Source organism: Streptomyces sp. NPDC000941, assembly GCF_053599555.1.
In genome coordinates, this window is sequence record NZ_JBSFMM010000064.1 from 1 (window position 1) to 50,595 (window position 50,595).

General features: G+C 69.2%; 45 protein-coding genes, 1 tRNA gene and 4 pseudogenes. 22 read left to right on the forward strand and 28 right to left on the reverse strand.

Annotation, left to right across the window (positions count from 1 at the left end; all coding sequences use genetic code 11):
• Positions 1-139: 139 nt before the first annotated feature.
• Positions 140-797: pseudogene (locus ACWDSL_RS21520) on the reverse strand (tyrosine-type recombinase/integrase); the annotation flags it as partial.
• 8 nt (positions 798-805) lie between these two features.
• Here ACWDSL_RS21520 and ACWDSL_RS21525 point away from each other — a divergent pair.
• Together ACWDSL_RS21525 and ACWDSL_RS21530 are read left to right on the forward strand one after the other, a co-directional pair.
• On the forward strand, positions 806-1,042 hold the full coding sequence (locus tag ACWDSL_RS21525) for a hypothetical protein (RefSeq protein ID WP_450487752.1): 237 nt from the start codon (positions 806-808) through the stop codon (positions 1,040-1,042).
• 325 nt (positions 1,043-1,367) lie between these two features.
• The gene (locus ACWDSL_RS21530; protein WP_450487673.1) at positions 1,368-2,159 is read left to right on the forward strand and encodes a hypothetical protein; all 792 of its coding nucleotides are present in this window, start codon (positions 1,368-1,370) and stop codon (positions 2,157-2,159) included.
• Here the strand turns inward: ACWDSL_RS21530 and ACWDSL_RS21535 are convergent.
• Positions 2,107-3,507: a hypothetical protein gene (locus tag ACWDSL_RS21535; protein ID WP_450487675.1), complete on the reverse strand. Its 1,401-nt coding sequence runs from the start codon at positions 3,505-3,507 to the stop codon at positions 2,107-2,109. The genes ACWDSL_RS21530 and ACWDSL_RS21535 overlap by 53 nt on opposite strands.
• Positions 3,508-3,543: 36 nt before the next feature.
• Positions 3,544-4,368 carry a serine/threonine-protein kinase gene (locus tag ACWDSL_RS21540; RefSeq protein ID WP_450487677.1) on the reverse strand — a complete coding sequence of 275 codons (825 nt, stop codon included), beginning with the start codon at positions 4,366-4,368 and terminating at the stop codon, positions 3,544-3,546.
• Between the two features lie 240 nt (positions 4,369-4,608).
• Here ACWDSL_RS21540 and ACWDSL_RS21545 point away from each other — a divergent pair.
• Positions 4,609-4,693, forward strand: a tRNA-Ser gene (locus tag ACWDSL_RS21545).
• 413 nt (positions 4,694-5,106) lie between these two features.
• Positions 5,107-5,793: a hypothetical protein gene (locus tag ACWDSL_RS21550; RefSeq protein ID WP_450487679.1), complete on the forward strand. Its 687-nt coding sequence runs from the start codon at positions 5,107-5,109 to the stop codon at positions 5,791-5,793.
• On the opposite strand, the gene ACWDSL_RS21555 is transcribed toward ACWDSL_RS21550, so the two are convergent.
• Both ACWDSL_RS21555 and ACWDSL_RS21560 read right to left on the reverse strand, forming a co-directional pair.
• Positions 5,794-6,015, reverse strand: coding sequence for a DUF397 domain-containing protein (locus ACWDSL_RS21555; protein WP_450487680.1), 222 nt, complete (start codon positions 6,013-6,015; stop codon positions 5,794-5,796).
• Positions 6,008-6,802 (reverse strand): helix-turn-helix domain-containing protein, encoded by a 795-nt coding sequence (locus ACWDSL_RS21560; RefSeq protein ID WP_450487682.1) that lies wholly within the window; start codon positions 6,800-6,802, stop codon positions 6,008-6,010. Before ACWDSL_RS21560 ends, ACWDSL_RS21555 begins: the two co-directional genes overlap by 8 nt.
• Before the next feature lie 279 nt (positions 6,803-7,081).
• Here ACWDSL_RS21560 and ACWDSL_RS21565 point away from each other — a divergent pair, with 279 nt between their 5' ends.
• The gene (locus ACWDSL_RS21565; RefSeq protein WP_450487684.1) at positions 7,082-7,438 is read left to right on the forward strand and encodes a hypothetical protein; all 357 of its coding nucleotides are present in this window, start codon (positions 7,082-7,084) and stop codon (positions 7,436-7,438) included.
• Positions 7,439-7,541: 103 nt separating this feature from the next.
• On the opposite strand, the gene ACWDSL_RS21570 is transcribed toward ACWDSL_RS21565, so the two are convergent.
• A complete protein-coding gene (locus tag ACWDSL_RS21570; RefSeq protein ID WP_450487686.1) occupies positions 7,542-8,036 on the reverse strand; it encodes a helix-turn-helix domain-containing protein in 495 nt (164 codons plus the stop codon).
• A gap of 657 nt (positions 8,037-8,693) precedes the next feature.
• On the opposite strand from ACWDSL_RS21570, the gene ACWDSL_RS21575 reads away from it, so the two are divergent.
• Positions 8,694-9,515 carry a helix-turn-helix domain-containing protein gene (locus ACWDSL_RS21575; RefSeq protein ID WP_450487688.1) on the forward strand — a complete coding sequence of 274 codons (822 nt, stop codon included), beginning with the start codon at positions 8,694-8,696 and terminating at the stop codon, positions 9,513-9,515.
• A gap of 74 nt (positions 9,516-9,589) precedes the next feature.
• On the opposite strand, the gene ACWDSL_RS21580 is transcribed toward ACWDSL_RS21575, so the two are convergent.
• Positions 9,590-10,093: a hypothetical protein gene (locus ACWDSL_RS21580; RefSeq protein WP_450487690.1), complete on the reverse strand. Its 504-nt coding sequence runs from the start codon at positions 10,091-10,093 to the stop codon at positions 9,590-9,592.
• A gap of 96 nt (positions 10,094-10,189) precedes the next feature.
• Between ACWDSL_RS21580 and ACWDSL_RS21585 the strand changes: the two genes are divergently transcribed.
• Positions 10,190-10,813: a hypothetical protein gene (locus tag ACWDSL_RS21585; RefSeq protein ID WP_450487692.1), complete on the forward strand. Its 624-nt coding sequence runs from the start codon at positions 10,190-10,192 to the stop codon at positions 10,811-10,813.
• Between the two features lie 223 nt (positions 10,814-11,036).
• Positions 11,037-11,405 carry an SH3 domain-containing protein gene (locus ACWDSL_RS21590; RefSeq protein ID WP_450487694.1) on the forward strand — a complete coding sequence of 123 codons (369 nt, stop codon included), beginning with the start codon at positions 11,037-11,039 and terminating at the stop codon, positions 11,403-11,405.
• Positions 11,406-11,713: 308 nt separating this feature from the next.
• On the opposite strand, the gene ACWDSL_RS21595 is transcribed toward ACWDSL_RS21590, so the two are convergent.
• From ACWDSL_RS21595 to ACWDSL_RS21645, 11 genes and pseudogenes are all read right to left on the reverse strand, one after another.
• Positions 11,714-12,826 carry a polyprenyl synthetase family protein gene (locus ACWDSL_RS21595; RefSeq protein ID WP_450487695.1) on the reverse strand — a complete coding sequence of 371 codons (1,113 nt, stop codon included), beginning with the start codon at positions 12,824-12,826 and terminating at the stop codon, positions 11,714-11,716.
• Positions 12,827-12,942: 116 nt separating this feature from the next.
• Entirely contained in the window at positions 12,943-14,589 is a 1,647-nt protein-coding gene (locus ACWDSL_RS21600) for a GAF domain-containing sensor histidine kinase (protein ID WP_450487749.1), read from the reverse strand.
• A complete protein-coding gene (locus ACWDSL_RS21605) occupies positions 14,586-15,272 on the reverse strand; it encodes a response regulator (protein ID WP_014178459.1) in 687 nt (228 codons plus the stop codon). Before ACWDSL_RS21605 ends, ACWDSL_RS21600 begins: the two co-directional genes overlap by 4 nt.
• Positions 15,273-15,471: 199 nt before the next feature.
• Positions 15,472-16,005: pseudogene (locus ACWDSL_RS21610) on the reverse strand (phosphatase PAP2 family protein); the annotation flags it as partial.
• Positions 16,006-16,164: 159 nt separating this feature from the next.
• Positions 16,165-16,842, reverse strand: coding sequence for a response regulator (locus tag ACWDSL_RS21615; protein ID WP_450487697.1), 678 nt, complete (start codon positions 16,840-16,842; stop codon positions 16,165-16,167).
• A complete protein-coding gene (locus ACWDSL_RS21620) occupies positions 16,839-18,917 on the reverse strand; it encodes a PAS domain S-box protein (protein ID WP_450487699.1) in 2,079 nt (692 codons plus the stop codon). The genes ACWDSL_RS21615 and ACWDSL_RS21620 overlap by 4 nt, the downstream gene beginning before the upstream one ends.
• Positions 18,917-19,351 carry a hypothetical protein gene (locus tag ACWDSL_RS21625; RefSeq protein WP_450487701.1) on the reverse strand — a complete coding sequence of 145 codons (435 nt, stop codon included), beginning with the start codon at positions 19,349-19,351 and terminating at the stop codon, positions 18,917-18,919. Before ACWDSL_RS21625 ends, ACWDSL_RS21620 begins: the two co-directional genes overlap by 1 nt.
• 93 nt (positions 19,352-19,444) lie before the next feature.
• Complete coding sequence (locus tag ACWDSL_RS21630) at positions 19,445-21,172, reverse strand: hypothetical protein (protein WP_450487703.1); 1,728 nt, start codon at positions 21,170-21,172, stop codon at positions 19,445-19,447.
• A gap of 25 nt (positions 21,173-21,197) precedes the next feature.
• On the reverse strand, positions 21,198-22,667 hold the full coding sequence (locus ACWDSL_RS21635; RefSeq protein ID WP_450487705.1) for an ArnT family glycosyltransferase: 1,470 nt from the start codon (positions 22,665-22,667) through the stop codon (positions 21,198-21,200).
• Positions 22,668-23,451: 784 nt separating this feature from the next.
• Complete coding sequence (locus ACWDSL_RS21640; protein WP_450487707.1) at positions 23,452-24,744, reverse strand: glycosyltransferase; 1,293 nt, start codon at positions 24,742-24,744, stop codon at positions 23,452-23,454.
• Positions 24,741-25,244 carry a GtrA family protein gene (locus ACWDSL_RS21645; protein WP_450487709.1) on the reverse strand — a complete coding sequence of 168 codons (504 nt, stop codon included), beginning with the start codon at positions 25,242-25,244 and terminating at the stop codon, positions 24,741-24,743. The genes ACWDSL_RS21640 and ACWDSL_RS21645 overlap by 4 nt, the downstream gene beginning before the upstream one ends.
• Before the next feature lie 463 nt (positions 25,245-25,707).
• Here ACWDSL_RS21645 and ACWDSL_RS21650 point away from each other — a divergent pair, with 463 nt between their 5' ends.
• The 5 genes and pseudogenes from ACWDSL_RS21650 to ACWDSL_RS21670 form a co-directional block, all read left to right on the forward strand.
• Complete coding sequence (locus ACWDSL_RS21650; RefSeq protein WP_450487711.1) at positions 25,708-26,766, forward strand: S8 family serine peptidase; 1,059 nt, start codon at positions 25,708-25,710, stop codon at positions 26,764-26,766.
• Between the two features lie 32 nt (positions 26,767-26,798).
• Positions 26,799-27,995, forward strand: a complete 1,197-nt coding sequence (locus ACWDSL_RS21655) for a glycoside hydrolase family 6 protein (RefSeq protein WP_450487713.1) — start codon at positions 26,799-26,801, stop codon at positions 27,993-27,995.
• Positions 27,996-28,308: 313 nt separating this feature from the next.
• Positions 28,309-28,656 carry a response regulator transcription factor gene (locus ACWDSL_RS21660; protein WP_450487715.1) on the forward strand — a complete coding sequence of 116 codons (348 nt, stop codon included), beginning with the start codon at positions 28,309-28,311 and terminating at the stop codon, positions 28,654-28,656.
• Positions 28,657-28,664: 8 nt separating this feature from the next.
• Positions 28,665-29,945: a glycoside hydrolase family 5 protein gene (locus tag ACWDSL_RS21665; protein WP_450487717.1), complete on the forward strand. Its 1,281-nt coding sequence runs from the start codon at positions 28,665-28,667 to the stop codon at positions 29,943-29,945.
• 320 nt (positions 29,946-30,265) lie between these two features.
• Positions 30,266-30,724 (forward strand): annotated as a pseudogene (locus ACWDSL_RS21670) (signal peptidase II); the annotation flags it as partial.
• A 19-nt stretch (positions 30,725-30,743) separates the two neighbouring features.
• Here the strand turns inward: ACWDSL_RS21670 and ACWDSL_RS21675 are convergent.
• The 6 genes from ACWDSL_RS21675 to ACWDSL_RS21700 all read right to left on the reverse strand — a co-directional run bounded on the left by ACWDSL_RS21675 (position 30,744) and on the right by ACWDSL_RS21700 (position 36,493).
• Positions 30,744-31,217, reverse strand: coding sequence for an anti-sigma factor family protein (locus tag ACWDSL_RS21675; RefSeq protein WP_450487719.1), 474 nt, complete (start codon positions 31,215-31,217; stop codon positions 30,744-30,746).
• Positions 31,214-31,780, reverse strand: coding sequence for an RNA polymerase sigma factor (locus ACWDSL_RS21680; RefSeq protein WP_450487721.1), 567 nt, complete (start codon positions 31,778-31,780; stop codon positions 31,214-31,216). Before ACWDSL_RS21680 ends, ACWDSL_RS21675 begins: the two co-directional genes overlap by 4 nt.
• A gap of 147 nt (positions 31,781-31,927) precedes the next feature.
• Positions 31,928-32,740, reverse strand: coding sequence for an anti-sigma factor family protein (locus tag ACWDSL_RS21685; protein WP_450487723.1), 813 nt, complete (start codon positions 32,738-32,740; stop codon positions 31,928-31,930).
• A complete protein-coding gene (locus tag ACWDSL_RS21690; RefSeq protein ID WP_358638917.1) occupies positions 32,737-33,330 on the reverse strand; it encodes a sigma-70 family RNA polymerase sigma factor in 594 nt (197 codons plus the stop codon). Before ACWDSL_RS21690 ends, ACWDSL_RS21685 begins: the two co-directional genes overlap by 4 nt.
• Before the next feature lie 216 nt (positions 33,331-33,546).
• The gene (locus ACWDSL_RS21695) at positions 33,547-34,575 is read right to left on the reverse strand and encodes a rod shape-determining protein (RefSeq protein WP_450487725.1); all 1,029 of its coding nucleotides are present in this window, start codon (positions 34,573-34,575) and stop codon (positions 33,547-33,549) included.
• Between the two features lie 196 nt (positions 34,576-34,771).
• Positions 34,772-36,493: a bifunctional 3'-5' exonuclease/DNA polymerase gene (locus ACWDSL_RS21700; RefSeq protein WP_450487727.1), complete on the reverse strand. Its 1,722-nt coding sequence runs from the start codon at positions 36,491-36,493 to the stop codon at positions 34,772-34,774.
• A gap of 394 nt (positions 36,494-36,887) precedes the next feature.
• On the opposite strand from ACWDSL_RS21700, the gene ACWDSL_RS21705 reads away from it, so the two are divergent.
• The 3 genes from ACWDSL_RS21705 (at position 36,888) to ACWDSL_RS21715 (ending at position 39,469) form a co-directional block, all read left to right on the forward strand.
• Entirely contained in the window at positions 36,888-37,529 is a 642-nt protein-coding gene (locus tag ACWDSL_RS21705; protein ID WP_450487729.1) for a glycoside hydrolase family 43 protein, read from the forward strand.
• Between the two features lie 405 nt (positions 37,530-37,934).
• The gene (locus ACWDSL_RS21710; protein WP_043491085.1) at positions 37,935-38,159 is read left to right on the forward strand and encodes a DUF397 domain-containing protein; all 225 of its coding nucleotides are present in this window, start codon (positions 37,935-37,937) and stop codon (positions 38,157-38,159) included.
• A 158-nt stretch (positions 38,160-38,317) separates the two neighbouring features.
• Positions 38,318-39,469 (forward strand): site-2 protease family protein, encoded by a 1,152-nt coding sequence (locus ACWDSL_RS21715; protein ID WP_450487731.1) that lies wholly within the window; start codon positions 38,318-38,320, stop codon positions 39,467-39,469.
• Between the two features lie 39 nt (positions 39,470-39,508).
• Here ACWDSL_RS21715 and ACWDSL_RS21720 read toward each other — a convergent pair whose 3' ends face one another.
• Positions 39,509-40,021, reverse strand: a complete 513-nt coding sequence (locus ACWDSL_RS21720) for an ATP-binding protein (protein WP_450487733.1) — start codon at positions 40,019-40,021, stop codon at positions 39,509-39,511.
• Between the two features lie 304 nt (positions 40,022-40,325).
• Between ACWDSL_RS21720 and ACWDSL_RS21725 the strand changes: the two genes are divergently transcribed.
• From ACWDSL_RS21725 to ACWDSL_RS21735, 3 genes are all read left to right on the forward strand, one after another.
• A complete protein-coding gene (locus ACWDSL_RS21725; RefSeq protein ID WP_089512731.1) occupies positions 40,326-41,183 on the forward strand; it encodes a helix-turn-helix domain-containing protein in 858 nt (285 codons plus the stop codon).
• A gap of 111 nt (positions 41,184-41,294) precedes the next feature.
• Positions 41,295-42,752, forward strand: a complete 1,458-nt coding sequence (locus ACWDSL_RS21730; protein ID WP_450487735.1) for an aldehyde dehydrogenase family protein — start codon at positions 41,295-41,297, stop codon at positions 42,750-42,752.
• A 113-nt stretch (positions 42,753-42,865) separates the two neighbouring features.
• Complete coding sequence (locus ACWDSL_RS21735) at positions 42,866-43,411, forward strand: DinB family protein (protein WP_450487737.1); 546 nt, start codon at positions 42,866-42,868, stop codon at positions 43,409-43,411.
• Between the two features lie 142 nt (positions 43,412-43,553).
• On the opposite strand, the gene ACWDSL_RS21740 is transcribed toward ACWDSL_RS21735, so the two are convergent.
• Entirely contained in the window at positions 43,554-46,025 is a 2,472-nt protein-coding gene (locus tag ACWDSL_RS21740) for an ABC transporter permease (RefSeq protein ID WP_450487739.1), read from the reverse strand.
• The gene (locus ACWDSL_RS21745) at positions 46,019-46,777 is read right to left on the reverse strand and encodes an ABC transporter ATP-binding protein (RefSeq protein WP_450487741.1); all 759 of its coding nucleotides are present in this window, start codon (positions 46,775-46,777) and stop codon (positions 46,019-46,021) included. Before ACWDSL_RS21745 ends, ACWDSL_RS21740 begins: the two co-directional genes overlap by 7 nt.
• Before the next feature lie 133 nt (positions 46,778-46,910).
• Between ACWDSL_RS21745 and ACWDSL_RS21750 the strand changes: the two genes are divergently transcribed.
• The 3 genes from ACWDSL_RS21750 (at position 46,911) to ACWDSL_RS21760 (ending at position 49,649) form a co-directional block, all read left to right on the forward strand.
• The gene (locus ACWDSL_RS21750) at positions 46,911-48,221 is read left to right on the forward strand and encodes a sensor histidine kinase (protein WP_450487743.1); all 1,311 of its coding nucleotides are present in this window, start codon (positions 46,911-46,913) and stop codon (positions 48,219-48,221) included.
• Positions 48,194-48,853: a response regulator gene (locus ACWDSL_RS21755; protein WP_450487745.1), complete on the forward strand. Its 660-nt coding sequence runs from the start codon at positions 48,194-48,196 to the stop codon at positions 48,851-48,853. The genes ACWDSL_RS21750 and ACWDSL_RS21755 overlap by 28 nt, the downstream gene beginning before the upstream one ends.
• A gap of 109 nt (positions 48,854-48,962) precedes the next feature.
• The gene (locus ACWDSL_RS21760; protein WP_450487747.1) at positions 48,963-49,649 is read left to right on the forward strand and encodes a PadR family transcriptional regulator; all 687 of its coding nucleotides are present in this window, start codon (positions 48,963-48,965) and stop codon (positions 49,647-49,649) included.
• 625 nt (positions 49,650-50,274) lie between these two features.
• Here the strand turns inward: ACWDSL_RS21760 and ACWDSL_RS21765 are convergent.
• Positions 50,275-50,595 (reverse strand): annotated as a pseudogene (locus ACWDSL_RS21765) (hypothetical protein); the annotation flags it as partial.

Consider the following 50,595-nt stretch of genomic DNA (forward strand, 5'->3'; position numbering starts at 1 on the left):
CAAACGGCCTGTGACCAGGTTTCCGCAGGTGAGCCGAAGGGGGTGAAACTCCCTCGTAATGCGTAGGTCAAGGGTTCGATTCCCTTAGGCGGCTCCACTGAAGCCCAGTTCAGACAGTGTCTGAGCTGGGCTTTTTTGTTCAGCGGATATGGCGACGGCGCCGCGCACGCGCCGCCTTGGCGCTCGTGGTCTCAGCTTTGGTCTCAGTTGCGGATTCCGGGCGGGGCATGAAGGCGTCTCCCATGCGGCGCATGGCGTCCTTGGAGAGGGGAGATCTCCCCTTCACGTACCGCCGAGGCTGACTGATCTGGGTGTGCCGGGGGATCTCCATGATCGTCGGCATGTCCACCCCCAGCTGGTTCAGGATTGTGCCTGCGGTGTGGCGGCTCCAGTTGTACAGGCGCCGGTTGTCGATCCCCGCTTCCTCGAGCAGCTCCTTGAGAACTCCGCCCAGTCGGCGCGCGGGTCCAGCGGCCGACCGTCCGGCCGCGTGGACATCGAGCCGTGTTCCTCCCACGCGTCGCCTGCGACGGCTCGCATCTCCTCCGGCCATGCCTTGTGCTCGTGCAGGTAGGAGATGAACGGCGGTGGGATCGGTACTGGGTTGGTGCTCTTCTTGGTCTTGGGGCGGATGAAGACCAGTCCGCCTCCTTTGCGTTCGGGGCATGCGCACGCGTCTTCGTGCAGCTTTTCGTGTACGGCTTTGGGCACCCGCGCTTGTAGTTCTTGTGCGACTTGCGCTCCGGCGGGCACGGCTCGAGCCGGTGCAGCCGAGACACGCAGGTGTGCGGATCCTTGCCAAGTCGTGAGCGCGACCACGCCCATGAGGCTGGAGGAGTACGCCGACTCCATTGGGGATGCCCGCATGGTAATCGACATGATCGCGGGCGCACTGCAACAGGTGCTCGTCCTCGCGGACTTGGGGCTGGAATTCCCGCAGGACGTGCCGTCTGGCGTCGTGGAAGCGTACGAGCGGCTGTGCCACGAGGGCTTTACCAGTCGGCTACTTCCCGCTGATGTGACGCCCTCGCGCGCTCGATGAGATCCGATGGGACGGGCAGCAACGCCCACGTGGTCCGTCCCAGACGTCATCCACCAGGAGCATCAGCTTGCTCTCGGCTTCCGTTGCAGTTTCCTTGCGGTTGACCAGCGCCTTTTCGTATGTAGAGCTTCCTGGCCTTAGTGGTGACCGCGACGCTGTTCACACGTGGTCCTGGATGAGATCAGACTTGTGTGTTGGTGACCGATAGAACGCGCTCCTAGCCGACTTCAGATTTATCCGTTTCGTTAGCGGAGTTTGAAGAAATTCCCGCTAGACTTCCAGTGCTAGTTTGTGTCGCGAGGCTCGACTTAAGGGAGTTGCGCTCATGCCCAAAGCGCAGTTTGCGAGAGAAGCCGACATGCTCGAACCAATCGTCAAGCAAGCGCCCAGGTTGATTGGCTCAAGCAGCAGGGTATTCTTCGAGGTTCAGTCAACGTCCGGCGTTCCTGACGTTGTTCTTGTTCGCTTCGATGAAGAGGCGATCCGCCAGCGGCGCGACAGGTCGCAAGCATTAATTCTTGACCTGGCGAGCATGAGTGTCTTGTTTTCTCTTCAGAAGGTATTGGGCGAGACGCTGTCACCTTCTCAAATTTCTAAGCGCACCCACTTGAGCCCTGGGCATATCTCGTCTTCTGTCCTGCCTCAACTCGCCCGTTCCGGGCATGTGGAGAAGCAGTCGAGAGGGCGGTGGCGGGCAGTAAGCCGATTCCGTAGTTTGGCCACTCGGATTTGCACAATCGAAGTCAAAATTCGAGATTGGCGAAGTGGCTATCAGCAAACTATCCGACACGGCTTGGCAGCCGACGAGGCTTGGCTGGTACTAGATGCTGAGCTATGTGCACCAGCCCTCGCCCATCGTGAGTGGTTCTCGATTGCTGGGATTGGACTTGCTTCTCTAGATCAGGAAATCGGCTTGCTGCCGCTAATTCATGCCAAGCCGACCAAGACCCGCTTGGGTGCGAGTGTTTATAGGGAGTTGTTGGTGGAGAGGGCTGCAGAGTTGTGCATGCGCGGAGAGGTGAGTGGCCCCATCCGTCAGGTCTTTGGAAGTGATCTGACAACTTCTACAGGGCCTGACCCCAGGCGTCCAAATGCTTGGGAGCCTGTTCGGCACTGACAGGTGGCAGGCCCGTCGCGAACCTTTGGGCGGCCGCCACGATCCTCCTAACGGCCGCATGCCTTCCATTACGTACCGAGTCTCGTTGCACCTTGGCTGTGAGTTCACCCATGCTGTGCAAGTGGTGGAGTGCCGAAAGTTCGTGCGACCACGGCTCGTTTGCGAATAGGGCAGGGCAGTATGGGCACGAGCATCGGAGATAACCGGGCGTCCTGGCCAGAACGTTGTGTGTGCTCCGATCCGGCGTGTGGAGGAGTTGCTTTTCAAAGTACCTTTCGATTGCGCCCTTTGCTCCCGCGCGAAAAACGTACTCGGCGAAAGCTTGATCGGTCCCGCTGACGCCAAGTCCGAAACCGGCAGCTCCGTGCGCGAGGGCGTACCAACCCGTCAACCCTGTCTGGGGGAGGAGCAAGCACCGTTCCTCATCCGCGCACAAGTTGGCGAGCTTCTTGATACCTGCAAGCAGCTCCGGGTTTTCCGGGGGAATGAATGCCTTACCTTGAGCCCACTGCACACGGACGTACAGGGTGTCAAACTGGTCTTGGTCCATTATTTGGTCTAGCAGACGGTTTCTAAGCGCCGTACTAGAAAGCCAGCGGGATGGCAATGTAAGGTTCAGCGCCGTACGCTCGCCTCGGCCCAGGCGAGATAGGACGTCGTCGCCTTGCTCGCAGGCCCTATCCAGAGATCGTTGAGGATCATCAGGGTCAAGGGCCCGTCCGGGAGTCAGGAGCAGATTGGCGCCGGCGGCTCGTTGTGCGTTGAGCACGCGTTGCACCCAGTCAGGTGCCTCGCTGTCGGCGAGGTACGGAGCGTATTTATATCCGCGAGCCTTGATTGGCTCTTTGCTGAGCCTCAGAACCTCTGTATCAAGAAGGTAGCATTGCGGGTCTGCAATCCGGAGCGCAGAAACCGGTGAAAGGTTGAAGAAGCTACGGTGGGACTGAGCATTGGCCGAGGGGATGTTTGCAATAATTCCCAGAGCCAAGCTGTCGCCGTAGGATGCATGGAGGCCAACAAGCACGCGAGGTATGTACTTGTAGTACCTCCCCCCTCGCCAAACAAGGTAAATGGGTCGCGATCCCGTTAATGCCTGATCGCGGTCAATTCTGGGCGGTGCGCTGCCGGTTTGGCTCGCCACAGATCCTGCTGGAGGAGTGGTAACCACGCTGCCTGCATCATCGCCACTTAGTATGAGAAAGCTATCTTCGCTCGGGAGTGGGACGTACTCGTCATCTGCATCCAGGTAGGCATTGAGTTCATCGTTCTGTAGCTGATCCTCGTCCACGACAGGCCAGTCGAATTCACCCTCAATTCCTGTCGACCAATCCAGGTCGTCTTCGGGCATCGGGTCGGGCTCGTCATGAGGCATGTAACCCCCCAGCTAGTTACCTCGGCTCAGGCGTATCAGATTGCTTGAAACGCTTCCTCGTTCGTGCTCCACTACCGACGTGAGACGGTCAAGAATCGAACTGACAGTCTTAGGGCAGTTGCCTGGCAGCGGCTGTGGCCCCCGGGAAAGGCGAGCGTATGCCTCATCGACAGTGTATTTCTCGCCGATCTCATAGAATGGATGCTTTCCGGTTAGGGACTGCCTGGTTGTTACTCCAATAGCCCACAGATCGGATGCTTTTCTAGCCCGCTGCCCGATAAGTTGCTCTGGCGCCATGTAAGGAACAGTGCCGATGTGGCCGGGATAGACGGTGATCGTGCTCGCGTCTATCTGCTTAGCTAGTCCAAGATCCAAAATTACCGGGCTTTCCCACCTCCCATCACGCAAGGCGATGTTTGCAGGCTTTATGTCGCGATGGATGGTGGCAGCTTTGTGTAGCGCCTGAGCTCCACTTAGGAGGCCCCGCAGGAACTCTTTTGCATGCTCTGGGGGAAGTGTCTCGCCATTAACCATTTGCCTCTCAATGTCACCGCCGTCGATGTACTCGAACCGCAATCCCGGCCTGGCTTTCCCGCCAAGTCGCACAGTAATGGGACCGTGGAAGGCGACGACGTTAGGCGAACTGACGCGCCGTAACCCCTCAACTTCGCGCTCTAGGCGGGCCATGGAGTAGTCGTCGGCGCATATGATCTTGACTGCCTCGTTGCCTACCTTCCAGGTGTCGCCAACGGCGCCAGCGCCAAGAAAGACGGCCCCCGCGCCTAGCTGACTCGCAACCTCCTCGGGCGTGAATCGTGGCACGGCAGGCTGGTTCAAGACTCTCCTCGCTTCATTGAGAACTACGATAAGTGATGGTCCGACCACACAATCATGCCGTATCTCGTCGTGTGTTCAAGAGGGCGAGCGGAACTCTGCATGCTCACGGCCCTGGTGGGTTGGCCGCAGTGTCACAGGTCTGGTCTCAGCGGGGGTCTCAGTCGCCCCTCCTTCCGCAGTGGCCCGACGCACCCACTGAAGTCCGGCGGGGGTGCACTCACCTGCGGTTTCAGTCTTGAGACGGACTTGCGTGGACACCCCCGGACCAAGATCGGGCAACTCGTAATGCGTAGGTCAAGGGTTCGATTCCCCTTAGTCGGTTCCACCGGAACCCCAGCTCAGGCAGTTGTCTAAGCTGGGGTTCTTCGTATCAACGGATACGGTGGCGGTGCCGTGCGTAAACCACCCGTGTGTTGATGGTGAGCATGTCCACGTCCGGTCCACGGTCAATGATCTTGCAGTGAGGACACCGAGATGAATGCCTGGTTACTGTCGTGCAATCGCAGGAAGTTCGACCTCGACAGGTTCAGGCTTGACGGCCAGAAGCTGACGTCATGGAGTGTTCATCGGTTCCGGGGCGAGTTGGGGGTGGGGGACCGGTTCGTTCTGTGGCTATCAGGGGCTGACGGTGGCCTTGTTGCACGCGGTCACCTGACAGGGGCACCCTCCAGGGATGCGTCCAATGACGCCTCGTATTGGCGTGAAGCCCCAGGCGTTCGCTGGTACGTCCCTTTGAAGGTGGACTGCTGGCTGGGCGCGCCGATTCCTCGCCAGAGCTTCCTGGACGATCCGGCAGTGGCAGGGGCCAGCATCGTCACCCAGCCGTTCGCGGGCAATCCGCATCGGTTGTCGGAGGAGCAGTGGAATGTAGTCCTTCGGCTCTTCCAGGAGGCGGCGGAAACCTCGGGAGCGCAGGGGCAGATGCAGGCCCTGGGTGTCGCGCCATCGGGCGGTTCGGCTGGCGTTCCCGTTGGTGGTGCTTACCGGACGGTGAGGGAGAGCACGCCACCAGCGATCGCCCGACGGGGCGTTCCTGACCCTGATCTTGTGGGCAGGAATTTCGCGGTGCACAGCCGACTTCAGAACGCTCTTGCCAGGGCGGTCGTGGAGCGCGGTCTGGAAGCGCTCTCGCCAGGTCCCGCCGACCCGGAGTTCGATCTCGCTTGGCGTGCGCGGGATGGCGAACTCACGGTGTGCGAAGTCAAGTCGCTCACGTCGGCGAATGAATCTTCACAGTTGCGCCTGGGCCTCGGCCAGGTTCTGGACTACCAGGACCAACTCTTTGAAAAGGCGAGGACGGTACGTGCTGTTCTATGGGTTGAGCGCGAACCGGCCGAACTTCGCTGGCTCGGCATCTGCCGTCGGGCCGGAGTCGAACTCGCGTGGCCCGGCAGCGAGGGCCGGGTGTGCGACTTGGCGTGCTGATCAGGTGGGGAAGTTCCCGTCCTTGAGGGCTGCGAGGAACGACGACCAACTGTCCACCGAGAAGACCACTGCGGGGCCGTGGGGGGTCTTGGAGTCGCGGACGGGGACGCCCGAAGGGCAGCCATCCAGGATTTCGACGCAGCTGCCTCCCTCGTTGTTGCTGTACGACGACTTCCGCCAGCCGCTCAGCGCGGCTGCGTCCCGGGTTATGTGCTCAGGCATGACGTCCGTACTCCTTCGACGTTGCCCTCATCAGGGCAAGTGACTCCTTCAGCGGCAGCGCGTCGCTCAGCGCGAGAGCGTATGCGCCCCTGAGCTGTTCGACCAGTGCCGGGGAGTCGTGCAGCTTGCCGATGGACACCCCTTCGCTGTAGGCGGCCGGGGGCTGGTCTTCGAACCACATCAGCGTCATCATGCTCGACAGCAGGGGGTGAGCGCCCAGGCCAAACGGCAGGATGTGAACACGCACGCGGCCGCTCTCCGCCAAGCGCACCATGTGCACGATCTGCTCCGCCATGACCTCCGAGCCGCCGACAGGGCGACGCAGTACCGCCTCGTCCAACAGAGCCCACACTACGGGCGTTATAGGGGCGTCGAGGATCTTCGCCCGCTCAAGTCGCGTGACGACGAGCCTGTCACACTCCTCATCACTCCGTGGGGGGAAGCCAGAGCGCAGGACCACACGCGCGTATCTTTCCGTCTGCAGGATGCCGGGTACGTAGGACAACGCGAACTCGTGGATCACCGTTGCCTGCTGTTCGAGCTGCCGCGCTGCCTCGAAGTAGTCGGCAACAGCGGCATCGCCGTGCGGCAGGAAGCTGCTCAGCACATTCCCCGTGTTCAGAGCCCGGTCCAGCCGCCGCGCGTCCTCCTTGGACGGGAAGCGGCGGCCCGCCTCGATATGTGCGATGTGCGAGCGGGTCATGAGTGCCGCGTCGGCCAGCTCCTGCTGGGTCATGCCCGCCGCTTCGCGTTGCTCCCTGAGCCAATCACCGTACGTATTGCCCACCGTCAACCCCCTTGTGACAAAACCTCTGTCACCTGCTGATTACTGGCGAGCCTAGCCCGTTCCATCTCACTCTGTGAGTGGATCGCTACACAGCGATGCCCACATGGAAGACCCCCGCGACCGCTACCGACGGCCCGGGGGCGTGGCCATCAACTGACAAGGGGTTGACGACATGTTGGACTGTATCGCCCGCATTATCGAGCCGCTGCTGCGGCTCCTGTGGCCGGCCGCGGGCCGCCACCGGGGCCCGCGCCTGATCCACGGCGTGGAGGTGGCCAAGTGATCAGGCTGCCGAGCGGGTCTCGACTGCTCCCGTGGTCCACTCCGGAGGGGAAGCCCTGTTACGTCGTCGGTGACGGGACCGGGTACGTGTCCCGTGTCGCCGATAACGTCGAGTGCGTGCAGCTTGACATGGCCGACAAACTGCTCGGCCACGCCGACGACATGCTTTCCGACCGCAAGACCACCCCCGTACAACTCCGCTTTCTCGCCACACGCCTGGCCGAGTCCCTGCGCGATGCGTACCGGATCGCCGAGAGCCGGGGCGCCCGGCTGTCCGCAGGCGAGGACGCTCGCAATCCTCACGTCGAGCCTGATGAGGACCCCGATGGCTCCGGCATCGAGCCCCACTCCTGACGGAGACCTGAGCCGCACCCGCCGAGCCCGGTGACGTATACCGCTCGCAGCCCTGGTATGCGTGACGCCGCCCTGTGCCGAATTGACACCGGGACCGGCCGGGTTACGGCGTCTGGAAGTGCCGCTTGCGGTATTCGCCCGGTGAGATTCCGTAGGCCTTCTTGAAGGCTCTGCCGAATACCGCGTCGTCCCGGAAGCCCCAGCGGGCACGGATCACGCCGACGGTGCGTCCGGGGTGGGTCGGGTCCGTCAGGTCGGTCCGGCAGTGTTCCAGGCGCTGTTCTTGGAGGAAGCCGCGGACCGTGCGCTTGTCGTGATGGAAGAGGAGGTGCAGATAGCGCACCGAGATGTGATGCTCTGCGGCGATCTGCTGGGGTGACAGGTGCGGTTCGCCGAGATTCCGGATGATGAAGGACTTGATGTCGTTGAGGAGTTCGGACCTTCGGGGGTGAGGCGAGAGCAGTCCTTGTGTCTCGGCCAGGCTCATGAGGAATGCGACCGAGAGGTCGACCACGGCCGAGCCGAGCCGTTCGGTCGGAGTCGACTCAAGGCCTTCCCAATGGTCGGCGAGCCCTTCCAGGAATCGGGCCAGGATCATTCCGGGGCCGGGCCTGGGAGGTGCGGGTCGGGTTGTCAGGCTTCGCAGCGCATGGTCCGGTATCGGTACCGCGCCGCGGGGGAGGTTCACCACCACGGCCTGTGTTGGGCCGAGGGTGGGAGTAGGGGTCTCGAATGGCCGTGAGCCCTCGTGCAGCGTCAGGGTGCAGATTTCCGTGGTCCCTGGCCGTGGGCGGGAGGACAGGAGAGAGAGCTGCCAGGTCCCCGGAGTTGGGCTCAGGAGCGGGCGGCGTGGTCGTGGTCGTGGTCGTGTTGGTGTTGGTTTGGGGAGGTTCACCAACGTAACGCGCACCGGGCCGAGTTCCAGGGCGCGTATCTCATCGGTCGTCTCATGGGGCGGCCTTTCGGTCGTGGGCTCTGAAAAGGAGTCGTGCGCTATCAAGGCCGGAAGGTGCCTTTCGGTCGGCCGAGTCCTGGCCGGGGGCATGCCACAGGACGCGAGCAGTGAGGGAGATGCGCATGAGCCGGGCGTGATGGGCGCCCGGGCGCTCGAACGTCAGCCGCAGCGCGGGGCTGACCCCTACACTCTTGACCGCTCAGGGCGTCCCAGGAAGGAAAGGGGCGTCTCATGGGATGTCTTGAGACGCCGCACCAACTCCGGATGGCCGCCCGCATACGGCGCACAGGGGGGCACAGCATGGGGCAACGCAGGTCGGACACGTCGGAAGCGCCCCGTCAGGCGGCTGTCGCCCTGACCTCTTCCGCGGGACGGCGACTGGCGGCCGAACTGCGGCGAATCAAGCAGGCGTCCGGGCTGAGTTTCGCCAGGCTCGAGGCGCGCACCAACTACAGCCGCGCTTCGCTCGAGCGTTATGTCAACGGCAAGCTGTTCCCCAGCCGCGACGCAGTCGAGGACATCGCGCAAGCCTGCGGGGCCGATCCGAGGCCACTGCTGGAACTGTGGGACGACGCGCTGGAGGCCGGTGCCCAGCCGCCACCCGATATGGCATCCCCCGCTGAAGCGGGGACTTCACCCGAAGCGGCGGCCTCGCCCGAGACCGCGGCTTCTCCCGGCGAGGAGCCCGGGCGTGCCCCGCGCGACGTGCGGTGGCGTCTGTCGCTGTTCGCGGGACTGGGGGTGGTGCTCCTGGCCCTCGGTCTTGTCTTACTGCCGTTCAGCCCGTTAAGTCCGTTCGGCTCCGAGCCGCAATCCAAGGCCGCTCCGACGAGCGGATGCCGCGACTACAACGCGGAAATGCGCGCCTATGCCGTCGGGACGATCTGTTGGACATCGGCCAGAGCCACGGTGACCGGATATGTGAAGAACCCGGATGGCACCGGCAAAGCGGTGGCCCAGCTGTGTGTCTCCAATCAGCCGAACGTCTGCTCGCGGACCATTGATCTGGCTGTCGCGGGGCCGGGCGGCACCTCCCGTTACCGCCGGACGGTCACCCTTCCGGCCGGGCACGGGGTGTGGGTCCGCACCTGCGCAGGGGATCTGTGCACCCAATGGGACTGAAAGGAGTTTCTCCGCTACGGCCCGGGGCGTCATTGACGCCAGGCGCACGGTTTTTGACGTCCAGCGCACTCAAATCAGCTGCGCTGACCGTTCGCTATGTCGGTGCGCATGGCCGAGCGCAGAGCCGCCATCGCGTCGATGTACGCACGGTGGGCGTCCCGCCATTCGGCGGATCCGGGGTCCTGGTCCCCTGACGTGCGGGGATTGCCGAGGGTGACCTCCGCCCTGCCCAGGACGTTCCGCATCGACCGCAGCGAGCGGTAGGCCGTCTCGGCGGCGTCGGCCACTGGCGGTGGGCCGACGAGCGCGACCTCGTAATTCAGGGACAGCAGGGAGTGGTTGCGCCAGGCGGTCCGAATGTCGGCTTCGTCCAACGGGGTCTGCTCGCGGATGGCGAGCAGCTGTAGTTCGCTGTCGGTGTTGGTGAGGGCTTCGAGATAGCGGGCGTACAGCTGCCGCCTGAGTTCGTACTGCTGGTGCCCTCGATCACGTTTTGAGCGAACGGTCTCGCCCAGCAGTGTCGATCCGACCCCGACCACCGCGCCGAGCAGCGTGCTTATGGGCGTAATCCAGTCCATGAGCCGTAAGCGTAGGTCGGGCGCGCAGGACCAGCTCTTGGCGGCTGCGGCATGCTTGCTGCCCGACAGGCGCGCGCGAGGCAGGGAGCAACAGGCATGGGAACGCCCGAGTCCGTCGTGGCCACCGGGGCGAAGGCGGCGGGGGCTGCGCCGTCCCGGGCGCGCCGGCTGGTCAAGTCGCTGCTGTGGGCCGTGTCGGTGCCGCTGATGTTCACCGTGGCGGCGTGGCTGGCGCAGGTCCCGTCGGTGGGCATCTACGTCGGAGTCGTGGTCGCGCTGGGGACGTTCGCCGTCGCGGCGTCCGTGGCGGGCGGCATCTGGCACCGGGCGGGGGCGGCGGTGCTGGTGTCGTGCGCGGGGTTCGCGTTGACGCTGTTCGCCGGGCCGGGGCTGTACGAGCTCTATATGAAGACCATGGGAGAGAAGGCACCCGCCGTGGTCACCGAGGTCGAGTACCGCGACGAGCAGCAGTACTGCACGGTGGAGGAGACCGCCGGGGACCACGCCGTGCATGAGATATCGCAGCAGCAGAACTGCTTCGACCACATCAAGCGGCACCAGCGCGTCGCGCTGCGCAAGGACCCGATGGGGGTCCTTGCGCCCCGGCTGCCGGACGGGCCCGACCAGGAGGGCCAGACCGCTCTCACGCTGGCAGTCTCCGGCGGGCTGTTCGTGGTGACCAGTGCCTCGATGTTCTACGCGGGGCAGCGCAGGCGCTGACGGGTGCTGGAATACGGGGCGTACGGAACTGGGGCCCGGCCCTGGGGCGTCAAATGAGACAACTGGATGCTGTCATTCCGCCTGCCTTTCCGATGGATCCAGCCAACGCGTAATGCCTCTGGCTGAAAACACCCTGACCTCTCACCAGATTCGTACATACGCTCGACGAGCACATCACGGTGGGACGTCATGAGGATGACGCCCGCAGAGCAAAGGGAATGCGTTGAAGAGAAACAAGATGTGGGCAGCGGTCGCTCTGCCTCTCCTGGTCGGCTCGGCCACCCTGACTGCCGCCCCATCGGCCGGTGCCGCCACCACGGGCACCGCCGCATGCACCCACCCGTCCTGGCGCGACGTGGACACCGGGACCGGCTACCTCCTGAACCGGGACGGCTCCGCGCCGCTGCGCAGCGGCCCGAACGCCGAGTGCTCGACGAACATCACCGTCTTCGCGGGCCGTCTCTCCTACGACTGCTACGTGGTCAACTCCGCAGGTAACACCTGGACCCACGCGAAATACGACGACACCGGGACCAGGGGCTGGATCTACGACGGCAACCTGAACGACGGCGGTGCGCAGACGCCCTGCTGACGTGATGACGTGATGACGTGATGACGGCAGGGGCGCCGAACGTTGCTGCCCCGCCCCCGTAGGGAGCAGGGGCACCCCGATCGGGTGCCCCCTGGAATACGGGGCGCCGACGGGCGGGTTTCCTCGCTGTGGTTGCCAGGGAGCGATTCAGACGGCTGTCGGAGGCCGTCCGGCGGTCCTCGCGGGTCGGCGGTCGGCGCCGGGGAGCGGGCCGCCCCGGGCCTCCCGTAACAGCCGAAGACTGCCGCTGTCGTGCGTCTACGGAGCCGGAACCGGAGCCCGGCGCCGGCCCCGACCCTGAGGCCGTCTCACGGCTGCGCCGCTTCGGGGAGTCGCTGCTCCGCGGCGACCAGCGAGGACGCGGCCGGGGCTGAGGGCGAGGGCGGCGGTACGGCCGGGCGGTCGCGCGTCACCACCTCGCACAGGTCCTCCAGCGCACGCCGCGCCGCGCACGCGGGCAGCGGCGCCAGCGCCGCGCGGGCCTCTTCGGCGTAGCGGTCCGCGGCCACCCGGGCCTGTTCCAGGGCGGGGTGGGCGCGGAACCGGCGCAGCGCCTCCGCGTAGCGCGTCTCGTCCGTCTTGTTGGTGAGTTCGGTGGTGAGCAGTTCGCACAGCTCACGGTCCTCGGACGAACCGGTCGCCGCCGCCCGCGCCCGCAGATACAGGACCGGCAGCGTCGCGAAACCCTCGCGCAGGGTGGCGCCCGGGTGGCCGCGCGGTACGCCCCCGGCCCCGCCGGTCTCGGCGATGTCCAGTACATCCTCGGCCAGGCGGCAGGCCACGCCCAGCCGTTCGCCGTACCGGGCGAGTACGCCGGCGACGTCCCGCCCGGCGCCGGACGCCAGTGCGCCCAGCCGCCCGGAGACCGCGATCAGCGAGCCCGCCCTGCCCGCGAGGACCTCCAGATAGTGCTCGATCGGGTCGCGGTCGCCGCGGGGCCCGGCCGTCTCCAGGATCTGGCCGGTGACCTGCTGCCGGAACGCGTCGGCCTGGATCCGTACGGCCTCCGGGCCCAGGTCGGCCAGCAGATGCGAGGCGCGGGCGAAGAGGAAGTCGCCGGTGAGGACCGCCACCGAGTTGTCCCAGTTGGCGTCGGTGGCGGGCGTACGGCGCCGGGCGTCGGCGTCGTCCAGTACGTCGTCGTGGTAAAGCGTCGCCAGGTGCGTCAGCTCGACGACGACGGCCGAGGGCACCACGCCCGGTGCGGCCGGGTCGCCGAACCGCGCGGCCAGCAGCACCAGCAGCGGCCGCAACCGCTTGGCGCCCGCCCGCACCAGGTCCTGGGCGGCCTCGGTGATGAACGGCACATCGCTTTTCGTGGCCTCCAGCAGGCCCGCCTCGACCGCCGCAAGACCGGTTCGGACGCCGGCCTCCACCGTGCGGTCCCGCAGGCTCAGCCCCATGGGCTCGAGGAGGGTCACGGACGGGTCTCCTGTCTGTGGGTGGCGGTCGGCCTTACCGGCATCAGGAACGTAGCAGGGGACAGGAATATAGCGGGGTAAATATCCCATATGCCGCTTGGTCCGGCCGTGAGGGTTTACGGCTCCGCCGGGACGGTGGCCCGGATACGGCTGCCCCGGCCCGGCCGGCTGTCCACGTTCAGCGTGCCGCCCACCTCCCGGGCCCGCTCCCGCATGGACAGCAGGCCCAGATGGCCCGGGAAGGACCGCCGGGAGTCGAAGCCCACTCCGTCGTCGGCGACCGTCAATGTGACGGTGCCCGGGCCACTGAGCAGGTGGAGGCGTACATGCCGCGCCCCCGAGTGCTTGGCGACGTTGTGCAGAGACTCCTGGGCTATCCGGTAGAGGGCGTGCTTGGCCTCCGGAGTCGTCTCCGGTTCCGCGCCGAGTGTCGCCTCGGCGGCGATGCCGTACCGGTCGCGGAGCGCCGCCACATGTCGCGTGAGCGCGGCGACCAGGCCCTCGGCCTCCAGCGTCTCGGGCCTGAGGCGGCCCAGCAGGAGCCGGGTCTCGGCGATCGCGGCGTCGGCGAGCTGCCGGATGTAGTCGATCGGCTCGGCCAGCTCCGACATCGCGTCGGGGTTACAGGCAGCGTCATCGCCCGTGTTCCGGTTCAGCAGCTCGCGGGCGGTACGCGCGCCCAGGGTGATGCCGTACAGGGCCTGGGAGACCGAGTCGTGCAGCTCCCTGGACAGCCGCCGCCGCTCGTCCAGGGCGCCCTTGTCCCGCGCGGCCGCCCGCCACCGTTCGCCCTCCACCGCGTGGGCGGCGTGTCCGGCGATCCCGTCGAGGAGGGTCAGATCGAAGCCGTCGGGCCGTCGTCCGGGCGGGTAGCGGCAGTGCAGCACACCGGTCACCCGCCCCTCGCACAGCAGCGGCCAGGCCGCGCCGGTGCGGTCGTCGCGGAGCGTACGGACGACGGGGGCGGCGGAGGCGACGGCCTCCCGGACCTCCTCCGGCGCGTCTTCCGGAGCCGTCCCGTCCAGCTTCAGTCCGTCCGGCTTCTGTCCGTCCGGCTCCAGCAGCCGGACGGCGCATTCCGCCGCGCCCGTATGCGCCACGGCCGCGGCGGTCAGCCGGTCCAGCGTCCGCCGTACTCTGTCCGTGGCAGTCCCGATGACGGCCAGCCTGCGCAGCTGTTCCCGGGTACGGAGCTGGGCGGCTGCCAGGGCGGCGGGCGCGGCGAACCGCTTCAGCGCGCGCCGGTCGCCCGAGGTGAAGCGGCGCGGACGGCGGTCGGCCACCTCCAGGACGCCCACGATCCGCCCGCTCACCGTCAGCGGTGTGTCCAGGACGGCCGTGAGCCCGGCCGTACGCAGTGCGTGCCGCCGCGCGGCCTCCGACGGGCCGCTGGGAGCGGGCGCCTCGGTGCCGTCGGCGGCCCGTACGGTCAGGACCTCGCCGCGGGCCAGAGCATCGGCCTTGCCCGGAGCGTCAGCGATATCCGAGGCGTCAGCGATACCCGGGGCGTCAGCGATACCCGGGGCGTCAGCGATACCCGGGGCGTCAGCCATGCCTGTGCTTGAGCCTGAGGCACTGCCCACGGCCAGGCCCCCGGCGGGCTCCGCCACCAGCACCCGCGCCGCGTCCGCGCCCATGGCTTCCCGCGCCCGCCGTACGACCAGCCGCAGCAGCTCCTCGCCGGGCTCCGCGTCGAGGACACGCCGCTGGACATCGGCCAGGGCGCGCCGCCGCGCCCTGGCCCGGCGTCGGACAGCGATCACGCCGACCACCAGTGGTCCCGTGTCGCGTCCAGCGGTTCGGGCGTGGTGAGCTCCCCGGCCGGCACCAGCCCCGACTGGACGGCGTACACCGCGGCCTGGGTGCGGCTGTGCACCCCGAGCTTGGTCAGGATGTGGCTCACATACGTCTTCACCGTCTGCTGTCCGATCCGCAGATCGCGGGCGATCTCCTTGTTCGACTTGCCGCGCGCGAGCATCGTCAGGACCTCGGCTTCCCGCTCGGTCAGCTGTTCCGGCCCGCTCGGGGCCCTGACCTGGCCCATCAGCCGGGAGGTCGCGTCGGGGGAGACCTGGATCCGGCCGGCGGCGGCGCCCTTGACCGCGCTTCTCAACTCGTCGGCCTCGGCGTTCTTCAGCAGAAAGCCGATCGCGCCCGCCCGGACCGCGCCCATGACCATGGTGTCGTCGAGGGCGCTGGTCAGCGCCACGACCTCCACCTCGGGGAGGTCCTGGCGGATCTCGGCGGTGGCCGAGATCCCGTCCATGACGGGCATCAGCAGATCCATCAGGACGACGTCGGGGCACAGCTCGCGGGCCAGCCGTACGGCCTCCCGGCCGTTGGTCGTCTCGCCGACCACCTTGATGTCGTCGTCGAGGCTCAGGATCATCCGCAGGCCCTGCCGGACGACCGCGTGGTCGTCGGCGATCAGAACTCGAAGTGCCACTTTGGCTCACCTGCTCACGGGACGAGTGCGGATACGGGCATATACGGTCGGCCGGGGGCGAGCGCGCCCCGAACCGGCCGAGTCGGCCGAGCCATCCGCTCCGTTCGAGCCGCCGCTCCGCCACGGCGACGTACGGCTCGAACAGCGGCAGGGCCAGCAGTACCAGCGCCCCGGCGGCCCAGCCGCCCAGCACGTCGCTGACCCAGTGAGTGCCCAGATAGACGGTGGCGAGACCGATCGCGAGGGCCATGACCCCGGCCGCCGCGCCCGCCGCCCGGCGGTGGCGGGTCGCGAGATAGGCCAGGGTGCCCCAGACGACGACCCCGTTCGCGGTGTGGCCGGAGGGGAAGATCATCCCGCCGTGGAACAGCTCGGCCGAGCCGAGGGTGTGCGCGTAATGCGGGCCGAGGCGGCCCACGCCGAGCTTGACGGCGCCCACGCTCGCGTTGAGGAGCGCGAGGGCGAGGCCGAAGACGAGCACCGGGCGCGCGCTTCCGGTACGCCAGGAGCGCCGGCCCAGCCAGGCCAGCGCCGCCAGCGCGGTGGGGCCGCGCTGGCCCGCGATGATGAACACATCGAGCGGGCCCTGGGCCCACGGCCACTGCTTGTACGGCTTGAACATCGCCACGCGCCAGTCGAGGTCGACCAGGGGCGAGGTGGTGAACACGCCCACCGCGACCGCCGCGTAAGTCGCGGCGGCGGCCAGCAGGAGGATCCGACGGCTGCGGCGCATGGGGAGGGAACTCGGCTCGGGCCGTCCGGAATTCCCCCTTGTGGGGATTTTGTCTCACCTGGTTGGGGTCAGCCGGGTGGGGTCGGCCAGGTGGGGTCGGCCGGTTGGGGGCAGCCAGGTGACGTCAGCCGGGTGGGGTCGGCCAAACGGGAGTCGGCGTCACTCCGGTTCCACATGGCGGAAGCCCCAGTCGGCGGCCTTCGCGACCGCCTCCAGTTGGGACCGCACTTCCAGCTTCTCCAGGATCTTGCGCACATGCGTTCGTACGGTGGCGTAGCTGATGCTCAACCGCTCCGCGACCGCCCGGTTGTCCAGGCCGTGGCTCATCAGGGTCAGGATCTCCTGCTCGCGCGGGGTCAGGCTCTCCAACCGCTCGGTCTGCTGGGCGGAGGAGCGCGCGGTCTCCCGGTGCCGGGCCAGGACCTCGACGAGGGTGCTGGCCGGGATGAGGGTTTCGCCCTCGGCCGCCGAGCGGATGGCGTCGGCGATCTCGTCACCGCTCGCCGACTTGAGCAGATAGCCGCAGGCCCCGGCCTCCACCGCGGCCAGCAGCGCCGAGTCGCTGGCGTCCGCGCTGAGGATCACGATGGCGGTGGAGGGGTCGTTGGCCCGGATCGCGGCCGCCGCGTCGGCGCCCGTGCCGTCGGGCAGGCGGAAGTCGACGAGGGCCACATCGGGGCCCAGCTCCTTGGCCATGGGGACGACTTCCGCGACCGAGTCGGCCCACCCCACCACGGTCAGGTCCGAGTACTCCGCGAGCAGCGCCCACAGCCCCTCGGCCACCACCCGGTGGTCCTCGACGATCAGCACCTTGGTGAGATCGGCCGGCGCGGTCACGGTTGCGTGTCCCCTTCCGGACGATCCAGGAGGGTCGATGCGTCCGAGCCGTTCGCCGTGTCCGGTACGTCCGGCAGATCCGGCCCGTCCCGTAGAACCTCCAGGTCCGGTGCCGCGGACGCCCCCGGTACATCCAGGGAACCCAGAGAGTCGGACGGACCCAGGGAATCCGGGAAGCCTGGGGCGTCCGCCGGACCGAAGGGCAGCGGGCCGTGGCCGGGCGTCTCGCCGAGCGGCACCCAGAACTCGACCGTGGTGCCCGCGCCCGGCGCGCTCTCGATACGGCACCAGCCGCCCGCGATCTGGGCCCGCTCCTGGATGAGCGACAGGCCCAGATGGCCGGGGCGGGACTCCACCTCGAGCGGGTTGTAGCCCTGGCCGTCGTCCACGATCCGCACCAGGCAGCCCTCGTCGAGCCCCAGCAGCTGCACATGGACCGTCTTCGCCCGCGCGTGCTTGCGCACGTTCATCAGGGCTTCCTGCGCGGTGCGGTAGATCAGGGCCATGGTCTCGGGCGGGGGCTTGGCCGCGGTCCGGTCCTCCAGCCGGTATTCGACGCCCGTCTCGGTGCGTATCTGCTCCAGGAGCCCGCGCAGCGCGGCGGCCAGGCAGCCGTGCTCCAGGCTGGACGGCCGCAGGTCGAAGATCAGCTGACGCAGCCGGCTCAGCGAGAGCTTGAGGGTTTCGTCCAGCTTCTCCATGATCCGCTGCTCGTCGGGGTCGCGCAGCCGCCGCCGCAGCTGCTGCAGCCGGAGGCTGGCGGCCGTGATGACCTGGATGGTGTCGTCGTGGATATCGGCGGCGATACGTCCGCGCTCCGCTTCCTGGGCGTGGACGAGATGGCTGAGCAGCGCCTGGCGGTCCCGGTCGGTGATCTCCAGCAGCTCCAGGCTGCGCTCCAGGACGAACTGGGCCCGCTGCACCTCGGTGATGTCCTTGATGGCCAGCACGGTCAGCAGCCCGTCCTCGGTGCGCAGCGGGATGATGCTGACGTCGGCCGGGAACTGCTTGGCGTCGCTGCGCCGCCCGACCAGCTCCATGCTGTGGCCCAGGGGCTCCTCCGCGGAGTCGGCCCAGTCGCGCAGCGAGATGGTCAGCGGCTGGTCGGGGAGGAGCGCCTCGACGGCGCGGCCGATCAGCTGGTCGCGGTCGTAGCCGAACAGGGCCTCGGTGCGGCGGTTGGCCGTCTGGATCCGCCCGGCGGCGTCCACGATCACCATCGCGTCCGGGGAGGACTCGATGACCTGCCGGAACCGGCCCTCGGCCGCCCGCAGCTGGCTCAGGTCCGCGACGAAGACCACACACCGGGGCCGCCTGCCCTGCAGATGGCCGCCGCTGAACTGGGCGGGGAAGTCGGTGCCGTCCCGGCGCCGGCCGGTCATCGCGGAAGGGGCGGTGAACTGCCGCCCGATCAGCTGCTCGGCGGCGGTGCGGTAGCGGTCGGGGACCAGGTCGCGCAGCCGCTTGTCGCGGAGCTCGGCCGAGCTGTAGCCGAACATGTGCCGGGCGTGTGCGTTGGCGGACTCGATCCGCCCGCGGGCGCCGACGATCAGCACCCCGCACGGCGCCTGGCCGAGCAGTTCCAGATACGACTCCTCGAGCCGGTTGCCCACCAGCTCCTCGAACCGCCAAGAGGCGCGGTCGGCCCGTCGCAGCGGCTCGGTGCAGTCGGCGACGAGCTCCCCGGCCATGGAGAACTGGTCGCGGGCGGCCCGGGTGATCGCCTCGAGTATTTCTTCGGCGGGGGTGCCCTTGACCAGGTAGCCGGTGGCCCCGACCGCGAGCATGTTGAGCACGGTCTCCCGGTCGCCGTGGGCCGAGAGGGCCACCACGCGGGCTCCGGGCACCTGCTCACGGATGGCGCGGACGCTGCTGGGCGCGTCGCCCTTGGGCATGTGCACATCCATGACCACGACACGGGGGCGGTGCTCCACCGCGGCGCGTACGGCCTGCTCGTGGTTTACGGCCAGGCCCACCAGCGCCAGGTCGGGGTGGGAGTCGATCAGGTCCGCGAGCGCTTCCCGGACCACGGGGTCGTCATCGGCCACCACGACTCGGATCCGGTCGTCGCGCATCAACCTCCACCTCCCTTGAGGACGGCACCTTGGAGCTCCAAGGTGGTCAGTTCGTCACGTCTGCAGTGCGCCAGCGACGGCATGACCGCCGCCAGCGGGGCCACCAGCACCTGGTAGTGGCTCCCGATGCGGTCGCATACGGCGACCGCTGCCGCCGCGTCCCACACCGCGGCCCAGAAGGCCCAGTCGTGCCGGCCGTGTGCCCGGGCGGTGTCCAGGGCGGCGCGGCGCGCCACGGAGGCGGCGACCAGGATCCGGTACTGCTCCTCGTCGGACGTGGTGCGGTGGACCTCAGCCCATCCCTCGGCGCGGGTCTGGCTGGAGGTCTGCTTCCACAGATCGGCCACGCGGTCGATCTCCTCCGGGGAGAGGTCCTCGATGTGGGTGAGGAATTGTAGGACTCTTCGAGAATTCGGGCCGAAAATAACACTCATAGGACACTCCAGGACATGCATGGTACAACTATGGAACACCGGGCTTGTCTGTGACTGTCCCTGGCCGGCCCCCCGGCCTGTGCGCACACGTGCCTAGTGCCCCTGGCCCTGGCCACTCGTGTTGTTGATGCCGGCCTTGGCGACCCCGCCGCTCTTGGAGCCGATGAGCTTGAAGGACACGCCGTTCTCGTCGGCCGTGGTGATCCGGTACGAGCCCACGGCCGCCGCCTTGCCCCGGCCGTCGACCTGGAAGACGGCGATCTTCCGCCCGGCGACGCTTCCGCTGCCGGCGTAGACGGTCACCGTCTCGTTGGGCGCGAACCCGGAGCAGTAGAAGCTCAGCGTGGTGCCCGCCTTGCCGCCGAAGGTGCTGGGCTCGGCGCTGGGGGAGTACGGCAGCACGGTGAAGCCCGAGCGGACCACGGCCCGGCTCTGGTCGCCGATCGCCGTCAGGCTCTGCCTGCCCTTCAGTCCGAACGGTACGTCGAACGCCACGTCGCGGATCTGGCCGAAGGAATTGGCCTGCGTGGTGAAGGCGGGGAGACCGCTGGTGGCGTTGATGTAGACCAGCACCCGCTCGTTCGGCGCGAACCGGTTCCCCGACAGCCTGATCCGCTGTCCGGCCTTCAGCGCGTACGGGGAGGACTTGATCGCCGGGTACAGGCTCAGCATCTGGAACGGCGCGGTGGCCGTGGTCTTGCTCTGCTGGCCGACCAGCACCAGGGTGCTCTGGCCCGTCGGGGCGACGCCGACCCTGATGTCGGCGCGGCCCACCCCGCCCGAGGTGTCGGTGCGCAGCCTGGCGACGGGGGTGCCGGTGGTCCGGCCCCAGAAGACGTTGATCTGCTCGCCCGGCTTGAAGCCGCGGGCGCTGATCGAGACCACGTCGCCCGGCCGGCCGACCATCTTGTTGATCCGCGCGGTGCCTATCGCGCCGCCGCTGATCAGCTCGGCCTTGGCCGACCGGCCGCCGCCGCGCTGCTGTGCGACCAGCGTGCCGGGCCTGCCGCCCAGCGACTCCGGCATGGTGAAGTTCGCGTAGAGCGAGCCGTGCTTGTCGGTGCGGACCGTGCGGATCGCGCGGCCCTTGCTGCCCGACCGCTTGGTCGTCAGCAGCAGGTCGACCGTGCTCTTCGGGGCGAAGCCGCCGCCTTCGACGGACGCCTTGCCGCCGGGGGCGACCAGGCCCGGGTTGATGACGATGATCGGGCCGGAGGCCTGCGGGACCCGCTGGTTGCCCAGCTTGATGGTCTTGGGCTTCTTCGTCGGAATGACGTCCTGCTGCTGTTGCGTGTCGCTCTTCTTCTGGCCGCCTCCGCCGCCGGATGTGTTGAGGGCGTTCCCGAGGCCGCCGCCCGCGACCATCTTGACCAGCGATCCGACGATCGCGATGGCCACGATGCCCAGCAGGACCGTCTTCCAGGAGACCCGTTTGCGCTTCCCCTCGCCGGCGCCCGGCTCCCCCGGAGAGGCATCGGAGGTTCCGGAGGCATCGGAGGCGTGTGAGGCCTTGGAAGCCTTGAAGGTCTTGCGGGTCCTGGTGGCCTTGGCGGACTCGGCGCCGCGCCTCGGCGGGGGCTCGTCGTAGTCGGCGTAATCGTCACCGGAGCCGTCGTAGTCGTCACCGGAGCCGTCGTAGTCGTCGTATTCGGCGTACTTGTCATACTTCTCGTCGTCGCCGTATTCGCCGTAGCCGTCGCCCCCGCTGTCGCTCCTGTCGCTCCTGTCGCCTCCGTCGTCCCCGCGCTGCCCGTCTGCCTCACGGGTGTCGTAGTTGTCGTCGTACTCTTCGTACTCGTCGTAGTCGTCGTACTCGGGCATGGCCTTCACCTCCTCTTCCGGCGGGCTATTTGTTCACCCGATAGATTTCCAGCCTGATGCCGCCGCGGATGTCCGCCCATACCCTTTCCGAATTCCGTAGCGCCGCCAGGATCCAGTTCTCCCGGCCGTCGCCGTTGTTGCGGTGAATTGCGTTGCGCATCTTGTTGGACATGATGATGTAGTCGACGTTCTGCCATCTCTTACGGAAGAGCTTGTCCCGCAGGGCAGGGTCGGACGAGGCGTTCCAGTGGGAATGCGCGTACGGGTAGAACGGATGCACGTCATGCAATTCACCCCACATGTCGTCGTCCATGATGATGCGCGCCTTGGGCGAGACGTGCTTACGGACCCAGGCGATCTGTGCCAGCTGCATATGGGTCAGGGCCAGCTTGTGCTGGTACTGGTCCGCGACCGCGACGTGGCCCTCGGTGTTGACGGTCAGGATGTATCCGGTGGAGGGCGAGGCCAGCAGCATGACGGCGAGCAGCACGGGCACCGCTATCCGCACCTTTGCACTCGCCCGGCCGAGCACCTTACGGAGCACCGGCCGCCGCAGCAGTCGGTCCGTGACCATGCCGATATTCATGGCGAACATCGGAATCAGCGGGGTGATGTAGAAGTCCAGCACCACGCTGCCGCGCAGCAGATAGAAGGCATATCCGAAGCCCAGCGTCCCGGCGACGAAAAACCCCAGATCCCGCCGGTGTTTCCGCATTCCCCACCACAGGCTGATGACCGTGGTGGCCATTCCGGCCAGCAGCAGGAACGAGTCCCGGGGCAGCCAGCTTGTGTACAGCAGGCCGTGGTGGTTGAGCAGGCTGCCCTGACTGCGGTTGATCTGCCACCACAGGGTGTAGAGCAGCGAGACGTGGTCCGCCGGCGGGTTGGCCAGGTCGAAGTCGAGCCCGCTGGGCATCAGCTCGTTCTTGAGCAGGGCGTAGGTGACATACGCGCCGACCGGCGCCGCCGCGGCGAATGGCCACAGCGCACGGGTGAACCGCCGGCTCGCGGAGCCCTGGATTCTTCGATAGAGCAGATACATGAAGGTCGGGGCGAAGAAGAGCGCGTTCTCCTTCGTGATCAGTGCGATGCCCAGGGCGATTCCGCCGGCGAACGCGGATCTGATCGTGGTCTCGCGGCGCAGCAGGGCGTACAGAGCCAGCAGCATCCAGAAGATCATCAGGTTGTCCAGCAGCACCTGACGCTGGTAGTAGACCGAGATCGGCGAGAGGTTGAAGAAGAACGCGGCGATGGTGGCGGCCAGCACGGTGCCGGACAGCCTCCGGGTGACCTCGAAGAGCAACACGACCGAGGCCAGGTGCACCAGCAGCATCAGGAACCGGCCGGTGTTGATCGCGTTGCCGAATGCCTCGAACTGCTTCGGCAGCGGGAACGCCCAGCCGGCCAGCGTGATCCAGCCCGCCGGGGCGTGGTCGTAGTCGTAGGTGTACGGGGACAGCCGGGTCTCCCGGACCAGCGACCAGGCCCGCTGCATATAGATGCCCTCGTCGGTGAGGTACAGCGGATAGCGGAACAGGTGGTAGCCGGTGCTGAGCAGCCCGGTGAGTACGGAGAAGAGCAGCGCCAGCCGACCGTTGCGGCCCAGCTTGGGGAAGATGCCGCGCTCGACTGACAGCAGGGGCGGGCGCCTCCGCCGGGGGCGCGGCGGCGGCCGCTCGTCGACCGCGACCGGGCGCCGGGGCCGGGTGGTGGGGCTCTGGGGGCGGTCGGGCCGGTCGGGGCGCGGCGGTCGGTCGGGCCGGTCGGGGCGCGGCGGTCGGTCGGGCCGGTCGGGGCGCGGCGGCCGGTCGGCGCGCTGGGGTCGGTCGGGTCGCGGCGGTCGATCGGGTCGCTGGGATCGATCGGGTCGGTCCGGCCGGTCGGGTCGGTCGGGTCGCGGCGGTCGGTCGGGTCGGTCGGGCCGGTCGGGTCGCGGCGGTCGATCGGGACGCTGGGACCGTTCGGGACGCTGGGGCCGCTCAGGTCGGTCAGGCCGCGGCGGTCGGTCGGGCCGCTCAGGCCGTCGGGGCCGATCGGGCCTATCGGGACGCTGGGGTCGCTCAGGCCGAGGGGGCCGCTCGGGCGGCTGGGACCGCTCAGGCCGCGGAGGCCGCTCGAGCCCCTCCGGACGCGCTGGCCGTTCAGGCCGTTCAGGCCCCTCCGGACGCACAGGCCCCTCCGGATGCGCAGGCCGCGCGGGCCGATCGGTCCGCTCCAGACGAACGGGTTCCGGAGGCTTCGGAGACATCGGAGGCTGCGGGTGCAGCGGAGGCGTGGGGTCATGCGACACGGGAGTCCGCCTCCTCCGTAGCGGCCCGGTGGGCGCCGATGTGCTGGGTCTTCTCCCAGTCGTGGCGGCCGAGCAGTTCTCGCCGCATGGCGCGCACCGCGGCGTAGGCGAGGACCATTTGGAAGGGGAACCAGGAGAGCGCCATCTTCACGAGCGTCCCCGGTGTGGCTTCGAGCCCATGGGCCCCGGTGAACTCGTACAGTCCGACCGCCTGGACCAGGAAGTGCGCGCACAGCAACAGGACGGGCAGATAGGAGAAGAGCGCGATCAGCACGGGCACCTTGAGGACGAGGATCATCCCCAGGGAGATCGGCAGATACAGGCCGAGCAGCGCCTGGCCGTGCGGGAACGCGAGGACGTAGAAGGCGAGCCACCGCTGTTTGCGGGTGGGCATCTGTTTCCAGGTGCCCTTCTTGAGGGTCTGCATGAACCCCTGGCTCCACCGGGTGCGCTGCCGGATGAAGTGGCCGAGGGTCGGTGGCGTCTCTTCCTTGGTCACATAGCGGTCGTCGTAGACCACGCGCACCGGCTCGCCGCTGGCCGACACCCGCAGGCCCAGGTCGGCGTCCTCGGTGAGGTTGCGGTCGTCCCAGCCGCCGAGCTGGATCAGCAGCTCGCGGGCGAAGAAGACGGTGTTGCCGCCGAGCGGAATGGACCCGAAGTGGGCGTGGTAGTGCAGCCGGCTCTTGAACCAGAAGAAGTACTCCAGGACGTTGAGCGTGGAGTACCAGTTGGAGTCGAAGTTCATCAGCTGGACGCCCGCCTGCACCACCCGCACCCGCTCCTTGAGCATGACCGTGTTGACCAGCAGAAAGATCTCGGGGTGGATGTCGTCCTCGGCGTCGAAGATCGTCACCACGTCGTGAGTGGTGTGCGGCAGGGCGACGTTGAGCCCGTGGGGTTTGTTGACGGGCTTGTCGTCGAAGACCACGACCTGGACGTTCTCCAGACCTTCCCGGTCCAGCTCGGCGATTTTCTCTTCCGCCTTTTTGATGGTGCCGGTGTCGTCCTGCGAACAGATCACGAAGACCTCCAGCAGTTCGGCCGGATAATCGGCCCGCACCACCCGCTCGATGGTGGTCTGGATGACGTCCTCCTCATGCCGCGCGGGCAGCAGCACGCTGAAGGAGAGACGCGGGCGGACAAAGCGGTCCGGGGCCCTGGCTTTTCGCTCGGCGTCCGTCCGGTCCCAGGTGTAGAGCATCAGATAGAGCACATGGGCCGACTGAACGGTCAGCAGTACGGAGACCAGGACGAGGCCCAGATAGATGATGGTGATCATCCGCTCCGCCTCCCCCAGACCCAGCCCGCGCTGGCGGCGAAATTGGCCGCGAACGCGGCGGCGATACCGATGCCGTTCGCCAGCAGGAGATGGATTCCCAAGCGTTCCAGCAGCCAGACCGCCAGGACGTTGACCGCGAGCCCGCCGAGTACGGACACATTGAATTTCAGAAACCGCCGGAACGACGGGGTGGAAACCGCGAAGGTCCATCGGTCGTTGAGCAGATAGTTGTGGACCACGGCGAGCTCCACCGCGACCGGGGAGGCCGCGAGCAGCGGCCAGTGGGCCCAGCGGTAGAGCGCGAAGAGCGAGACCGTGTTCACCAGCACGCCACCCACGCCGACGACCGCGAATCGCAGAACCAGACCGCTCAGGGCGGCCAGCGGGCCGCTCATCGAGCGCGTTCGAAAGAACATTCTTTTTCGCTTACGGGTGTTGCCCACCCGTTCGCTCGGGTCGCGGTCGCTGGTGCGATCGCTGAACGTTCCGAAACGCTGCATCGCGACTCCCTACGCAGGAGGCTCTTTCGCCGATGTCAGTCCAAGAGTGCTCCCCGGGATTTCGGAGGACATCACGCCTTCGGGGGAGGGTGGACTCCACCTTCGGTGGAGCGGCTTTCTCCCCCGTTTTGGGGAGGCCCGGAAACCGCGCCTGCAACTGGTCCCCCAAAAAGGGGAGCGTCAGGTCACCCGCCCGCGGGTGTCCGCACCGCGGAGACCCGCAGAAGATGAGACGGCCAGGCGTCCGCCCACGGCCTCGCGTCCCACTGGGATGAAGGTAGGTGACGTAATGTCAGGTCACGTGATGTTGCACCGTTCATTTGCCGCCCGGACCGGGGCCGTTATCGCCCTGATGGCGCTCTCACTCGCTCCCTCGGCGGCGATCGGTGTTCCTCAAGGCGTTCCTCAAGGCGTTCCTCAGAACGTTCCTCGGGACGTTCCTCGGGATTCCGATTCCGGAGCGATGCACGATTCCGAATGGGCGCTGACCGCGCTGCAGGCCAAGAAGGCATGGAAAATCAGCAAGGGCGCCGGGGTGACCGTCGCGGTCATCGGCACCGGCGTCGACGCCTCCCACCCTGATCTGCGCGGGCGGGTCCTGGCCGGCAAGGACTTCGGGGACGGCCCCAGCGGCACCGGCACCCGCGACCAGGGGGACGCGATGGAGCAGGCCACCCACGCGGCCGGGATCATCGTGGGGACCGGCCGCAACTACCGGGGCAACGGGCTGCTGGGTCTTGCGCCCCAGGCCCGGGTGCTGCCGCTCGGGGTGTACGAGGACCGGAAGCCGCAGGCCGACGCCACCGCCAGGGCCATCCGCCACGCGGTGGGCCGCGGCGCGAAGGTCATCGATGTGGCGGTGTCCTTCAAGAAGCCGAGCGCCGCGCTGCGGTCGGCGGTGACCTACGCGGTCGGCGAGGACGCCGTGGTGGTCGCGGGCGCCGGCGACAACGGCAAGGACGGCAACCGTCCCACCTACCCCGCCGCCTACCCCGGGGTGGTCTCCGTCGTGGCGACCGACGAGAAGGGCGCCGTGTGGACCGACTCGCACCACGGCGGGGGCGTGACCCTGGCCGCGCCCGGCGTCTCCATCCTGACCACCGCCCCGAACAAGGACTACTGGACCGGGGCGGGCACCGGCTACGCCGCGCCATGGGTCGCGGCCGGCGCCGCGCTGGTGCGCTCGGAGCACCCGCGCTGGACCGCGGGCCAGGTCGTACAGAAGCTGATCGATACGGCCGACCGCAAGGGGTCCTCGGGGCGTGACCCGCGCTATGGCTTCGGGCTGATCGCCCCGGCCAAGGCGCTGGCGGACCGCGCCGCACCACCCGCCTCCACCAGTCCGCCCGGCTCCGCGCGGACGGCCGCCAAGTCGGACCGCGAGCACTCCGCGGCCCGGTCCGAGGAGGGATCGGCGCTGGTGGCGATAGGAGCGGTGGCGGGGGCCCTGGTGGTGCTGGCCGTCATCGCGGTCTTCCTGATCAGCCGCCGTAAGCCCCCGCCGAACAACTCGGACAGCTGACCGGCGGGCCCGGCGTGAACGAGAAGACCCCCGTGACCCCCGTGACGGCGGGGACGGCGGGGACGGCGGGGACGCGCGGACGGCTGGGGTTCTGGCAGCGGCTGCGGCTTCAGGTGCTGCTGCTGGGGCTGATAGGTCTGCCGAGGTGGCTGGGACTGGGGGCGCTGTCGAAACGGCCGACGCAGACCCGGTGGCGGCGGCGGGAGCGGCGCCAGGGCCGTCGGTCCCCGCTGCGGACCCGCAGAGGCATCGTCCAGCTGCTGGCCCTGGCCCTGATGGCCGAGGTCGCGACGGCCGCGACCACGCTCCACCCACCGGTGGGCTGGGCCGGCGACGAGTCCGCCTTCCCTCTGCCCAAGCCGTACTTCCCGGTCACGACCCGGTTCTACACCGACCCCGACAACCCCGCGGCGCAGTGGGTGCGCGGCAACCCCCACGACCGCCGGGCGATGGTCATCCGTAAGCGCATCGCCGATCAGCCGCAGGCCGCCTGGTTCACGGACACCGACCAGGGCCGGGTCGAGGCGCAGGTGCGCCAGGTGGTGCGGGACGCCCGGGCCCGCGGGCGGCTGCCGGTACTGGTCGCGTACGCCATCCCGCACCGCGACTGCGGAAAGCGCAGCTCCGGGGGCATGGCCGACCTGTCCGGCTACCGGAACTGGATCGGCGGCTTCGCCCGGGGGATCGGCGCCTCGCGCGCCGTCGTCATCCTGGAACCGGACGCCCTGGCGCATCTGACCTGCCTCAAGCGGCGGCAGCAGGCCGAGCGGTACGCGGCGCTGTCCTACGCCGGGCGGACGCTGCGGGGGCAGGCCGCGCACGCCCGTATCTATTACGACGCCGGGAACTCCGGGTGGCTTCCCTCCTCCGTCATGGCCGAGCGGCTGGAGCGCGCGGGGATCGACCGGTACGGGGACGGCATCGCCCTCAATATCTCCAACTTCAACGCCACGCGTGACGAGGTCCGCTACGGCCTGTCCGTCCTCAGGGAGCTGCGCCTGCCCCGGCTGGGGGCAGTGATCGACACCAGCCGCAACGGCGCCGGGCCCACCCATGACCACCGGTTCTGCGATCCGCCGGGCCGCAAGCTGGGCACGCCGCCCACTGCCCGTACCGGGATCCCCGGGATCGACGCCTATCTCTGGGTCAAGCAGCCGGGGCAGGCCGATGGCTGTGCGGCGACCGCGGGGCTCTTCGTCCCGGGCTATGCCTTCCGGCTCACCCGCTGAGCGCCTGCCCCACTGACCTCTGGCTGACCTCCTGATCCGCTTCCTGGGCCTTCTGCGGCCTTCGGAGGTCACTCACTGTCACTGATCCAGCGCGCAGCGGAGCGAAATCGGCACCCAAAATCGGACATAAAGTCATCAAGGCGGTCGAATTCCGCCTACCTCAATCGAGGTAGGCGGAATTCGGCCGTTTGGTGTGCCCGGCATTCCCGCAATTGAGGTAGCGAGATTTCAGTCGTGCGTACGGTGATTCGGCCCCGGTGGATTCCCTAATGTCGTTGAACGAAAGGGAAAGCCGCCTGAAGGAGCTCCACCGATGAAAAGAGTTCTCGTCGTGGAGCACCACCATCTGGTTTCGAGTGCGATCGCCGACCTGGTCGACGAAACACCCGGACTGGAACTGGCCGGCGCCGCCAGATCGGTACGCGAAGCAATTTCGCTGGCCGAGCGGAGGCAGCCGGATGTGGTGCTCATCGACGTGGACAAGTCGAGCTGGAAATGGCTCCGACTCGACCTGTTGGTCGCAGATCTCCTTCCTCGCGCGCGGCTAGTCCGGCTGACCGCAGTCTCCGACCCGCGAGTGGAATGTCTGGACCCTCCGACGAATACCCCCAGCGTCCTGAAAACAGCCATCCCCCAATTTCTCAGGAGTCTCACCGAATGAATTCCCCCATGGACAACAACGTTCCGACCGTTTCCGAGACCACCGAGTCGAAGCGTGGGCCGCGCTCCTACCGGCTGCGTGTCGGTATCGCGGCCGGAGTTGTCGTGGCTGCTGCCATCGGTGGCACCGTGACCGCGTTCGCTCTGAATTCCGATTCCGATTCTGGTTCTTCGTCCGGCTCTTCCGCCTCGGCCACGACGGCCAAGGGCGGGGCCGTCGACGGTCCGCTGTCCACCCGCGGTGGCGACATCGTGGACTCCAAGGGTCACAAGGTCGTGCTGACCGGTATCAACTGGTTCGGCGCCGAGACCGGCAGCTTCGCGCCGCACGGCCTGTGGACCCGTAGCTGGAAGAGCATGCTCGACCAGATCGCGGACAACGGCTTCAACACGATCCGGCTGCCGTACTCCAACGAGATGTTCGCGGCCAAGAGCAAGCCCAACGGGATCGACTTCAAGCAGAACCCGGACCTCAAGGGCCTCACCGGTCAGCAGATCATGGACAAGATCGTCAAGGGTGCCACCGACCGCGGCATGATGGTGATCCTGGACCAGCACCGTCCTGACCAGTACGGCCAGAGCGAGCTCTGGTACAGCCAGAACCTCACCGAGAAGCAGTGGCTGGACGACTGGACCCAGCTGGCCAAGCGCTACAAGGACAACCCCCGGGTGATCGGCGCCGACCTGCACAATGAGCCGCGTGGCCAGGCCACGTGGGGCGACGGCAACCCGAAGACCGACTGGCGCCTGGCGGCCGAGAAGGCCGGTAACGCGATCCACTCCGTCAACAAAAACTGGCTGATCTTCGTCGAGGGCACCGACCGTCACAAGAACGAGCAGTTCTGGTGGGGCGGCGACCTCCAGGGTGTGAAGAAGTACCCGGTCAAGCTGAAGGAAGCCAACAAGGTCGTCTACTCGGCGCACGACTACGGCCCGGGTGTCTACAACCAGAACTGGTTCATGGCCAAGGACTTCCCGAAGAACATGCCGGCGATCTGGCAGAAGCACTGGGCCTACATCAAGAAGCAGAACATCGCTCCGCTGCTGCTCGGTGAGTTCGGTGGCCGCAAGACCGCGGGCAACAGCTCCGAGGCCGTGTGGCAGAACGCCCTGATGGACTACCTCAAGAAGAACCAGATCAGCTACACCTACTGGTCCCTGAACCCGAACTCGGGTGACACCGGTGGTGTCCTCAAGAACGACTGGAAGTCGATCGACAAGAACAAGATGAAGATGCTGTCCAAGTACCAGGCGCCGCTTCTGTCGGCGAAGGGGAAGACGTCGGAGTAATCCCTTTGGTACGGCCGCCGCACCCCGGCGGTGGACAGCGAGGGCCCGCAGGCAATGGCGCCTGCGGGCCCTCCGTCGTATCCGGGTGCGGCCGGCCGTGCACGCGTACGGGCTGTGCGCGCGTACGGACCCCGCGTACGGACCGTAACCGCGTACGGACCGTGCGCGCGTACGGACCCGCTCACGGCAAAGAAGCGCGGCCTGGGCAAAAACGCGGGCTCAGGCGGAAGCGATACGTCACCTCGCCGGGTTTCCTGTCCGGGCCCGCTTTCCGCGCCGACCCCGAAGGCGCGAGGAGGCCGGCCGCGAGGAGGCCGACGATGAAGCCCCAGCAGCGCACCGGCCGCGTACTCTTCCCGCTGGCCGTATTCGCGGTGGTGGCGGCCGACCAGGTGAGCAAGGCCTGGGCGGTGGCGGCCCTCGACGGCACCGTGGGGCCGCAGGGCGCGTTCGGGCCGGTGCACACCCTGCTGGTGCGCAACACCGGGGTGGCCTTCGGTCTTGGGCGGGGCCGACCCCTGCTGATCGTCCTGATCACCCTCGCCGGGGCGGTCGCGACACTGGCCGCCGCGGGCGCGGGGCTGCGGGTCCGCAGCCGGGCCCGGGCGCTGGCGCTCGGGCTGATCGCCGGGGGCGCGCTCGGCAACGGTACCGACCGGGCCGTACGACACCCCGGGCCGCTGCGCGGCGCGGTCATCGACTGGATCATGGTGACGGCCCGTGGCCCGGTGTTCAATCTCGCCGACGCCGCCCTGGCGGTCGGCGCCTGCCTGATCGTCGTCGTCCTGCTGCGCGACCTCATGCTCCCGCTTTGGGGACCGCGCTCTCACTGGCGTCCGGCTCTCCGGGCGGCAGCGACGCCTTTTCGGGCGCCAGGTCCGGGACCTCGTCCTGGATCCGGTTCTGGGACTGGTTCTGGGGCTGGTTCCGAGGCTGGTCCGGGGTCCGGTCCTGGGGCCGCTCCTCGGCCCGGCTCCCGGCCGGGTCCGCGAAGGAGCCGAGGGAGCCCACGAGGTCGCGCAGCCGTCCGAGCGCCGCTTCGTCCGGGCCCTCGCGGGCCCCGCGGGAGGTCAGCGCGTTCGTGATCCGCTGATACGCGGCCAGCTCCCGGGCGCAGCGGTGGCACCGTGCCACATGCGCCCGGACCCGGCCCGCGGCCGGCGCGTCCAGCTCACCGTCCAGATACGACTGGAGCTCGGCGCCGTCCGCAAGACACTCCCTGGCCTGTTGGCGCTCGGCGCTCCGCCACCACATCCACCACCTGCTGCTCATGTCCCACCTCGCTGTCCTTGAGGTCCCGCGGCCACCAATCGATCCCGGATCCGCTTGCGCGCCCGGTGCAGTCGGCTCATCACCGTCCCCTTGGGCACGCCCAGCACCCGCGCGGCCTCCGCGTACGACAGCCCGTCCACATGCACCAGCCGCACCACCTGCTGATCGCGCAGCGGCAGCGCGGTGAACGCGGCGTCCACGGCCTCGTCGAAGGCCGTGTCGACCACCAGTTCCTCGGGTGTCGCGCCCGAGGCGGCGGGTGTCGCGCCCGGGGCGGACGCGAGCCGGTCGAGTTCGGTGTCCGGGTCGTCGAGCAGATGCGGTCTGCGCTGCCGGTGCCGGCTCACCTCCGCATGTCGCATGATCGTCAGCAGCCAGGCGCGCGGATGGCGGCCGTCGAACCGGCCGACCGCCCGATAGGCCCTGAGCAGGGTGTCCTGCACCAGGTCCTCGGCGTCGGCGGGCTGCGCGGTCAGCGACATCGCCACCCGCAGCAGCACCTCCACCTCGGGCAGCACGTACTGGGCGAACATGCGCTCTTGACGGGCGTCCGGGTCAGCCACGGGTGCCTCCTCGGATCCTGACCCCCCGGGACGCGGTGACGACTGTCACACTCTGTGTAACACCACGCTCACATCGGCGCACGCCATGATCGGCGGTTCGAGTGATGGTGGGGTGAGGGTGGGGGTGAGGGAGGAGGCTGCTCGTGCTCAGGCCTTCACGGAGACCAGGAGCTTTCCGTCGAGCGTGCGGATCTCGAAGTGGTCGATGTCGGCCGACTTGAAGGCCGCGCCGCCCTGGGTGAACAGGGGAGCCTGGGCGGTCTTGTCCGGGCTGTCCGCGATGCCGTACCCCTGAGGCGGCACCGACCAGGTCGTCATGACCTGCTTCTCACCGCTCTTGGAGACCGCGATCATGCTGCACGCCAGGGGGCCCTTGACGTTCTTCAGCCGCAGCATGGCGTCCAAGCCCCACATCTTGTCCTTCAGGGCGATCGTGGCGTTCACCTTGGTGTCCGGGTCGGTGGCCTGGATCTTGGTGGGCATCGCTTCGAAGGTCTTGCTCGCGGTGGTCTCGGCGCTGATGGTCGTGGACGAGCCGTCGTCGGAGGTGAGCGCCACCGCGCCGAGCGGTCCGCCGATGATCAGGACAGCGGCCGCGGCCACCAGGGAGAGGTGCCGACGGCGCCGCTTGCGCCGGACCACGGCGACCTCGCCGATCATGCTGTCCAGCAGCCCCGGGCTGGGGCTCGCGGTGAGCGTGTCGATGCCGTTGGGGGTGGCGGTGAAGGAGTGCGGGACGCCGGTGAGCCCGGGCCGGCCGGGGGCGCCGTGGATGCCGGGGACGCCCGAGGCCAGCTCAGCCAGCATGGGCTCAATGCCCGCCAGCTCGTCGAGGCGGCGTCCGCAGTCGTCACAACTGGCGAGGTGCTGCTCGAAATAGGTGGCGTCCGCGTCGTCGAGCACGCCGAGTACGTACGCGGCGACGGCGTCGTGCCCGGCGTGGTGCGCCTGCGCGGTCATGCCGTCACTCCTCTTTCCTCAAGCGCGAGCTTCATGGAGCGCAGCGCGTAGAAGACCCGGGACCGCACGGTCCCGCTGGGTATGCCGAGCGTCTGGGCCGCCTCGTTGACCGTGCGGCCCTTGAAGTACGTCTCGACGAGCACTTCGCGGTGCGCGTCGCTGAGGTCGTGCATCGCGTCCGAGAGGGTCATCAGCCGCAGGGCCCGGTCGATCTCGTCCTCGGCGGGCATGAGCTCCAGCGGGGAGGGGTCGACTTCCTGCGGACGGGCCTGGCGGCTGCGGTGTCCGTCGATGACGATCCGCCGGGCCACGGTGACCAGCCAGGGCCGGATCGAGCCGGTGGCCCTGCTGAGCTGGTCGGCGTTGCGCCAGGCGCGGACGAGGGTTTCCTGGACGACGTCCTCGGCCCGGTGCCGGTCGCCTGCCACCAGGCGCAGTACGAAGGCGAGCAGCGGTCCGGCGTGCTCCTGGTAGAGCGCGCGCATCAGCTCCTCGTCCGGCGTACCGCGCTGGGATCTCGACCGATGTGTATCGGTCACGGCGGCGTCGTCGCGCACCAAAACCTCCAGGACGGAACCCGAGTTGGACATCATCAACAGACACTCCCGGTGTGTTGGCCGGGGGTTGTGTGGCCCGGACGGCCTCTTCCTCCATCACTACGGACGGGGCGGGAGCGCCGCTCAACTCGTGGCGAAGTTTCTTGAAGTGGCCGCGGACGCCGCCGTTCCGCACCGGCCGTCGGGCTCTGCCGAACGGGTTCTCAGGACTGTGCTGTGGTGGCCGTCAGGGCTGCGCTGTGGTGGCCGTCAGGAGGCCAGGGGGTCCAGGACGACGGGCCGCACCGAGCCCTCGATCATCGCGCCCAGCCCCTCGACCGCGCAGGTGTCGGGGTGTTCGGCGATATGCAGCGGCATACCGGTCGCCTCCCGCAGGAGATCGTCGAAACCGGGGAGCCCCGCGCTTCCGCCCGCCAGCATGATGCCGCGCTCCGCGAGGTCGGCGACCAGATCGGGCGGGCAGCGGCGGAGCACCGTGCCGACCGCGTCGAGCACCCCGGTCAGCAGGGTCTGCACCACGGCCCGGATGCCCTCGATGTCGATCTGCACCGAGCGGGCGAGTCCGGTGGCCACGTCCCGGCCGTGCACCTCGGTGTCGTCCGTGGCCGCGCCGGTGCCGCTCAGGGCCAGGTGCAGCGGGCGGACGGCCTGGCTCGGCAGCATCAAAGCGTGCTCGTTGCGCATATGTTGGACGAGGGCGTGGTCGATCGTCTCCCCACCGACCGCCACCTGCTCGGCGGCGACGATCGAGCCCAGCGACAACACCGCCACCTGGGTGCTGGCCGCCCCGCACACCACGATCATCGTCGCCTCGGGCCGTTCGACCGGCAGACCGCAGCCCACGGCGGCGGCGATCAGGGTGTCGACCAGCTCCACCCGCCGGGCGCCGAGCCCGGTCAGCGTCTCGACGGCGGCGCGCTCCGCCAGCGGGTCCGCGTCGTGCGGGACGCACACGGCGGCGCTCAGCAGCGGCTTGCGCCGCCAGGCCCGGCGCACCTTGTTGCCGACGAGGAACCGCAACATGCGCTGGGCCATGGCGATGTCGACGACCCGGCCGCCGGATACGGGCCGTACGACCCGGATATGGTCGGGGGTGCGGCCCATCATCCGTTCGGCGAGCGCCCCCACCGCGATCAGCCCCCCGGTGCGGGTGTTCACGGCGGCGACGCTCGGCTCGTCGACGACGAGGCCGGTGCGCCTGAGATAGACCCGGGTCCTCGCGGCGCCGAGGTCGACGGCGATGGAGCAGCGGCGCAACCGGTCGAGGCTGATGGACATGTCAGGCCTCCTGTAAGTCTCCTGTGTGGCCGGGTCTCCCGTGCGGTCAGGTTTCCCGTGCGGGCGGGGTGGTGGGGCCGTCGGCCCGGCGGCCCTGTGATCATCGTGTGGGCCGGACCGCCCGCCTCGCCTGCGGTGCTGCGCCGGTCGGGCGAGGAACGGCCCTCACCGCTGCCGACCGATCCCGTTACTCGGCCTATTCGCCGTACTCGCCGACGTCCGGGTTGTCCTTGGCGTCGGCGTAGCACTCCACGGCGGCCGCGGTGAGCGAGAACCGCACAGGCGTCTCGCCGAAGGCGATCCGCCCCGCCGTCTCGCCCGCCGCCGCGATCGCCTCCCGCACCTGCGGGACCTCCTCGGCCGGGCAGTGCACGATGACCTCGTCGTGCTGGAAGAACACCAGCTCAGCGCGGAGCCCCGCCCCGGCCAGCGACTGCCGCAGCGCGGCGAGCACCAGCACCGCCCAGTCGGCGGCGCTGCCCTGGACGACGAAGTTACGGGTGAACCGCCCGCGGGCGCGGGCGCCGGCCGTGCTGCCGTATGTCGGCTCCTCGTCCTGGTCGCGCGGCAGGCCCGCCTCGTCGGCCGGGTCGCCGCCCGCGGAGGCGGGCGGGCAGGTGCGGCCCAGCCAGGTGCGCACCAGCCGCCCCTCCTCACCGGCGCGGGCCGCCTCGTCCACGTACGCCACGGCCGCCGGGAAGCGGCGCCGCAGAGCCGCGAGGTGCTTGAGGCCGTCGCCCGAGGTCTGGCCGTAGATCGCGCCGAGGAGCGCGAGCTTGGCCAGGTCGCGCCGGCCGGAGAAGGCGCGGTCGGACAGCGTCGCGTACAGGTCCCGCCCGCTGCCCGCTATCTCCATCAGCCCCGGATCGCGGGAGACGGCCGCCAGGACACGTGGCTCTATCTGGTCGGCGTCGGCGACCACCAGCCGCCACCCCTCGTCGGCGACCACCGCCCGCCGCACCACCTTGGGGATCTGCAGCGCCCCGCCGCCGTTGGTGGTCCAGCGGCCGGAGACCGTGCCGCCGGGCACGTACTCGGGGCGGAAGCGGCCGTCCCGCACCCAGGACTGCAGCCACGCCCAGCCGTGCGCGGTGTGCAGACGGTAGAGCTTCTTGTAGCGCAGCAGCGGCTCCACGGCGGGGTGGTCGATGTCCCGCAGCTCCCAGGCGCGGGTGGAGCTGAGCGAGATGCCCGCGCGCGCGAACGCCTTGAGGACCTCGGCCGGCAGATCGGGCCGCACCCGTACGCCCCCGAAGGCGCGGGACACCTCGTCGGCCAGCTCGGCCAGCCGCTGCGGTTCCAGGCCGCCCGGATAGCGCTCGCCGAGCAGTTCGTCCAGCAGTTCGCGGTGGCGGTCGGCCCGCCAGGGCACCCCGGCCCGGCGCAGCTCGGCCGCCACCAGCGTCCCGGCCGACTCGGCCGCGGTCAGCAGCCGCATCCGGCCGGGGTGCTCGGCCGCCTCCGTACGGGTCAGCTGTCCGGCGTAGACCGCCAGCAGCGCGTCGAGGGGGTCGGTGCCTGACGGCAGCGGCACCGGGCCGGGCTCGAAGAGCGACGGCTGTGTCTCGGCCGCCCGCACCGGTGGATCCTCGGGGACCGGCAGCCGGCGCAGCCGCGCCCATGCGGCGGCCAGCGAACGCGGCTCGCCGCACCGCCCTTCGTGGCCGAGCAGCAGGGCCTCGGCGGCCTCCAGGTCGTAGCACCGCTCGACGCGGATGCCCGCGGCGAGGAGCCGCGGGTAGAGCTCGGCGGTCGACCGCCACACCCAGCGCTCGACGTCCGGCCGGGACCGTACGGCCTCGACGGCGCCCCCGGCCGCGGCCGTGACCTCGACGATCGGACCGGCGGCCCGCCCCGCGGGGTCCAGCGGGCAGAAACGAGCGCCCCCGTCGCCCGTCTCAGCCAGCGCCCATCTCATATCGGTGAGTGTGACAGGGGGGTCTGACAAAACCGGCGGAGGTGGGGCCACGACGTGGAGCCACGGCTGTGTTGCCGATGCGCCCGCCGCCACTGCCGACTCCGCCGTGGCAGCCGGGACGTTCACCAACCGTTCCTCGCGTTGTTGGCCGCCATTGGCCGAACTTCGCATCCGGGATGTTCCGGACTGCCCCGCGAGCGGTCTTCGGGGTCAGAGGCCGCGCTGATCCACCTCGGCGATCCGCGTCTTACGGCCAAAAGGCTGCGCGAAGTCCTCAGCGGGGCTGTCCACCCTCCCGCGGTCCTCGGCCGCAAGCGCCCCGACGGGTAGCTCTCTCGGCGCGATCCTCACGGCGCGGACCCGACGATCATCGGAGAGCGCCGGGAACAACCCGTTGGGCCCATATGCGTACGGGGGCCAGGTCGATCCGTACGGCGACAACCGCTGGATGATCGACAGCAGCTATCTGTCCATGCCCGACGGCCGCCTCTACCTGCTCTACTCCTTCTGGGAGGGCGGCACACAGAACCTGTACGCGGTCCGGATGAGCAACCCGTGGACCCCGACCAGCGGCGCCGTCCGCATCGCCACCCCCACCTATGGCTGGGAGAAGGTGGGCTCCGGGGTCAATGAGGGGCCGACCATCCTCCAGCACGGCGGGCGGACCTTCCTGACCTTCTCCACCTCGCACTGCGACACCCCCGACTACAAGCTGGGGCTGATGGAACTGACCGGAAGCGATCCGCTGGCGGCGGGCGCGTGGAAGAAGTTCGCCGACCCGGTTTTCCAGCGCAATGACGCGAACGGGGTCTACGGGCCCGGCCACAACTTCTTCTTCCCGTCTCCCGACGGGAAGGAGGTCTGGATGGCCTACCACGCGAACTCCAAGGCCACGGACGGCTGCAGCGGAACCCGGACCACCCGGGCCCAGAAGGTGAACTGGAACACCGACGGCACCCCGGACTTCGGCGCGCCCGTCTCCACGTCCACCGCCCTGGCCGAGCCCTCCGGGACGCCGGCCGTCGCTGTGCGCTGACCCCCGCCGGTACGAGACGAGCGCGAAAACCGCAGGCCACGCCACTGGCCTGCGGTTTTTGCTGGCCGGGAGATCACGTATATGCGGCGGCTTTTGGATGCCATGCCCGGAATGACGCAATCCAGAAGAATTTCCGGATGTGGGAGAACCTGTCGGGCGTCTCCTGCGTCACCTCTATCGACCGCATATGTCGACCGTACGGATCGCCGTTGCCCTACGCTTCCCGGTGATCATCGGGTGATCGTTTGGATACGCATGGTGCACGTGCATCTGCTGATGCATATGCGAATGCATTTGCTCGTTCGAATGCTCATGCATTTGCAGCCCAACAAGGTTATGATCCGGGTCAGTTGACAGCTGTACTAACCAGTGGAGAGCCCTGTGCGCGACCACCCGTACAACGGCATGGCGGCCGCGGACCTGCAAGAGGCCGCCTGGCAGAAGAGCAGCCACAGCAATTCCCAGGGCTCGTGCGTGGAGTTCGCCAAGCTGCCGGGCGGACATGTCGCCGTACGGAACTCCCGCTACCCGGACGGCCCGGCCCTCATTTACACCCCGGCCGAGGTCGAGGCGATGCTGCTCGGCATCAAGGGCGGCGAATTCGACCACTTGGTGCGCGACCTGGCCTGATCTGTCCCGGCCTCAACCGTCCTGGCCCGTCCTGGCCTGGCCCGTTCCGGTCTGATGCGGCCCGGTCTGATCCGGCCCGTTCCGGCCCCGCCGCGGTGAGCGACACTGGTAGGTGGGTGCGATGCCCGGCTGGATGAGACGGCTGGGGAGATACGGCTATGAACGGGTCGATGCGCGTCGGACATGTTCTCGGGGTGCCACTGCGGATGCACTGGAGCGTCCCGGTGCTGGTGGCCCTGCTCGCCTACGGCCTGGGCCATGAGACGCTCCCGGCCTGGACCCCGGGCCATTCGAACGTCGTCTACGCCGCCGCCAGCGTGATCGGAGCGGCGCTGCTGATGGGGAGCCTGCTGCTGCACGAGGCCGCGCATGCGGTCGCCGCCCGCAAGAAAGGTGTCGCCGTCCAGGACGTGACGCTGTGGGCGCTGGGTGGCATGACTCAGATGGGACGGCCGCGGACCGCCGGGGTGGCGCTGCTGGTGGCCGTCAGTGGCCCGATCACCAGCCTGGTGATCGGGGGTGTCGCGATCGGGGCGGGGATCGGGGCGCACGGTCTGATCGGCTGGGGGATACCCACGGCGCTGCTGGTGTGGCTGGGGTGGGCCAATCTGTTGCTGGGTGTCTTCAATCTGCTGCCCGCCGCGCCGCTCGACGGGGGGCGGGTGGTGCAGGCCGTGATGTGGTGGCGCACGGGGGACCGGGAACGGGCCGAACGGGCGGCGGGCCGCAGCGGCCAGATCTTCGGCATGGCGATGATCGCCTTCGGCTGGGTGGCGTTCATCCGCGGGGCCACAGGCGGTTTGTGGTTCTCGCTCATCGGTCTCTTCATGGTGATCATCGCCAACGCGGAGCGGCAGCACGCCACCCTCACCGAGACCCTGCGCGGGGTGCGGGTGGCCGATGCCATGTCCCATCCGGTGGCCGCCGGGGCCGACTGGCTGACCGTGGACCGCTTCATCGACGAGGTGGCGGCGCCGGCCCGGCATTCGGTGCTGCCGGTTCTCGACTTCGAGGGCCGGCCGAGCGGGCTGGTGAGTCTGCGCGGCCTCGCGGCGGTGCCGTCCGGGAACCGGGGGATGCAGCGGGTACGCGATGTGGCCACGCCGCTCTCCAGGTGCACGCTCGCCGTGCCGGGCGATCTTCTGAACGAGGTCATGGACCGGGGGGCGCGGCCCGGGGGCGGGATGCCGATCCTGGTCGTCGACCATGGCCATCTGGAGGGGATCGTCACCGCCCACGATGTGACGCGGCTCTTCCAACTGCACGCGCTGGAAGCAACGGCGGCCCCGCCGAAGTCCAGCCCCCTATGACCCGGCGCGCTGCGGTCCCCTATGACCCGGCGCGATGACCTAGCGCGGTCGTGGCAGCAGAAACAGCGCCCAGACGACCTTGCCGCGCAGCGTCCCGGCCAGCGGATGCCAGCCCCAGTCGTCGGTGAAGGACTCCACGAGACAGAGCCCTCTTCCCGACTCGTGGCTGAAGTCGGCCTCGCCGGTCACCGGGCTCTTCTCGCTCGGGTCCCGGACCGCGCACATCAGGCGTGAGCGCCAGCGCATCAGGTGCAGCCGCACCTGCGCCTCGGCCTCCGTGCCGTCCGGGCCGTCCGGGCCGTCCGGGCGGACGCCGGGGCAGGCATGGCGCAGGGCGTTGGTGACCAGCTCGGAGACGACCAGGGCGACCTCGTCGAACATCTCCGGGAGTTCCCACTGTGTGAGCGTGTCGCCGGTGAACCGCCGGGCTCCTTGGACCGCTTCGAAACGGGTCGGCAGCGAGCAGGAGGCGGAACCGGAGACGCCGGGGGCGTCGATCGAGGGAAGCCCCAGCCACACGGGCTCCAGCATGGTCGAGCCTTCGGTCCCCATGCGAGCACTCCTGCATCCGTGGCCCTGACGAATCCTGGCCAGATCTCGTACGAGCTTGCACGTGCGCAAGACCTATGGTTCCGAATGCGCACAACGGATGCAAGGGCAAATGCACGTGCACGCAGATTTTTTGGGGCTATGTACCCAACTTCGACACAGATTCTCCCTACGTCCTCTTGCGTACGTCTCACACTTGAGTAACGACATGTGCACAGGGCGGAGCCCGAATAGTGGCAGACTTCGGCCTCAGGGCTGCGGGGGTCGCCTTCGGAAGGGTGCGTTCCGTACAGGGAGGGTCGCAGACATGAGCGCGAGCGAGTCGAGCGGATCGGTGGTGCGCCGGATTCTCCTGGGCTCTCAGCTCAGGCGGTTGCGCGAGTCCCGTGGCATCACGCGGGAAGCGGCCGGTTATTCCATCCGGGCCTCCGAATCCAAGATCAGCCGGATGGAGTTGGGCCGGGTGAGCTTCAAGGCGCGCGACATCGAGGACCTGCTCACGCTCTACGGGGTCGCGGACGAGACGGAGCGCGCGTCCCTGCTGGGCCTGGCTCGCGAGGCCAATGTCGCGGGCTGGTGGCACAGTTACGGCGATGTGCTGCCGAGCTGGTTCCAGACCTATGTCGGCCTGGAGGGCGCCGCCTCGCATATCTCCTGCTACGAGGTGCAGTTCGTGCACGGTCTGCTGCAGACCGAGGGCTATGCCCACGCCGTCGTCACCCGCGGTCAGCCGCAGGCCTGCCACTCCGAGGTGGACCGCCGGGTCGCGCTGCGGCTGGAGCGGCAGAAGCTGCTGGTCTCCGAGCGGGGGCCGGCCTTCCAGGTGGTGATCGACGAGGCCGCGCTGCACCGGCCCTACGGCGGGCAGGCCGTGATGCGGGCCCAGATCCAGCACCTCATCACGGTCTCCGAGCAGCCCAATGTCACGCTCCAGGTGATGCCCTTCTCCTTCGGCGGACACGCCGGGGAGAGCGGTGCGTTCACCCTGCTGCGCTTTCCCGAGTCCGACCTGCCGGACATCGTCTATCTGGAACAGCTCACCAGCGCGCTCTACCTCGACAAACCCGAGGAAGTGGGGCAGTACCGGCGGGTGTTGGAGCGGCTGAGCGAGGACAGCCTGTCCGTGGAAAAGAGCCGTGACTTGCTGCGGGGCCTCCTTCAATGACCTTGACACGCCAGTAAGATGACGTTCTGTCAGCAATGCATGTTCTGTGAGCAATCCCCCACGCGTACGCGGTGTCGTTGAACGGCGCCCCGTCCTCCAGATAGGGATGGCATGTCCTACTTCTCCGAGCTGGCCTTTCAGTACATCGATGGTGAGTGGCGGACCGGCAGCGGTTCCTGGGACATCGTCGATTTCAACCCCTACAACGGGGAGAAGCTCGCCTCGATCACCGTGGCCACCGTCCAGGAGGTCGACCTGGCCTACCGCGCCGCCGAGCGGGCGCAGCCGGAGTGGGGCGGCACCAATCCGTACACCCGGCGCCTGGTCTTCGAGCGGGCCCTGCGGATCATCGAGGACCGTGAGAAGGAGCTCACAGAGGCGATCATCGCGGAGTGCGGTGGCACGCATGTGAAGGCGGGGTTCGAGCTGCACCTCGCCAAGGAGTTCCTCCGCGAGGCGATCCAGCTGGCGCTGCGGCCCGAGGGGCGCATTCTGCCCTCGCCGGTCGACGGCAAGGAGAACCGCCTCTACCGGCTGCCGGTCGGTGTGGTCGGGGTCATCAGCCCGTTCAACTTCCCCTTTCTGCTGTCGATCAAGTCGGTCGCCCCGGCGCTCGCGCTGGGCAACTCCGTCGTGCTCAAACCGCATCAGAACACTCCGATCTGCGGTGGCGGGCTGGTCGCCAAGGTCTTCGAGGACGCCGGGCTGCCCGCCGGGCTGCTCAATGTGGTGGTCACCGACATCGCCGAGATCGGCGACGCCCTGATCGAGCACCCGGTGCCGAAGGTCATCTCCTTCACCGGCTCGGACAAGGTCGGCCGCCATGTCGCCACCGTCGCGGCCTCCCACTTCAAGCGGTCCATCCTGGAACTGGGCGGCAACAGCGCCCTCGTCGTCCTCGACGACGCCGATGTGGACTACGCGGTGAACGCCGCCGTCTTCAGCCGCTTCGTCCACCAGGGCCAGGTCTGTATGGCCGCGAACCGGGTGCTCGTCGACCGCCGGATCGAGCGCGAGTTCACCGAGAAGTTCGTCGCCAAGGTCGAGTCGCTGAGGGTCGGCGACCCGAGCGACCTGACGACACATATCGGCCCGCTGATCAACGAGGGCCAGGCCGAGGCCATCAGCTCCCTCGTCGACCAGGCCGTCGCCGAGGGAGCCACCGCGCTGGTGCACGGGCGGACCGAGGGCACCCTCGTCGCCCCCAGCGTGCTCACCGGGGTCGCGGAGGACGCCGCGATCCTCGGCCAGGAGATCTTCGGCCCCGTGGTCCTGCTGATCCCCTTCGACGGGGACGAGGACGCCATCCGGCTCGCCAACGCCACGGAGTACGGGCTGAGCGGCGCCGTGCACACCGGCGATATCGAGCGCGGGGTGAGCTTCGCCAAGCGCGTGCGCACCGGCATGATCCACGTCAACGACAGCACGGTCCACGACGAGCCGATCGTGCCCTTCGGCGGCGAGGGGAACTCCGGGCTCGGACGGCTCAACGGCGACTCCTTCGTCGAGGACTTCACCACCACCAAGTGGATCTCCGTTCAGTACGGCCGCAGCCAGTTCCCGTTCTGAGCCGCGGTGTGGTCGGTTGACGTGTCGTTGAGGACAGAAGCTGACCGCAAGGGCCCGTAGTGTCGGAGACATCGGGAGACGGAACTCCCGATGGACCGACGGAAGGCGGACCCATGCCCACTCTGGTGAACCAGGAAGCCCACGGCGACGAGGCCGGAGCCCTTCTGGGCTTCCTCGACGCCCAGCGCGGCGCCGTCCGCCGGACGCTGCACGGCCTCACCGACGAGCAGGCGCTCCTCAAGCCGTCCGCCAGCGAGCTGTCGCTGTTCGGCGTGCTCAAGCACGTCGCCGAGGTTGAGCAGGCCTGGGTCGAGGACGCCAAGCAGGCGCCGCACTCCATCCCGCGCGACCACTCCAACTTTCACCTGAGCTTCGAGCCCGAGGAGGGGCGGGCGACGGTCAAGGAGGTGCTCGCCTTCTGGGACGGGGTGGCGGCCGAGACCGAGAAGTTCATCCGTTCGCTGCCCGACCTCAACGGAACCTTCCCGCTGCCCCCGGCGCCGTGGTTCCCCGAAGGCAGTGTGCGCTCCATGCGCTTTCTCCTGCTCACCTTGATCCAGGAGATCGGCCGCCACGCCGGCCACGCCGACATCGTCCGCGAGACCATCGACGGCAAGACCGCCTTCGAGCTCATCGACGAGGTCGCAGCGGGGCAGTAGCCGACGGGGGCGTAGCAGGTCGGGGGTGTAGCAGACCGGGGGCAGCTGGTCGGGGGGAGCCGATCGAGGGAAGCCGATCGGGGGGAGCCGATCGAGGGGGGATCGGGGGTGGTCGCTCGGGCAGCTCGGGCAGGCGACCGGTTCACCGCCGCGGGGTGAGCCGGGGCCGCAGCGCGCACCAGGCGGGCAGGACGGAGGAGACCACCGCCAGCAGCCCGCAGGCGGCCACCGCCGCGCCCACCTCGCCCCAGGGCACCGCGAGCGAGGCCGGGACCGACAGCCGCCCCAGCGCACCCCACAGACCGAGCAGTTGGACCCCGGCCACCGCCGCCCCGAGCAGCGCGCCCACGGCCACAGTCAGCACCGCCTCCGCCGCCACGGCCCGCAACACCTGGAAGGTGGTGGCCCCAGCCAGCCGCAGAGCCCTCAGCTCGGGTATTCGGTCGGAAGTGGCCATGACCAGCGTCCCGGCGAGCGCTATGCCCGCGTAGACCAGGGCGATGCCGACCACCACCAGCAGGCCCAGCCGGGTCTGCGGACTCGTCCGGGGATGGACGTCCGCCACCCAGGCGTCCCGCGTGAGCACCTGTCCGCTCTCCGACCGCACCGCCGCCCGCAACCCCTCGGCGACGGCGGCCGCGTCGGCCCCGGGCCGCAGTCGCACCTCGATACGGTCCACCGCGGCGCCGCGCGCGTTCCGCCAGGTGACATACGCGCCGTTGTCGCCCGTGCCGGTCCGCAGGACCGCGACGATCCGCAGCGTCGCCTTCCGGCCGTCGCCCAGCCAGACGGTGACCCGACGGCCGACCGTGGGCCGCTCCCATTCCTCGTTCACCACGATGCCCCGGTCGTCCAGGTCACGGACCGAGCCGGAGACCACGGGCAGCCGCCCGACGGCCGCGAGCCGCGCCGGATCCACCGCCCGCGCCGCCGACTTGACCAGCGCCGACTCTCCGTCACGGGAGAACACGGCGGTGGTCGCGGACACGGACACCAGCGCTCCAGGGACATCGGACACCCGCCGCACCGCGCTCGCGCTCAGCCCCTCGGAGCCCGCCCCCGCGGTGACCACGAAGTCGGCGCGGGTCTGGGCGCGCAGCTCGGCCGCCTTCGCCTGGCTCACCGTCGCGGCCGCGCCCAGCAGGGATCCGGTGAGTGCGACCGTGATCAGCACCGGCGCGGCGACGGACGCGGTCCGCCGCACCCCGGCCGAGGCGCTTTCCCGGGCCAGGATCCCCGTCGCACCGGGCAGCCGGGCCGGCAGCTGGCCCAGCGCCCGCACCACCGGCCGTACCAGCAGGGGCGCCAGCAGGCCGACCGCGGTGATCAGCACCATGGGCTCGGTGGTGTAGGTCTTCCGCTTGAGCAGTTCTCCCGGGTCGTCGGCCAGCGTCCACCCCAGCGTCGCCACCCCGGCCAGCAGCAGCCCGGCGCCCAGCAGCCGTCGGGTGAGCGGCATGGTCCGGCTGTCCACGGCGGCCTCGCGCAGCGCCTCGGCCGGCTCGACCCGCCCGGCGCGCCGCGCCGCGGCCCACACCCCCGCGAGCGCCACCAGCAGACCGGTCGAGAAGGCCACGGGAAGCGGCCAGAAGTGACCGTCGACGGTGAACCATTCGGGTGCCACCCCGCCCTCCACCAGCCGCCGCGCGAGCCATGGCGCGCCCCAGGTCCCCAGCGCGCAGCCCGCGGCCGAGGCGAGCACCCCCACCACCGCGGCCTCCGCGAGGACCACCCGTCTGAGCTGGCCGGGGGTGGCCCCCGCCATGCGCAACAGGCCGAACTCCCGGCGCCGCTGGGCCACCGCGAAGGCGAAGGTGGAGGCGACCACGAAGACGGAGACGAAGCCGGTCACCCCGGCCGCCGTGCCGAGCAGCGCGTTGACCGTGAGCAGGGCCCGGCTGTCGCGGTCCGGGTCGGGGTCGGCCCGCCGCCGGTCCGCGCCGGTGAGGACCCGCGCCCCGGCGGTGTCCGCCACCGCCTCGCGTACTTCGGCGGCGGGGGCACGCACCACCAGCGCGTCGATCCGGGGCGAGAGGCGGGCGGCCTCGTCGTCGGTGAAGAACACCGCGCTCTCGAAGGCCGACCCGGGGACCGTGCCGACCACGATACGGGTCTCGTCCCCCGAGGCGGTCCACACGCGGATCCGGTGGCCTACCCTCACCTCGCTCCCCGCGACGACCACCTCCCCGGCCTTCTGCGGCGCCCGCCCGGCGGTCAGCCGGTACGGGGTGAAGGCCGCGGCGGACCAGGGGTGGCCGACGGTGCCCTGGGGGAGCGCGGCCGAGCGCACGGGGAAAGTGCGGTCCGGTGTCACGGGGCCCAGCCGCCCGAGCCGGGCCACCAGCTCGGGCGGCACCGGGCGGGGGCGGGCCAGCGGCGCTGACACCTTCCCGGTGTCCGGTCCGCGTCGTACGGGAACGGTGAGGGTGTCGGCGCCGCGCACCACCACCGGCGCGGCGGCGAACCGCTCCGGGCCCCGCCGGGGGGCGTCCAGCGTGGAGGCCAGGGCCAGGCACATGGTGGCGATCAGCGCGACCCCGAGGCCCAGCGCGACAAATGTGCCGACGAGTGTGATCCATCGGGTCCGCAGACCGCCGAGTGTCATCCTCAGCACGGGACCGTCTCCAGCCGCGTCAGCCGGGCGGACACCTGCTCGGCGGTCGGCTGCTGGAGCTCTCCGCTCACCCGCCCGTCGACGAGGAAGACCACCCGGTCGGCATACGAGGCGGCCACCGGGTCATGGGTGACCATGACGACGGTCTGCCGCTCGGCGTCGACCAGCTCCCGGAGCAGCCGCAGGACATCGCGGCTGGTGGCGGAGTCCAGGGCGCCGGTCGGTTCGTCGCCGAACAGCACCTGGGGCCGGGTGATCAGGGCGCGGGCGAGCGCCACCCGCTGCTGCTGGCCGCCGGACAGCTGACTGGGCCGGTGTCCGGCCCGGTCCGCCAGCCCCACCCGGGCCAGCGCCCCCTGTATCTCCGCGCGCGCGGGCGCGCGGCCGGCCAGCCGCAGCGGCAGGGCCACGTTCTGCGCGGCGGTCAGCGAGGGCAGCAGATTGAAGGACTGGAAGACGAAGCCGATCCGCTCCCGGCGCAGCCGCGTCAGCCGGGTCTGGCTCAGCCCTTCCAACGGGGTGCCGCCGATCGACACCGAGCCGGAGTCGGGCCGGTCCAGGCCCGCCGCGCACTGCAGAAGCGTGGATTTGCCGGAGCCGGAGGGGCCCATGACCGCGGTGAAGCTCCCCGCGGGAAAGGAGAGGCTGACGTCGTCGAGCGCCGTCACCCCGCTCGCTCCGGAGCCTGAGTCATAGCGCCGGCTCACCCGCGAGAGCCGGACCGCCGCGGTGTCCAGGTCAGTTCGTGTCATGCCTTCCAGACAACCGGCCCCGGCCCGCCCGTTCACGACCACTGGGCATAGTTCCGGGGTATGGCCAGCCATACCCCCAAGACGCCTACTGGACCGACTGTGGCGAGGGGGTGCCGGACCATACCGTTCTTGCATGTCCACACGAAATGTCCGGCAGGCGCTGTCTAAGCCCGGCTACCTGCGATCCGCCTGGCCCTGGCGCGCGGTGCTGTATCTGATGAGCAGCGCGCCCGTCGGGGCGCTCGCGCTGCTCGGCATCGTCGTCTTCGCCCTGGTCGGCGGGGTGTTGACGATACTGGTGATCGGGCTGGTGGTGCTGGCCGGGCTCGGGCTGGCCGGGGTGCCGGTCGGCGCGATCGAGCGCCGCCGGCTGCGGCTGGTGGACAACAGCCCGGCCCGTAATCCGCACCGCACACCGGACGAGCCGGGGCTCCTCGCCTGGGCGCGCGTGCGGTATCAGGAGCGGACCACCTGGTACGAGCTGGCGTACACGGTGCTGTTCGCATTCGGCCTGTGGATGGTGGACATATTCGCCCTGCTGGGGGCGCTGGGGGCGCCCTTGGCGATGATGGCCACTCCGATACTGCTGGCCCTGGACGGCGGCGACCAGGCCCAGGCCCTCAAGTACTGGTCGGTCACCTCCTATCGCGAGGCGTCCGCGTGGTCCCTCGCCGGGGTGATGCTGTTGCCGGTCGGCCTCTACTGCCTGGGTGTCTTCGCCGGGCTGCGCGCCGCGTTCGCCCATGTGCTCCTCGTGGGCCCCGAGGGCGAGCTGCGCGAAGAGCTCGGGGAGGTGGCCCGGTCGCGGGCCCGGCTGGTGCACGCCTTCGAGGCGGAGCGCCGGCGCATAGAGCGGGATCTGCACGACGGCGCCCAGCAGCGGCTGGTGGCGCTGACCATGACGCTGGGCCTGGCGCGGCTGGACGCCCCGCCGGGGCCGCTGGCCGACCAGCTCGCCAAGGCGCATGGCGAGGCGGGCAAGGTGCTGGCGGAGCTGAGGGAGTTGATTCATGGAATACACCCCCAGGTACTGGCCGACCGGGGCCTGGAGGCGGCGCTGGGCGACGCCGCCGACCGTTCGCCGGTCCCCGTGCTGGTGAACGCCTCAGGGCTGGGGCGGCTGCCCGAACCGGTCGAGAAGGCCGCGTACTTCGTGGTCTGCGAGGCGCTGGCCAATGTCGCCAAGCACAGCGCGGCGGGGCTGGCCGAGGTCGGGGCCGAGATACGGGAGGGCTCGCTGTTCGTGTCCGTCCTGGACGACGGAGTGGGCGGCGCGGTCCTGCTGCCGGGCGGCTCGGGAGGCCGGGCAGGAGGCAGCGGGCTGACCGGGCTTTCCGACCGGGTGGCGGCGCTCGATGGGACACTGAGGCTTTCCAGCCCGCCCGGCGGGCCGACGATTCTGAGCGTGGAGATACCGTGCGAGCCGATCGAAGTCTTCGGCTAGTCCTGGCCGAGGACAGTGTGCTGCTGCGTGAGGGTCTGGTGGGGCTGCTGGCCCGCTTCGGGCACGAGGTCGCCGCGGCCGTCGGCAACGCTCCCGGGCTGCGGAAGGCGGTCGCAGAACACTCCCCGGACCTGGTGGTCACCGATGTGCGGATGCCGCCGGGGCAGAGCGACGAGGGGCTGCGGGCGGCGGTCGCCCTGCGCAAGGAGCAGCCGGGGCTGCCGATCCTGGTGCTGAGCCAGTATGTGCAGCGGACCTATGCGACCGAACTGCTGGACTCCGGCGACGGCACGGCGGTGGGCTATCTGCTCAAGGACCGGGTCGGGCAGGTCGAGGAGTTCATGGACGCGCTGCGCCGGGTGGCCGACGGCGGCACGGTCGTCGACCCGGAGGTCGTGCGCCAGCTGTTCCGCCGCCGGCGCGACCCCCTGGACCGCCTCACCTCGCGTGAGCGGGAGGTGCTGGCCCTGGTGGCCGAGGGCAAGTCCAATGCGGCCATCGCCCGTGAGTTGGTCGTCTCCGAGGCCGCGGTGGGCAAGCACATCGGCAACATCCTGGGCAAGCTCGATCTGCCCCCTGGCGAGGACACCCACCGCCGCGTCCTCGCGGTCCTGACGTTCCTCCGGGCGTAGGAGGAGGGTCGGCCAGTGGCGGGACGGGGCTGACCATGGCCGGGTGGAGGCGGTCTAGCCTGGACAGCGGCGGGCCCTTGGAGGGGCCGGGAGGGAGAGAAGACGGGCGATGTCAGCGATCCGGCTGCTGGTGCTGGGGGCGGTGCGCCAGCATGGGCGGGCCCATGGCTACCAGGTCCGTAACGACCTGGAGTTCTGGGGCGCCCATGAGTGGTCCAATGCCAAGCCCGGATCGATCTACCACGCGCTCAAGCAGATGGCCAAACAAGGCCTGATGGTCGCTCATGATGTCGCGCCGAGCACGGCCGGCGGACCGCCACGCACCGAGTACGAGCTGACCGACGCGGGGGAGGAGGAGTACTTCCGGCTGCTCCGCGAGTCATTGGTCCGCCATGACCAGAAGATCGACGAGCTGACGGCCGGGGTGGGCTTTGTCGTCGACCTTCCGCGTGCCGAGGCGATCTCCTTGCTGAAGGAGCGGGTCGCGGCCCTGGAGGAGTGGCGGTCCGTGGTCACCGCGCACTGGATGCCGCCGGAGGCCACCCCCGATGCTTGGAGCCATATCGGCGAGATCATGAAGCTCTGGGTGCACTCGGCCGACAGCGGGGCGCAGTGGACGCGCGGGCTGATCGAGCGGCTTGAGGGCGGGGCGTATGTGATGGCCGGTGAGGGGAAGCGCTCGGTCGACGTGCTGATGGACAGCGTGGAGCGCGCGGTCGGCGCCGAGGGCCCCTGCGCGCCGCCGAGCGGTGAGGGCGATACCGAGGCGGGGCGGCGCTCGCAGGGCTCGACCTGACCGCTCCGTAACGAGTCCAGACACGCCCGAATGCCGCGTGAGCCACACCATCACCGTCCCTGAGCTGATTGGCTGATATTAGCCGTATCGGGCATTCCGAACAGCTTGAGTTGCTGATCGTGGATGCTGGGCCCCCGAACGGTGTTGGGGCCGTGGGGCGGGCGCTTTCCGGGTGGGCGCGCTCGCGTCTGACGCACCGCGGGGGTGCTGCGCGAGGTTCGTGCCGGAGCTGTCTGCTCCGTGCGGTCTGAGGTGTGGTGACTCGACGCTGCGGGGGCGGTTGTCCCGGTGCGATCCTCCGGTCGCATGGCCCCTGTCTCAGCACGCCGCAAGGCGGTGGTGGCAGGGGTTTGGCGGGGTCCGTCATGCCTGCGTCGGGCTGTACCCCGCCCACGGCCCAGCTTCTCCCGCCCGGTGGCGCGGGTGTCAGCGAAGTCCAGGTTCTCGATCACCAACGCCGCACACTCATGCCGCTGGGCGAGGTGCAGGAGTTGGGAGGTTGCCGCGCGCAAGCGTGCGTCGCGGGTGGTGGCCGGCAGTCCGGACAGTTCCAGAGGGATCGTGTGGGGGGCGCCGACGGGGTTGCCGCAGGGATCCAGGATCCAGGCGGCCAGGTGATCGGCGTTCACATCCACAGCGAGCACCGGATGCCGGCGCAGCGTCTCAAGGGCCGGGGCCGGGGCCGTCGGCCCTTATCCGTCTGGCCCTTGGCGGTGGTGGACCAGGAGGCATCCAGGTACCAGCGTCCGCGGGTCGGGTCGTAGGTGATGTCGTAGCGGACCGAGGCGCCCGAGGCGATCCGGTCCGCCCACTGTGAGCTCCGGTGGCTGAAGTTCGCCGCCGCATCCAGTACATAACGCCCGCGCGGGGCGTTGGCGTACGCCTGGCGCAGGGGACCGGGCAGCACCATCGCGATCGTGCCGTCGGCGGGGTCGATGCCGATGGT

Coding starts and splice junctions, on each gene's coding strand:
- ACWDSL_RS21530 (WP_450487673.1), top strand. CDS start 1,368: ATGCCCAAAGCGCAGTTTGCGAGAGAAGCCGACATGCTCGAACCAATC.
- ACWDSL_RS21535 (WP_450487675.1), bottom strand. CDS start 3,507: ATGCCCGAAGACGACCTGGATTGGTCGACAGGAATTGAGGGTGAATTC.
- ACWDSL_RS21555 (WP_450487680.1), bottom strand. CDS start 6,015: ATGCCTGAGCACATAACCCGGGACGCAGCCGCGCTGAGCGGCTGGCGG.
- ACWDSL_RS21570 (WP_450487686.1), bottom strand. CDS start 8,036: ATGATCCTGGCCCGATTCCTGGAAGGGCTCGCCGACCATTGGGAAGGC.
- ACWDSL_RS21575 (WP_450487688.1), top strand. CDS start 8,694: ATGGGGCAACGCAGGTCGGACACGTCGGAAGCGCCCCGTCAGGCGGCT.
- ACWDSL_RS21580 (WP_450487690.1), bottom strand. CDS start 10,093: ATGGACTGGATTACGCCCATAAGCACGCTGCTCGGCGCGGTGGTCGGG.
- ACWDSL_RS21585 (WP_450487692.1), top strand. CDS start 10,190: ATGGGAACGCCCGAGTCCGTCGTGGCCACCGGGGCGAAGGCGGCGGGG.
- ACWDSL_RS21620 (WP_450487699.1), bottom strand. CDS start 18,917: ATGCGCGACGACCGGATCCGAGTCGTGGTGGCCGATGACGACCCCGTG.
- ACWDSL_RS21625 (WP_450487701.1), bottom strand. CDS start 19,351: ATGAGTGTTATTTTCGGCCCGAATTCTCGAAGAGTCCTACAATTCCTC.
- ACWDSL_RS21630 (WP_450487703.1), bottom strand. CDS start 21,172: ATGCCCGAGTACGACGACTACGACGAGTACGAAGAGTACGACGACAAC.
- ACWDSL_RS21635 (WP_450487705.1), bottom strand. CDS start 22,667: ATGCAGCGGGCCTGGTCGCTGGTCCGGGAGACCCGGCTGTCCCCGTAC.
- ACWDSL_RS21640 (WP_450487707.1), bottom strand. CDS start 24,744: ATGATCACCATCATCTATCTGGGCCTCGTCCTGGTCTCCGTACTGCTG.
- ACWDSL_RS21645 (WP_450487709.1), bottom strand. CDS start 25,244: ATGCAGCGTTTCGGAACGTTCAGCGATCGCACCAGCGACCGCGACCCG.
- ACWDSL_RS21650 (WP_450487711.1), top strand. CDS start 25,708: ATGCACGATTCCGAATGGGCGCTGACCGCGCTGCAGGCCAAGAAGGCA.
- ACWDSL_RS21660 (WP_450487715.1), top strand. CDS start 28,309: ATGAAAAGAGTTCTCGTCGTGGAGCACCACCATCTGGTTTCGAGTGCG.
- ACWDSL_RS21665 (WP_450487717.1), top strand. CDS start 28,665: ATGGACAACAACGTTCCGACCGTTTCCGAGACCACCGAGTCGAAGCGT.
- ACWDSL_RS21675 (WP_450487719.1), bottom strand. CDS start 31,217: ATGAGCAGCAGGTGGTGGATGTGGTGGCGGAGCGCCGAGCGCCAACAG.
- ACWDSL_RS21685 (WP_450487723.1), bottom strand. CDS start 32,740: ATGACCGCGCAGGCGCACCACGCCGGGCACGACGCCGTCGCCGCGTAC.
- ACWDSL_RS21690 (WP_358638917.1), bottom strand. CDS start 33,330: ATGTCCAACTCGGGTTCCGTCCTGGAGGTTTTGGTGCGCGACGACGCC.
- ACWDSL_RS21695 (WP_450487725.1), bottom strand. CDS start 34,575: ATGTCCATCAGCCTCGACCGGTTGCGCCGCTGCTCCATCGCCGTCGAC.
- ACWDSL_RS21700 (WP_450487727.1), bottom strand. CDS start 36,493: ATGAGATGGGCGCTGGCTGAGACGGGCGACGGGGGCGCTCGTTTCTGC.
- ACWDSL_RS21710 (WP_043491085.1), top strand. CDS start 37,935: ATGGCGGCCGCGGACCTGCAAGAGGCCGCCTGGCAGAAGAGCAGCCAC.
- ACWDSL_RS21715 (WP_450487731.1), top strand. CDS start 38,318: ATGAACGGGTCGATGCGCGTCGGACATGTTCTCGGGGTGCCACTGCGG.
- ACWDSL_RS21720 (WP_450487733.1), bottom strand. CDS start 40,021: ATGGGGACCGAAGGCTCGACCATGCTGGAGCCCGTGTGGCTGGGGCTT.
- ACWDSL_RS21725 (WP_089512731.1), top strand. CDS start 40,326: ATGAGCGCGAGCGAGTCGAGCGGATCGGTGGTGCGCCGGATTCTCCTG.
- ACWDSL_RS21730 (WP_450487735.1), top strand. CDS start 41,295: ATGTCCTACTTCTCCGAGCTGGCCTTTCAGTACATCGATGGTGAGTGG.
- ACWDSL_RS21735 (WP_450487737.1), top strand. CDS start 42,866: ATGCCCACTCTGGTGAACCAGGAAGCCCACGGCGACGAGGCCGGAGCC.
- ACWDSL_RS21745 (WP_450487741.1), bottom strand. CDS start 46,777: ATGACACGAACTGACCTGGACACCGCGGCGGTCCGGCTCTCGCGGGTG.
- ACWDSL_RS21750 (WP_450487743.1), top strand. CDS start 46,911: ATGTCCACACGAAATGTCCGGCAGGCGCTGTCTAAGCCCGGCTACCTG.
- ACWDSL_RS21760 (WP_450487747.1), top strand. CDS start 48,963: ATGTCAGCGATCCGGCTGCTGGTGCTGGGGGCGGTGCGCCAGCATGGG.